The 57,671-nt window shown below is 60.2% G+C and carries 48 protein-coding genes (2 of these 48 only partly in view); 25 read left to right on the top strand and 23 right to left on the bottom strand.

Annotated elements, in window-relative coordinates; genetic code table 11:
• A protein-coding gene (gene bsh, locus DW211_RS05060) for a choloylglycine hydrolase (protein ID WP_117629622.1) crosses the window boundary here: on the top strand, window positions 1-333 show its final stretch. The gene continues 633 nt to the left of window position 1, outside the view; 333 of the gene's 966 nt are visible here — the last part of the coding sequence; its start codon lies beyond the left edge, outside the window; it ends in the stop codon at window positions 331-333.
• Window positions 334-414: 81 nt separating this feature from the next.
• Here the strand turns inward: bsh and DW211_RS05065 are convergent, their stop codons facing one another.
• Together DW211_RS05065 and DW211_RS05070 are read right to left on the bottom strand one after the other, a co-directional pair.
• A complete protein-coding gene (locus tag DW211_RS05065; RefSeq protein WP_118259634.1) occupies window positions 415-2,661 on the bottom strand; it encodes a KUP/HAK/KT family potassium transporter in 2,247 nt (748 codons plus the stop codon).
• Between the two features lie 139 nt (window positions 2,662-2,800).
• Entirely contained in the window at window positions 2,801-3,712 is a 912-nt protein-coding gene (locus DW211_RS05070) for a DMT family transporter (RefSeq protein ID WP_117647433.1), read from the bottom strand.
• 118 nt (window positions 3,713-3,830) lie between these two features.
• Here DW211_RS05070 and DW211_RS05075 point away from each other — a divergent pair, with 118 nt between their 5' ends.
• Both DW211_RS05075 and DW211_RS05080 read left to right on the top strand, forming a co-directional pair.
• The gene (locus tag DW211_RS05075; RefSeq protein WP_118259635.1) at window positions 3,831-4,688 is read left to right on the top strand and encodes a LysR family transcriptional regulator; all 858 of its coding nucleotides are present in this window, start codon (window positions 3,831-3,833) and stop codon (window positions 4,686-4,688) included.
• A gap of 202 nt (window positions 4,689-4,890) precedes the next feature.
• Entirely contained in the window at window positions 4,891-6,372 is a 1,482-nt protein-coding gene (locus DW211_RS05080) for an aminotransferase class I/II-fold pyridoxal phosphate-dependent enzyme (protein ID WP_117757320.1), read from the top strand.
• A 75-nt stretch (window positions 6,373-6,447) separates the two neighbouring features.
• On the opposite strand, the gene DW211_RS05085 is transcribed toward DW211_RS05080, so the two are convergent.
• Window positions 6,448-6,858: a peptide deformylase gene (locus DW211_RS05085; protein ID WP_117655208.1), complete on the bottom strand. Its 411-nt coding sequence runs from the start codon at window positions 6,856-6,858 to the stop codon at window positions 6,448-6,450.
• Between the two features lie 204 nt (window positions 6,859-7,062).
• Between DW211_RS05085 and DW211_RS05090 the strand changes: the two genes are divergently transcribed.
• Window positions 7,063-8,478, top strand: a complete 1,416-nt coding sequence (locus tag DW211_RS05090; protein WP_118259637.1) for an MFS transporter — start codon at window positions 7,063-7,065, stop codon at window positions 8,476-8,478.
• Window positions 8,479-8,630: 152 nt separating this feature from the next.
• Window positions 8,631-9,539, top strand: coding sequence for a hypothetical protein (locus DW211_RS05095; protein ID WP_118259638.1), 909 nt, complete (start codon window positions 8,631-8,633; stop codon window positions 9,537-9,539).
• Window positions 9,540-9,886: 347 nt separating this feature from the next.
• Here the strand turns inward: DW211_RS05095 and pdxT are convergent, their stop codons facing one another.
• Both pdxT and pdxS read right to left on the bottom strand, forming a co-directional pair.
• Window positions 9,887-10,474 (bottom strand): pyridoxal 5'-phosphate synthase glutaminase subunit PdxT, encoded by a 588-nt coding sequence (pdxT, locus tag DW211_RS05100; protein WP_117736778.1) that lies wholly within the window; start codon window positions 10,472-10,474, stop codon window positions 9,887-9,889.
• A gap of 20 nt (window positions 10,475-10,494) precedes the next feature.
• Window positions 10,495-11,385, bottom strand: coding sequence for a pyridoxal 5'-phosphate synthase lyase subunit PdxS (pdxS, locus tag DW211_RS05105; protein WP_118259640.1), 891 nt, complete (start codon window positions 11,383-11,385; stop codon window positions 10,495-10,497).
• A 145-nt stretch (window positions 11,386-11,530) separates the two neighbouring features.
• On the opposite strand from pdxS, the gene DW211_RS05110 reads away from it, so the two are divergent.
• Complete coding sequence (locus DW211_RS05110; RefSeq protein ID WP_118259642.1) at window positions 11,531-12,970, top strand: PLP-dependent aminotransferase family protein; 1,440 nt, start codon at window positions 11,531-11,533, stop codon at window positions 12,968-12,970.
• 539 nt (window positions 12,971-13,509) lie between these two features.
• Window positions 13,510-14,391, top strand: a complete 882-nt coding sequence (locus DW211_RS05115) for a hypothetical protein (protein ID WP_158568496.1) — start codon at window positions 13,510-13,512, stop codon at window positions 14,389-14,391.
• 242 nt (window positions 14,392-14,633) lie between these two features.
• Here the strand turns inward: DW211_RS05115 and DW211_RS05120 are convergent, their stop codons facing one another.
• On the bottom strand, window positions 14,634-15,197 hold the full coding sequence (locus DW211_RS05120; protein WP_070097113.1) for a ferritin family protein: 564 nt from the start codon (window positions 15,195-15,197) through the stop codon (window positions 14,634-14,636).
• Window positions 15,198-15,451: 254 nt separating this feature from the next.
• Here DW211_RS05120 and DW211_RS05125 point away from each other — a divergent pair, with 254 nt between their 5' ends.
• The 6 genes from DW211_RS05125 to DW211_RS05150 all read left to right on the top strand — a co-directional run bounded on the left by DW211_RS05125 (window position 15,452) and on the right by DW211_RS05150 (window position 21,531).
• Window positions 15,452-16,672: an iron-containing alcohol dehydrogenase gene (locus DW211_RS05125; protein ID WP_118259646.1), complete on the top strand. Its 1,221-nt coding sequence runs from the start codon at window positions 15,452-15,454 to the stop codon at window positions 16,670-16,672.
• Window positions 16,673-16,680: 8 nt separating this feature from the next.
• Entirely contained in the window at window positions 16,681-18,060 is a 1,380-nt protein-coding gene (locus DW211_RS05130) for an aldehyde dehydrogenase (protein WP_118259648.1), read from the top strand.
• Between the two features lie 425 nt (window positions 18,061-18,485).
• Window positions 18,486-18,812, top strand: coding sequence for an HIRAN domain-containing protein (locus DW211_RS05135; RefSeq protein ID WP_118238333.1), 327 nt, complete (start codon window positions 18,486-18,488; stop codon window positions 18,810-18,812).
• An 18-nt stretch (window positions 18,813-18,830) separates the two neighbouring features.
• Window positions 18,831-19,010: a hypothetical protein gene (locus DW211_RS05140; RefSeq protein WP_118259649.1), complete on the top strand. Its 180-nt coding sequence runs from the start codon at window positions 18,831-18,833 to the stop codon at window positions 19,008-19,010.
• A gap of 66 nt (window positions 19,011-19,076) precedes the next feature.
• Window positions 19,077-19,622: a metallophosphoesterase gene (locus DW211_RS05145; protein ID WP_233540952.1), complete on the top strand. Its 546-nt coding sequence runs from the start codon at window positions 19,077-19,079 to the stop codon at window positions 19,620-19,622.
• A 151-nt stretch (window positions 19,623-19,773) separates the two neighbouring features.
• On the top strand, window positions 19,774-21,531 hold the full coding sequence (locus tag DW211_RS05150; RefSeq protein WP_118259651.1) for a DUF2130 domain-containing protein: 1,758 nt from the start codon (window positions 19,774-19,776) through the stop codon (window positions 21,529-21,531).
• A gap of 79 nt (window positions 21,532-21,610) precedes the next feature.
• Here the strand turns inward: DW211_RS05150 and DW211_RS05155 are convergent, their stop codons facing one another.
• The 3 genes from DW211_RS05155 to DW211_RS05165 form a co-directional block, all read right to left on the bottom strand.
• A complete protein-coding gene (locus DW211_RS05155) occupies window positions 21,611-24,292 on the bottom strand; it encodes an RNA helicase (protein ID WP_118259653.1) in 2,682 nt (893 codons plus the stop codon).
• 309 nt (window positions 24,293-24,601) lie between these two features.
• Window positions 24,602-25,441 (bottom strand): tRNA (guanosine(46)-N(7))-methyltransferase TrmB, encoded by an 840-nt coding sequence (locus DW211_RS05160; protein ID WP_118259655.1) that lies wholly within the window; start codon window positions 25,439-25,441, stop codon window positions 24,602-24,604.
• A gap of 120 nt (window positions 25,442-25,561) precedes the next feature.
• Window positions 25,562-26,434: a hypothetical protein gene (locus DW211_RS05165; protein WP_117842921.1), complete on the bottom strand. Its 873-nt coding sequence runs from the start codon at window positions 26,432-26,434 to the stop codon at window positions 25,562-25,564.
• Window positions 26,435-26,701: 267 nt separating this feature from the next.
• Between DW211_RS05165 and DW211_RS05170 the strand changes: the two genes are divergently transcribed.
• The 4 genes from DW211_RS05170 (at window position 26,702) to DW211_RS05185 (ending at window position 31,201) form a co-directional block, all read left to right on the top strand.
• A complete protein-coding gene (locus DW211_RS05170; RefSeq protein WP_118259657.1) occupies window positions 26,702-27,424 on the top strand; it encodes a helix-turn-helix domain-containing protein in 723 nt (240 codons plus the stop codon).
• Complete coding sequence (locus DW211_RS05175) at window positions 27,421-28,320, top strand: DUF4097 family beta strand repeat-containing protein (protein ID WP_118259659.1); 900 nt, start codon at window positions 27,421-27,423, stop codon at window positions 28,318-28,320. Before DW211_RS05170 ends, DW211_RS05175 begins: the two co-directional genes overlap by 4 nt.
• A 97-nt stretch (window positions 28,321-28,417) precedes the next feature.
• Complete coding sequence (locus tag DW211_RS05180; protein WP_118259661.1) at window positions 28,418-30,322, top strand: elongator complex protein 3; 1,905 nt, start codon at window positions 28,418-28,420, stop codon at window positions 30,320-30,322.
• Window positions 30,323-31,201 (top strand): spermidine synthase, encoded by an 879-nt coding sequence (locus DW211_RS05185; protein WP_118259662.1) that lies wholly within the window; start codon window positions 30,323-30,325, stop codon window positions 31,199-31,201. It abuts the gene before it with no gap.
• Between the two features lie 26 nt (window positions 31,202-31,227).
• Here DW211_RS05185 and DW211_RS05190 read toward each other — a convergent pair whose 3' ends face one another.
• The 9 genes from DW211_RS05190 to DW211_RS05230 form a co-directional block, all read right to left on the bottom strand.
• Complete coding sequence (locus tag DW211_RS05190) at window positions 31,228-33,672, bottom strand: DEAD/DEAH box helicase (protein WP_118259664.1); 2,445 nt, start codon at window positions 33,670-33,672, stop codon at window positions 31,228-31,230.
• Window positions 33,673-33,788: 116 nt separating this feature from the next.
• Entirely contained in the window at window positions 33,789-35,093 is a 1,305-nt protein-coding gene (locus tag DW211_RS05195; RefSeq protein ID WP_118259666.1) for an ATP-binding protein, read from the bottom strand.
• Window positions 35,086-36,825 (bottom strand): TerB N-terminal domain-containing protein, encoded by a 1,740-nt coding sequence (locus DW211_RS05200; RefSeq protein WP_233505685.1) that lies wholly within the window; start codon window positions 36,823-36,825, stop codon window positions 35,086-35,088. Before DW211_RS05200 ends, DW211_RS05195 begins: the two co-directional genes overlap by 8 nt.
• 87 nt (window positions 36,826-36,912) lie before the next feature.
• Complete coding sequence (locus DW211_RS05205) at window positions 36,913-37,629, bottom strand: DUF554 domain-containing protein (RefSeq protein WP_172622415.1); 717 nt, start codon at window positions 37,627-37,629, stop codon at window positions 36,913-36,915.
• 118 nt (window positions 37,630-37,747) lie between these two features.
• On the bottom strand, window positions 37,748-39,178 hold the full coding sequence (locus tag DW211_RS05210; RefSeq protein ID WP_118259668.1) for a hypothetical protein: 1,431 nt from the start codon (window positions 39,176-39,178) through the stop codon (window positions 37,748-37,750).
• A gap of 18 nt (window positions 39,179-39,196) precedes the next feature.
• Entirely contained in the window at window positions 39,197-39,412 is a 216-nt protein-coding gene (locus tag DW211_RS05215) for a hypothetical protein (RefSeq protein WP_147325188.1), read from the bottom strand.
• 46 nt (window positions 39,413-39,458) lie between these two features.
• Window positions 39,459-40,058, bottom strand: a complete 600-nt coding sequence (locus DW211_RS05220) for a hypothetical protein (protein ID WP_089573324.1) — start codon at window positions 40,056-40,058, stop codon at window positions 39,459-39,461.
• Window positions 40,059-40,148: 90 nt separating this feature from the next.
• Window positions 40,149-40,658 (bottom strand): hypothetical protein, encoded by a 510-nt coding sequence (locus DW211_RS05225; protein WP_117842913.1) that lies wholly within the window; start codon window positions 40,656-40,658, stop codon window positions 40,149-40,151.
• Window positions 40,655-40,951 (bottom strand): hypothetical protein, encoded by a 297-nt coding sequence (locus tag DW211_RS05230; RefSeq protein WP_089573322.1) that lies wholly within the window; start codon window positions 40,949-40,951, stop codon window positions 40,655-40,657. The genes DW211_RS05225 and DW211_RS05230 overlap by 4 nt, the downstream gene beginning before the upstream one ends.
• 345 nt (window positions 40,952-41,296) lie before the next feature.
• On the opposite strand from DW211_RS05230, the gene DW211_RS05240 reads away from it, so the two are divergent.
• From DW211_RS05240 to DW211_RS05250, 3 genes are read left to right on the top strand one after another with little or no spacing between them, the layout of a single operon-like run.
• On the top strand, window positions 41,297-42,898 hold the full coding sequence (locus DW211_RS05240) for an FAD-binding oxidoreductase (protein WP_233540953.1): 1,602 nt from the start codon (window positions 41,297-41,299) through the stop codon (window positions 42,896-42,898).
• A gap of 2 nt (window positions 42,899-42,900) precedes the next feature.
• Window positions 42,901-43,716, top strand: coding sequence for an electron transfer flavoprotein subunit beta/FixA family protein (locus DW211_RS05245; RefSeq protein WP_118259713.1), 816 nt, complete (start codon window positions 42,901-42,903; stop codon window positions 43,714-43,716).
• Window positions 43,717-44,922: an electron transfer flavoprotein subunit alpha gene (locus tag DW211_RS05250; RefSeq protein WP_118259670.1), complete on the top strand. Its 1,206-nt coding sequence runs from the start codon at window positions 43,717-43,719 to the stop codon at window positions 44,920-44,922.
• On the opposite strand, the gene DW211_RS05255 is transcribed toward DW211_RS05250, so the two are convergent.
• A complete protein-coding gene (locus DW211_RS05255) occupies window positions 44,919-45,731 on the bottom strand; it encodes an HD domain-containing protein (protein WP_117848255.1) in 813 nt (270 codons plus the stop codon). The genes DW211_RS05250 and DW211_RS05255 overlap by 4 nt on opposite strands.
• 162 nt (window positions 45,732-45,893) lie before the next feature.
• On the opposite strand from DW211_RS05255, the gene DW211_RS05260 reads away from it, so the two are divergent.
• The 4 genes from DW211_RS05260 to DW211_RS05275 all read left to right on the top strand — a co-directional run bounded on the left by DW211_RS05260 (window position 45,894) and on the right by DW211_RS05275 (window position 49,369).
• Window positions 45,894-46,550: an AzlC family ABC transporter permease gene (locus DW211_RS05260; RefSeq protein ID WP_255413561.1), complete on the top strand. Its 657-nt coding sequence runs from the start codon at window positions 45,894-45,896 to the stop codon at window positions 46,548-46,550.
• Window positions 46,540-46,863 (top strand): AzlD domain-containing protein, encoded by a 324-nt coding sequence (locus DW211_RS05265; RefSeq protein ID WP_118259674.1) that lies wholly within the window; start codon window positions 46,540-46,542, stop codon window positions 46,861-46,863. Before DW211_RS05260 ends, DW211_RS05265 begins: the two co-directional genes overlap by 11 nt.
• Before the next feature lie 150 nt (window positions 46,864-47,013).
• Entirely contained in the window at window positions 47,014-48,036 is a 1,023-nt protein-coding gene (locus tag DW211_RS05270) for a 2-keto-3-deoxygluconate permease (RefSeq protein ID WP_118259676.1), read from the top strand.
• Between the two features lie 190 nt (window positions 48,037-48,226).
• Window positions 48,227-49,369 (top strand): diguanylate cyclase, encoded by a 1,143-nt coding sequence (locus DW211_RS05275; protein ID WP_158563939.1) that lies wholly within the window; start codon window positions 48,227-48,229, stop codon window positions 49,367-49,369.
• Between the two features lie 100 nt (window positions 49,370-49,469).
• Here DW211_RS05275 and DW211_RS05280 read toward each other — a convergent pair whose 3' ends face one another.
• A complete protein-coding gene (locus DW211_RS05280) occupies window positions 49,470-50,405 on the bottom strand; it encodes a DMT family transporter (RefSeq protein ID WP_118259677.1) in 936 nt (311 codons plus the stop codon).
• A 99-nt stretch (window positions 50,406-50,504) separates the two neighbouring features.
• Entirely contained in the window at window positions 50,505-54,251 is a 3,747-nt protein-coding gene (locus DW211_RS05285) for a phosphoribosylformylglycinamidine synthase (protein ID WP_118259679.1), read from the bottom strand.
• A gap of 184 nt (window positions 54,252-54,435) precedes the next feature.
• On the opposite strand from DW211_RS05285, the gene DW211_RS05290 reads away from it, so the two are divergent.
• Window positions 54,436-55,998: a cation:proton antiporter gene (locus DW211_RS05290; protein ID WP_118259681.1), complete on the top strand. Its 1,563-nt coding sequence runs from the start codon at window positions 54,436-54,438 to the stop codon at window positions 55,996-55,998.
• Between the two features lie 281 nt (window positions 55,999-56,279).
• Here DW211_RS05290 and DW211_RS05295 read toward each other — a convergent pair whose 3' ends face one another.
• Both DW211_RS05295 and DW211_RS05300 read right to left on the bottom strand, forming a co-directional pair.
• The gene (locus DW211_RS05295) at window positions 56,280-57,029 is read right to left on the bottom strand and encodes an SDR family NAD(P)-dependent oxidoreductase (RefSeq protein WP_006234445.1); all 750 of its coding nucleotides are present in this window, start codon (window positions 57,027-57,029) and stop codon (window positions 56,280-56,282) included.
• Window positions 57,030-57,249: 220 nt separating this feature from the next.
• Window positions 57,250-57,671, bottom strand: partial view of a homoserine dehydrogenase gene (locus DW211_RS05300; RefSeq protein WP_118259682.1) — the 3' portion only. 922 nt of this gene lie beyond the right edge of the window; only the last 422 of its 1,344 coding nucleotides appear in the window; the start codon falls outside the window, past its right edge; it ends in the stop codon at window positions 57,250-57,252.

Consider the following 57,671-nt stretch of genomic DNA (forward strand, 5'->3'; position numbering starts at 1 on the left):
GCCGGCATGCGCGGCATTCCGGGCGATTGCTATTCGCCGAGCCGTTTTGTAAAGGCGGCGTACCTCAATGCCAATTACCCGCAAAAGGAGAGCGAGACCGAAAACGTCGTTCGCATGTTCCGCTCGCTCGAGGGCGTGGTGATGATTGAGGGAGCGTCCAGGATGGGCGATGGCAAGTTCGAGAAGACTATCTACACCGGATGCTTTAGCGCGCGCACGGGCAATTATTACTACGCGATGTATGGGGATCCGTCGATTCGCTACGTGAGCCTGATGGATGCCGAGGGCGCGAGCCCCGATAGGCTCGTGGTTCCCGAGCCGCGCCGTTCGTAGCTCACTGGTCCGTTGCGACATAAAACGGCCTCGCACCTCTTATGAGATGCGAGGCCGTTGTCGTCAATGGCTGGTGGCGTGTTAGAAGTTGGCGTCGTTGAACTGGGTGCTCTCGAGTCCGTCGAGTTGCTGTTCGGGCGTATCTGCGACGCTCTCGAGCAGCTCAGTGGGATCGACGTTCATATTCTTACCGGCCTCGTTGCCGTTGACCAGGTCGTCCGAGAAGATGTCGACTTCCATTTCTTCGGCCTCTTCGATCTGAACCTCGAGCGGCACTTGGGTGCGCACGAGCTTAACGGCCGGGCGCATGCGGGCAAACAGCGGCACGTACTCGATGATGATGGCCGAGTTCTCGAGACCGTACCAGCGTGCCGGGCTTCCGCAGGCGCGGCGGACGGCGTACTTGATGGCCATCACGCGGTGGTCATTGCGGTTGATGTCCGTTTCGGGGGCGAGCATCTTGCGCAGCATACAAAAACGGAAGTCGCCCACGTTGCCGCGCGTCTCGTAGATGGAGTAGGTGTGATGCTGCGGCGGCAGCTCACCCGATGCCATCAAGTCGCCAACGATTTGGCGCAGGTAGGCATTAACGCGCTGGTTGACCTTAAAGCCCAGGTCCAGGCGCACGCGGAACAAAAAGTCCGTGCCAAAGGTCTCGACGGAATACTCGTGCGTATAGGGCTCGTCGGTAACGTGCACGTTGATGAACCAGTATGCCTTGGCGCGCTTGGGATGCTTATCCAAGATGGAATAGAGCACGTCGCGGTCGAGCGTGAGCGGGTCGGGGCTGTTGGTGAGGAACACCAGATTGTCGGCGAGCACGGGGTAGGTCTCGTCGTTGCGCAGGCGGTTGAGCTGGTCAATGTACTTAGAGACGGGCAGCAGGATCGTCTGCGTGCGCTCGATGGCGGTGCCGCGGCGCCACACGTACATAAGGCCAAACAGCAGCGAGGCCAAGAAGATCATTACGTAGCCGCCGTCAAAGAACATGGTAAGGCACGAGGCGAAAAAGCACAGCTCAATGGCGCCGAAGAGCAGGGCGAAGACGCAGGCGCCCAGCTTGTGCTTGAGAATGCCGGCGATATAGCTCGTCAAAAGCGTGGTGGTCATAAGCATGGTCACGGTAATGGCGAGGCCGTAGGCACTCTCCATGCGCTCGGAGTTTTGGAACAGCAGCACGATGAAGATGCAGCCGACCCACATGATGTTATTGACGAGTGGAATATAGAGCTGGCCCTTGGTGTCGCTGGGGTAGTGGATGCGCAGGTGCGGCATAAGGTTGAGGCGCGTTGCCTCGGATACCAGCGAGAACGAGCCGGTGATGAGCGCCTGTGAGGCGATGATGGCCGCCACGGCCGAAAGCACGATGGCAAAGGGGCGCAGGGGCTCGGGGAGCATCATATAGAACGGGTTGACGATATCCATCGCGAGCATCTGGGGGTTGGAGTTATTGGCGAGTAGCCAAGCTCCCTGACCCAGATAGTTGAGGATAAGGGCCGCCTTAACAAATGGCCAGGATACATAGATGTTTGCCTTGCCCACGTGGCCCATGTCCGAGTAGAGTGCCTCGGCACCGGTTGTCGACAGGAAGACAAAGCCGAGCACCATAATGCCCGAATGGTTGATGGGCGAGAACAGGAACATAATGCCGCGGATGGGGTTGAGCGCGCGCAAGATGGACAGGTTGCCGAGCATGTTGAACAGACCGGCGCCTGCCAGGAACAGGAACCACAGCGTCATGAGCGGGCCGAACAGCTTGCCGATTGACGAGGTGCCGGCGCGCTGCATGGCAAATAGGCCGCAGATAATGATGATGGTGATGATGATGACGTTGGTCTGCCCGTCGCCCAGCAGCGCATGGCCCCATTCGATGGTGCGCAGACCCTCGATGGCTGTGGTGACCGTGACGGCGGGGGTGAGGATGCCGTCGGCAAGCAGTGCCGCACCGCCGATCATGGCGGGCAGAATCAGCCATGGTGCCACCTTGCGTACGAGGCTGAACAGGGCGAAGATGCCGCCTTCGTTGTGGTTGTCGGCCTTCATGGCGATTACCACGTACTTGACCGTGGTCACGAGTGTCATGGTCCAGATGACGAGCGAAAGCGCGCCCAGGATCATGTCCTCGCTGACGGTACCGATGCCGCCGTTGTTGGCGACGATTGATTTCATGGTGTACATGGGGCTCGTGCCGATGTCGCCATAGACGACGCCGAGCGTTACGAGCAGCATGCCAGCGGAGAGGGGGATGGCTCCGTGCCCGCCTTGCCCGCGCTGGTCTTGGAGGTTTGCCTCCAGTTTGTTGTGTGCCACGAGGACTCCCTTAGACATCCGGTTATCTGTCTAGGACAAAAAACTTTATGCCGTCTTTATACATACAAGAGCAGTTTGGCACATCGGGATATTTTAGACAATAATCCTCAGCTGGGGATTATTTATCTACGCAGGTAGCATTTCAAAGCAGGGGCTTTTAAGCACGTGCTATCTGGGCGATGCCAGCCTTGGCGTTTGCGCGTTTGCCGGCGAGTTCGCAAAAAATCGCGCCGCCGATGATAAGCGCGGCGCCCATCAGGCGGACCGGTGTTATGGCTTCACCCAAAAGGGCGGCTGAGAACACGACCGCCGAAAGCGGCTCGAGGTAGCCGACGACGGCGACGGTCTGAACGGGCAGCTTGGCGACGGCGCTAAAGTAGAGCAGGCAACCAATGCCGGTGTTGACGACGCCGAGCATAGCGACGGCGCGCCAATCAATGCTGGCGGCGACGCCGGCGGACAGGAACGAGGGAGCGCCCTGCGTGATGAGCGTGAGGGCCAGTGCGGTCACAAAGGCGGCGCTCACTTGGAGTGCGGAGTTCTCGAGGCCCTCGATGTGAGGCGCACCCTTGCTGGCGATGACCATCAATGCATAGCAGAAGGCCGAGGCGATTCCACAGACGATGCCCGCAATGGGCATATTGCCGCCTAGACCTTGCGCTGCAATGAGAAAAGCACCGCAGGCGACGGCGATAAAGCCGGCGATTTTGCTGCCGGTCAGCTTTTCGCCAAAAATGAGCGGGGAGAGGGCCATAACGATGATGGGGCCGCAGTAGTACAGCAGCGAGGATACGCCGACGCCGATCGTCTGGTAGGCGCGGAACAGAAAAATCCAGCTGGCGCCCAGCGCGGCGCCCGAGACGATGAGCGCTGCGGCCTCGCGGGGGCGAGACGGAGCCTGCAGGTTATGGCGCTTGGTTATGAAGAGGACGGCGGCAAGGGTGAGAGCGCCCAAAAACGTGCGCAACAGTACGATATCGGAGCTCGGCAGCGCGATGGCAGCGGCGATGATGCCGTTGGAGCCAAACAATAGCAATGCTGCTAAGTACGTAAACAATCCGTTGTTCATGTGCTGACATCCCCTCTATATCCGAGCATGTTCACTATGGGTGAACTGGCTTTAGAAGAAAAGCGAATATAATGCATGGATAACATGACAAAAACTCATGTAAAGGTGGAGGGGTGCCGTGGAAACGAATATTCAAAAGATGCAGGTGCTGCTCGAGACGGTGCGGGCCGGCAGTTTTACGCGCGCCGCCGAGCGGCTGAGCTATTCGCAGTCGGGCGTGAGCCGCATGGTGGGCGACCTTGAGACCGATTGGGGTTTTAAGGTGCTCGACCGCAGCCGCGAGGGTGTGGTGCTTTCTGCCGATGGGCGGCAGATCATGCCGGCGGTTGAGGCGCTCTGCGAGGAGTTTGGCCGCCTGCAGCGACACGTGGACGAGATGCGTGGGCTCATGCGCGGCAAGATCTGCATTGGTACGTTTTCGAGTGTGGCGACCCATGTACTGCCGCCGGTGATTGCGCGCTTTCGCGTCGATCATCCGGATGTCGATTACGAGCTGCTGATGGGTGATTACTCCGAGATTGAGCAATGGGTGGCGGAAGGCCGCTGCGACTTGGGCTTTATTCCGCGCGAGCCACGCGGCGCCGGCATGGCGTCGCGACCGTTGGTGCAAGACGAGTTGATGGCCGTGGTGCCAGCGGACTCCTCGCTTGCCACGGCGGAGGTCGTTTCTCTTGCCGATTTAGCCAACGAGCAGTTTATTCTGCTAGAACGCGGCACCGATGACGAGATTACGCCGCTGTTCCGTCGGGCGGGCCTGGCGGTGCGCTCGAAGCTGTCAACCTGGGATGACTATGCGATTATGGCTATGGTCGAGGACGGCCTGGGCGTGAGCATCCTTCCGGCGCTCATCTTGCGTCGCTGTCAGTTCGATGTTGCCGTGCGTTCGCTCGAGGGGCATCCCCATCGGCAGATCAACGCCATATATCGAACGGCCGATGTTTCGCTTGCCGCCGCTCGTTTCCTCGAATACCTCTAAATGCGTGCACGTCGTTATCGCCTTGGGATAAATCTCGAGGTCTTGCTCATTTTATTTTTGAAATTGAACTATTCGAAATAGCACGGCGTTATACTGCTGCCTAAATTGAACTCAGGTTCAATTCGTGTTGTATAAATTGAACTTTGCCAGCAAGGAGGTTCTAGTGGCCCAAGAGACGTTTAGCGATCGTCTGCGACAGGCTATGTCCGATCGCGACGTTCGCCAGTCGGACGTGATCCGCGCATCGGAGATGCTCGGCAAAAAACTCGGCAAGAGTCAGATGAGCCAATATGTGAGCGGCAAGACGATTCCGCGGCGCGATGTGGCTGAGCTGCTCGCCCGTATTTTGGAGGTCGATGTTACCTGGCTGCTTGCCGGCGACGCCGATCAAGGCGAGGCATCATCACCCCGCAACGATTCCAAGCCCGAACCCCATCCCTCAGCTCAAATTGCAAGGAGCACCACCATGCGTACTTTTTCTAAATCCACCAAGCTCGATAACGTCCTGTATGACGTGCGCGGTCCCGTCGTCGACGAGGCCGCCCGTATGGAGGACGAGGGCGAGCGCATCCTCAAGCTCAATATCGGCAACCCGGCGCCCTTCGGTTTCCGCACGCCCGATGAGGTCATCAAGGACATGCGCCAGCAGCTGCCCGACTGCGAAGGCTATTCCAACTCGCGTGGCCTGTTCTCCGCGCGCAAGGCGATCATGCAGTATTCGCAGATCAAGGGCCTGCCCAACGTTCAGATGGAGCATATCTACACGGGCAACGGCGTGTCCGAGCTCATTCAGCTTTCGATGAACGCGCTGCTCGACAATGGCGACGAGATTCTGATCCCCAGCCCCGACTATCCGCTCTGGACGGCGTGCGCAACCCTTGCCGGCGGTCATCCCGTGCACTATCTGTGCGATGAGCAGGCGGATTGGTATCCCGACCTGGAGGATATGGAGTCCAAGATCACGAGCGCGACCAAAGCCCTCGTCATCATCAACCCCAACAACCCCACGGGTTCCGTCTATCCGCGCGAGGTGCTCGAGGGCATCGTCGAGGTTGCACGCAGGCATCAGCTGATGATCTTTGCTGATGAGATCTACGACCGCCTGTGCATGGACGGCTACGAGCACGTCTCGATTGCCTCGCTCGCTCCCGATCTGCCCTGCGTCACCTTTAGCGGTCTGTCCAAGTCGCACATGATCGCGGGCTATCGTATTGGCTGGATGGTGCTTTCGGGCAACCAGCGCTGCATGAGCGACTTCATCATGGGCATCAACATGCTCTCCAACATGCGCCTGTGCTCCAACGTGCCGGCTCAGTCGATCGTTCAGACGGCGCTCGGTGGCCATCAGTCCGTCAACGACTACATCCGCCCCGGCGGCCGTGTCTACGAGCAGCGCAACTTTGTGTATGAGGCGCTCAACAAGATTGACGGCATCTCGGTGGTTAAGCCGCGTGCGGCGTTCTACATCTTCCCCAAGATGGATGTGAAGAAGTTCAACATTACCGATGACGAGCAGTTCGCCCTTGACCTGCTGCACGAGAAGAAGATCCTGATCACGCGCGGCGGCGGCTTCAACTGGGCTGAGCCCGACCACTTCCGTATCGTGTACCTGCCGCGCATGGAAGTGCTCAAGGAGTCCCTCGAAGACCTCGCCGACTTCTTCGATCACTACCGCCAGAGCTAGTGGGATAGAAGTTCCGCACTATGAAAAGCTCCCTGCAGTTGTTTTGCTGCAGGGAGCTTTCTTGAATCGGCGGAACTAAATAACGATTCCGCAACAGTGGTCGATTTCGTGTTGGATGATTTCGGCGGTGTAGCCCGAGAAGTTTTTGATGCGGTGGACGAAATTCTCGTCCAAATACTCAACCTTAATGCGGCGATAGCGAGTACAGGGGCGCTCGCCGGAAAGCGAGAGACATCCTTCGCTCGTCTGATAGGAATTGACCTGCTCAAGAATTTGAGGGTTGTACATCAGCAGCGCCCTGTTGCCGTCCTTTACGCAGATGATGCGTTTGCGCACGCCAATCATGTTGGCGGCAAGGCCCACGCACTCGTGCTCATGCTCATGGAGCGTATCCAGGAGGTCCTGCCCGGTCGCGGCATCGTCGGGTCCCGCGTCTTCGGAAGGCAGGCGCAAAAAGAACTCGGATTTCATGATGGGCTTAATCATGGCGGGCTCCTCATGTCTCGTGCTTTCGTGGACTTTTAATAATAGCGCGGAAGGAAAGCTGCGCGTCAGCGTTACAATCTTTCAACGTTGGACCATGTTGTCGGATCCGTCGCGTGCGGCGTCTGACGTAAGTCTAGGGCTCATGCTCGCCCTGGACTGTTCCTCTGGGGCGATGCGACTGTCGTTCCAAGAGGAAGGAAATGCATGGGGAGCAAATCTCAGCAACAAGTTCAAGCAACGCCATCGGCCACTTCGGCGTTTCTCGTCGTAATGTATATTGCAGCCTTTGTCGCCGCGTTTAACGAGAACATCATTAACGTGGCACTGCACGATATCATGGCGGCCTTTTCGGTGAGTGCCACCACGGCGCAGTGGCTAGTTTCGGGATACATGATCGTGACGTCGATCTTTACGGCCATCATGGCCTTTCTGTCCGGTCGTTTCTCGACGCGCAAGCTGCTGTTTTTCGCATGCGGATGCATGGTCGCCGGAGAAGTCCTGTGCCTGGTCGCCCCGTCGTTTACCGTTTTGCTGCCAAGTCGTATTTTGCAGGCTGCGGGATCGGGCATCTTGTTTCCGCTCATGATGAATGTGGTGCTATCTTGTGCTCCGCGCGAGAAGCTCGGTCTGTATCTGAGCCTGGGCGGTGCCTGCATTACGCTAGGGCCGGCGTTTGGGCCCGTGATTAGTGGTCTTATGTGCACGTTGTTTGGCTGGAGGGCGGTGTTCGTAGTGCCGCTGGTGGGCGGTGTCGTGGTCGCCGCGGCGGCAGCAAAGCTCGTTCGGAATGTCGGAGAGCGCTCGAACACCACGCTTGATATTCTGTCGGTTGTTTTGCTCGCCGCCGGCATTACGGCGTTTGTGTATTCCGTAGGCGAGTTCTCGACCAATGTGATGGCCGGTATCGCGACGCTTTTCGCCGCTGCTGTGGTGCTCGGCCTGTTTGCGGTTCGTCAGCTCAAGCTCAAGCATCCGGTGCTTAACGTGCGTCCCATGGCGAGCGTTCGTTTTTGGCCTGCATGCCTGCTTGTGGTGGTGTCGATGATGACGACGTTCTCGATGAGCGTTTTGTTGCCGCTCTATTTTGAGGGCGCATACGGCATGACCGCACTTGTCGCGGGTTTGCTCATTTTGCCGGCGATCGCCTGCAACGCCGTGACCTCGATTGTGGGCGGACGCGTGATGGATGCCCGTGGTGCGTGGCCGCTGCTGCCGGTCGGCTTTGCCCTGATCGCTGTGGGGCAGACGGCAATCTCGATGACCGCGGCAAGCATGAACATCGGCGTTGTCGTGCTGCTGACCGTTGTGGTGTATGCCGGCGTCGGTTTGGTACTGAGCCCCTCGCAGACCGCCGGTTTGGAGACGCTTCCCGCCGCTGAGCATCCTCACGGAACGGCATTGCTTAACACGTGGAACATGATTGCCGCGTCGTTTGGTCCGTCGCTGTTTATCGGCCTGCTTTCGAGTTCTGCGGTGGCTGCTGGCGCCGCAGGCGTTGCGTCGGACGTTGCCCAGGCGATAGGATTTGCAGCCGCCGTGCGCGTGGCGGCCGTGATTGCCGTTGTCGGGTTCGCGGTGTCGCTGGTGTACGCTCGCCGCGAGTCGCACATGTCGCATTAATGTGTGCACATAGATTCTGCAGCTAGATTGGATGGCGACACCATAAACTAATGGACGTTTTGCCGAGAGGCATGAATGTATAAAGCGCAAAGAGTGCGCGACGGGCCCCGCGAATGGGGCGATGATGCCCGAGAGGGCCAAGAAGGAGTCTCATGTCTGAGAACGAAGAGATCATGAACGAGACCGAGAACGAGACCATGGCTGCCGAGGTCGAGGCAGTCGAGACCGTGGAGACCGAAGCTGCTGAGGTTGAGGCTGCTGACGAGGTTTCCGCCGAGGAGGCCGAGGTTGTCGAGGCCGCCGCTGATTACGATGACGAAGAGCTGATGGACAAGATGCAGAAGGCCGCCCGCCTGCTGCGCAGCCGTCGCTTTGCTATTTCCAAGGAGGAGGAGGCCAAGGCCGAGCGCATGGCGAACATCGAGCGCGCCATCAAGCTTCTTGACCTCAAGCCCAAGATGGAGCAGAAGGAAATGTCCGACCTGCTGGGCATGCGCCTTCGTGAGCTCGATGGCCTGATGGCCGAGGCCGAGGCTGCCGATCTGGTCGGCCGCATCGACGACGCCGAGGGCGATATGCGCAAGATCGTTGTCTTCGCTGCCGAGGATGCCGCTGAGGGCCTGGTCGAGCTTGCCAACAAGAAGGAGAAGCTCCTGCCCGAGCTTTCTTACGAGGAGGCTACCGAGCTGATGGCCGCTCTCGATAAGGTTATCGCTCCGCTCGTCGCCATGGGCCTGGACGAGGACCGCGGTCCTCGCGGCGGCCGTGACGAGCGCGGTGGCCGTGGCGGCGACCGTGGCGGTCGCGGCGGCTTTGGCGATCGCGGTGGCCGTGGCGGCGACCGTGGCGGTCGCGGTGGCGATCGCGGTGGCCGTGGCGGCTTTGGCGACCGTGGCGGCGACCGTGGCGGTCGCGGCGGCTTTGGCGGCAACCGTGGTGGCTATGGCGATCGCGGTGGCAACCGTGGCGGCTTTCGCGGCAACCGTGGTAACGACCGCGGCGGTCGCGGTGGCGATCGTGGCGGCCGCAACGGTGGCGGCTTTCGCGGCAACCGCTTCTAGTTGAGTTACGCGGTTTTACCAAACCGCGTAACTAGTTGACGCTGCGCGACGCCCAGGGCGACAATTTGTCATTCAAAAGGCAAGGCATGACCAGAAGGTCTATGCCTTGCCTTTTTCATGCCAACTTGTTCGCCCTGGGCGTCGCTCGCTGGCGTTGCCAAAACATCGGCGTAATTTCTGTTGCCAAAAATGATTCGTTGCAAGTAGTCATTGGAGACGTTCTTAAATGACTACATAGCATGAGAGTGGATAATCTCCCGGTTTGAGCCTGCATTCAAGCTCAAAGTGGGAGATTATCCACTCTCATTTGTTGTATGTCCGAAAATCCACGCTCGTTTAAATTCTACCTACATTTGTAGGAACAGTTCGTGGAGGCGGGTGTCTTCATCGAGTTCGGGGTGGAAGGTTACGCCGAGCTGGTTGCCCTGGCGGGCGGCGACGATGCGGCCATCGACCTCTGCCAAGGCCTTGGCGTCGCCGTGGACCTCGACGATGCGGGGCGCGCGGATAAATGTCAGCGGCACTTCACCGTCGATGCCGTCTACCTGTCCCTTGGTGCGAAAACTGCCGAGCTGTCTGCCATAGGCATTGCGCTCAACGAGCACATCCATGGTTGCCAAACGCGGCGTGCCCTTATCGTCATGAGCGGCAAGGTCGTGAGCCAGCAGAATCAGGCCGGCGCAGGTGCCCAGGACGGGCATGCCTTCAGCGATACGGGTACGAAGCTCCTCGAGCATGCCCAACTCATCAAGCAGTTTCCCTTGAACGGTAGACTCGCCGCCGGGAAGTACCAGACGGTCAAAGTTCTGCTTCAAATCAGCCGCCTGCCTCAGCTCAATACAGCGTGCGCCCAGCTCAGATAGCCTTGCCTCATGCTCGGCAAAAGCGCCTTGGACCGCCAGCACGGCAACCGTTTGGTGTGCATAATCGCTCATGTGCGATCCTTTCTGCTGGACTAGCGCCCGCGCTCTTCCATGATAATCTCGATCTCGTCGGCGTTGATGCCCACCATAGCCTCGCCCAGGTCCTCCGAAAGCTCGGCGATGAGCTTGGCGTCGGTGAAGTTTGCCACGGCCTTGACGATGGCGGCGGCGCGCTTGGCGGGGTCGCCGCTCTTAAAGATGCCCGAGCCAACAAAGACGCCCTCGGCGCCCAGCTGCATCATCAGCGCGGCGTCGGCGGGGGTCGCGACTCCGCCGGCGGCAAAGTTTACGACGGGGAGCTTGCCCGTGGCATGGACCTCGCGCACCAGCTCGACCGGAACCTGCAGCTGCTTGGCTGCCTCAAAGAGCTCGTCGTCGCGCAGGGCAACAACGTCGCGGATCTGCTTTTGGATCTTGCGCATATGGCGCACGGCCTGAACGACGTCGCCCGTGCCCGGCTCGCCCTTGGTGCGAATCATCGTGGCGCCCTCAGCAACACGGCGCAACGCCTCGCCCAGATCGCGGGCACCGCAGACAAACGGCACGTCAAACTGGGTCTTGTTGATGTGATAGACATCATCGGCGGGGGAGAGGACCTCGGATTCGTCGATGTAGTCGATTTCGATGGCCTGCAGGATCTGCGCCTCGACAATGTGGCCGATGCGGCACTTGGCCATAACGGGGATGGAGACAGCTTTTTGGATGCCCTTGATCATCTTGGGATCACTCATGCGCGAGACGCCGCCTGCGGCGCGGATGTCGGCCGGGATACGCTCGAGCGCCATGACGGCGCAGGCGCCCGCCTCCTCGGCGATGCGTGCTTGCTCGGGCGTGGTGACGTCCATGATGACGCCGCCCTTGAGCATCTGCGCGAGCTCGCGATTGAGTTTGACGCGATCTGCCTTGCTGGTCTGTTCTGCCATGGTTGCTCCCTTGGTTGGCATGTGCATTGCTTGACGGAAAATCCTATCGGGGAGCTGGGCATGGCAAAATACTCAGTTTTCGAGATAATAATAAGGTCAGCTTAATACCAGATTGAACAGCTCGATAAGGTCAGGTGATATACTCATGCTTGACTACAATTTGGAAAAACGCGGCGAAGCATCGCTCTATGAGTATGTTTACCAGCAAATCCGAGATGATATCGTAGCTGGACGCATTACGGCGGGGGAGCATCTGCCGTCCAAGCGCGCCTTTGCCAGTCATCTGGGAATCAGTGTTATTACCATCGAGAATGCATATAGCCAGTTACTCGCTGAGGGCTATATTTGCTCAATGCCACGTCGTGGCTACTACGCTTGCGAGCTTCCGGATGCACCGGTTTTGGCTTCGGCTGCGGAGGGCATCGACCGAGATGCCGTCTCTGTGGGCCCCATCGTGCATGATGTCAACGGACAGGTCGAGCGATTCGATGCGCTTTCTCCTTCTGCTTTGGAGGCGGCGCGGCTTTGGCAAAGCGCGCTACGGGCGACGCTGGCATCCGAAGATGAGCGCGAAATCTTTTCGCCCGCACCGGCGCAGGGCACTGCTCGGCTACGACGCGCAATTGCTCGCCATCTGCGCGGGATAAGGGGTATGAATGTCGACCCCAACAACATTGTTATCGGTGCGGGCGCCCAGCTGCTCGATACCATGTTGGTTCAGTTGCTTGGAGCCGACAAGGTGTATGCCGTTGAGGATCCGGGCTATTTGCGCCTGACGCGCATCTATCAGGCTATGGGCTGCGAAGTGCGTCATATCCCGTTGGACGGTGAAGGCGTGGACTTGAGTGCTCTGCAGAAAACCGGGGCGGATGTCCTTCACCTGATGCCGTCTCACCAATATCCGACCGGCCTTGTGACGAGCATTGCGCGTCGCTATGCCCTGCTGAGCTGGGCCGCCGAGCAGCCGGACCGGTATCTCATCGAAGATGACTTTGATTGTGAGTTTCGCCTTGCCGGCAAGCCGATTCCCGCGCTCGCGTCGATCGATGCCGCCCAATCGGTCATCTACACCAACACCTTTTCAAAAAGTCTGTCGTCGGCCCTGCGTTTGGCGTATATGGTCCTGCCTGATGAGCTGATGGAACGGTTTAGGCGCAACCTTGGTTTTTACGCCTCGTCGGTGAGTTCTGTTGACCAGGTCGCTTTGGCTCGCTTGCTGGAATCGGGTGATTACGAGCGACATGTGAACCGCGTGCGCGTTCGAGCTCGCGAGGCGCGTGATGGCCTGACGGCGCTTGTGCGAAAGGCGTTTCCGGCGGGGGAGTTTTTGGTTGAGCACGCGGATGCCGGCCTCTACTGCGTCGTAGTTGCGGAGTGCGATAGGGGCGGAAACTCTTTTACACGCGCCCTCGCGCGCTCGAGCATCCCTTACATCGATATCAATGACTGTTTTTGGTGTCCCGATGGCGCACATGGATCTTCAAACCCGACTCGAATCCTTGTCCAGTACGACGATTTGAGTCCAAATGAGCTAAATACCCTGGAATCGCAGCTAATGGGCGCACCCTCTAACCTAAGTGAGTAGGCTTTTAGCGTGAGGAGGACCAGGCCGTTTTGTAGCAAGCTATCTACCTGCGATTTTGTGAAGCAGTTTAGTCGGTCTGCTCGGCGGGTCCTAAATAGTCTACTCACTTGCCGCGCAAGGCTTCCGCATGAGAAAAGAAGCGGGGTTTTCAACAACGCTCCGTCCAGTTCTTGGCAAGCTTTTGGCCAGTTGGGGAGGGCTGTTGAAAACTTAACAGTCCGTTCGACGCCCTTTTCGGTGCGTTCGCGCCAATGCGTGAGTACCAGGGTTGAAATCCGTGTTCTCCTGTGCCTATGAAGGATCTACTTTGTGACATATCGGCTTTTAGGTACTGGCGCTTGCCCCCTCAAGTCCTTGCTTTGTGTCCGCCGCTTCCACGACCGGAAGAAGACCGGCAGCGATATGACCTTGTCCGTAACCCGACGGCTAAGGTTGCGCTCGGCTTTCCGTTGTATACGTTGGTTCGAACGAGAAACAAGCGGACTTGCCCTGCCGGCATGAGGCAGCGGCTGTTTCTCGGTGAGCTCCCCAGGGAATCCGTGCTAGAAACGGAGCATGGGTTTTTGATTACGTCTCCTCTACTGACGGCATTCATCATGTTGCGGCATCTGACGGATCTTCAGCTTCTTTTGGTATTGGCGGAGATGTGCGGTTTGTTTGCGGTGTGTGCCCTGCCGGCGGCACTCGAGGCGGAGCTTTCGCGTGCAATTGATTCGGGCGCGATTCCGACAACTTCGGGCTGGACACGCTGTCCGTCCGAGGATGGCGTCGCTTCAGATTTATGGCGTCGCGACGCTTTGGTTTTGAGCGGAGACCTCGACCGTTTTTGTTCAGATGTTTACGGGATGCGGTACGGCAAGCGATTTATGGCGGTGTCGCGTTTCGTTCCGCTGGGCGCCGCATCGCCCTTTGAGGTCGAGGCGTATTTGTTGTTTGCACTGCCGCGAACACTAGGGGGCGAAGGTTTTTGCGGCATAGAGCTCAATGTCGAAGTGAGGCTAGGTGCAAGTGCTCGAGCGATTGTGGGAAAGTCCCGCGTCTTTATCGACCTGCTTCTGTCTTCGCCGGACGGAGCGCGACAGGTGGCCATTGAATGTCAGGGAAAGGCCTCGCACGGGCGCGCAGGGGACGGCTTGCGTGACGCTGACCGCATGACGGCCCTTCAGGCCATGGGCTACGATGTACTTCTCCTGACACACAGACAGATATTCGATGAGGATAAATTCCGCGCGATCGTTAAGGCCGTATGCAGGATGCTCGATGCTGAATATCGTGATAAAAGTTCAGATGAGCAAAGGGCTGAGACATTACTCCGGTCCGAACTATTCGTTGACTGGACAAAATTGGGAGTAATCGACGGAAAGATGCCCGTTAGACACAAAACAGCTCGATCGTGGACGGCTGCGGTTCTAAGTGAGTAGACTTTTGGCACTTTGGTGACCAGGCCGTTTTGTAACAAGGCATTTACCTGCGGCTTTATAAAGTGATATGGATGGCCTGCTCGGCAAGTTCAAAAAAGTCTACTCACTTAGTTTTTGACGAGAAGCCGATGCCGAAGGCGGTCCTGTTTCAGGGCGTTAACAAGTTCGTGAGGCACGAAAAAGGCCCGAACCAATACGGTCCGGGCCTCATCGAGCTAGAGATTATCTCTCAGGCGGCTGGCTTAGCCAAAGTAGCGCTTGAGCAGACCGGCGAAAGCCTTGCCGTGGCGAGCCTCGTCGCGAGCCATCTCGTGCACGGTGTCGTGGATGGCATCGAGGCCAGCGGCCTTGGCGCGCTTGGCGAGATCGGTCTTGCCGGCGGTGGCGCCATTCTCGGCCTCAACGCGCATCTCGAGGTTCTTCTTGGTGGAGTCGGTCACAACCTCGCCCAGGAGCTCGGCGAACTTGGCGGCGTGCTCGGCCTCCTCGTGGGCAGCCTTCTCCCAGTACAGGCCGATCTCGGGATAACCCTCGCGATGAGCAACGCGAGCCATGGCCAGGTACATACCGACCTCGGAGCACTCGCCCTCAAAGTTGGCGCGCAGGTCAGCAACGATGTCCTCGGAGACGCCCTCCATCTTGGCGACGCCCACGACGTGCTCGGCAGCCCACTCGAGCTGACCCTCCTCCTGCTTCAGGAAGCGAGAGCCGGGAACGCCGCACTGGGGGCACTTGAAATCCTCGGGCAGCTGGTCGCCGTCGAACTCTTCCACATAACCGCAAACGGGGCAAACAAACTTCATGATTCGATCCTTTCGATCGATGGCGATGGTGCGCTCGTCCGGTCCCGTAAGGGCCCTCTCCGGACGTGCGTCTTGACGAGTTCTATTATCCATAAATGCGACCGAATGTGAAGCCTATTAGGAATGATTTTTAATAAAACAATTTTCGGCATGTGAAGATGTTGATTGATTAACGATTTGCAAGCCATATGCGGACGCCGATGAGTACAATCGGTCGAACAAATGTTGACCTATCAACAAATGAAGGAGTTTCCTTTATGCATCTAGCCCGCCGCGCCTGGTGCCGAACATATCAGACGGTTTTTCGCATCGCATTGCCGATCCTGCCCTATACCGAGCCGCGCATTTTGGAGCATGCCGAGGATGTGCCCGCAGTGCTTCAAAAGCGCTCGATCCAGAAGGTCCTTATCGTGACAGATCCTGGTATTGCTCGTTTGGGACTCACGGCATCACTCGAGCGTGCGCTTACGGCTCAGGGGATTGGCGTTACGGTCTATGCCGAAACGCGTGCGAATCCCACGGTCTCAAACGTGGAGGAAGCGGCGTCCCTGTATCGCGAGAGCGCCTGCCAGGCCATTATCGGCTTTGGTGGCGGTTCGGCCATGGACTGCGCCAAGGGTGTGGGCGCACGCATCGCACAGCCAAATAAGCCCATCAACAAGATGCGTGGCCTGTTGCGCGTCCACCGTCTCCTGCCGCTGCTTATTGCGGTTCCCACTACCGCCGGTACGGGAAGCGAAGTCACACTCGCGGCGGTAATTACCGATGACGAGACGCACTACAAGTACCCCATTAACGACTTTGTGCTTATCCCGCGCTTTGCGGTGCACGACCCCGAGTTTACACGCGGCCTGCCCGCCTCCATTACGGGGCAGACGGGCGTGGATGCCCTGACGCATGCCGTCGAGGCCTTTATCGGCCGTAGCACCACGCCCTACACGCGCAAGATGGCGCGTCAGGCGGTCCAGCTCATCCACGACAATTTGCCCGAGGCTTATGAGCATGGCGACGACATGCGCGCTCGTCGCAATATGCTTTCGGCGGCGTATAAAGCGGGTGTTGCATTTACCCGCTCCTATGTCGGATACGTGCATGCCATCGCGCACAGTCTGGGCGGCCGATACGGAATTCCGCACGGTTTGGCCAACGCGATCATCCTGCCGCACATGCTTCGCGCTTATGGTGACGCCGCCGCCCCCAAGCTTGCCGATCTTGCTCGCATGGCCGGTATCGCGCCGGCTACCGCGCAGGACAGTCTTGCGGCCGAGGCCTTTATCGATTGGGTCGACCGCATGAATGCCGCCTTGGGCATTCCCAAATATGTGACGGGCATTCGCCGCTCCGATATTCCGCAAATGGCGGCCCATGCCGATGCCGAGGCCAATCCGCTATACCCCGTTCCGCTTCTAATGGACCGTCTGGAGCTCGAGCATATGTACGAGGTCGTTGCGGGTGGTATGTTTGAAGACGAGAATTAGGAGGGCCCATGAACACCGAGGAAATTGCGCGCATCGTCGGCGATCAGCGCGCCTACTTTAAGACGCACGCCACGTTTGACGTTAACGCTCGCCGTCGCGCGCTCGTGAGCTTGCGCGACGCAGTGCGGGCGCACGAACCCGATATTGCCCATGCGCTCAAGACCGATTTGGGAAAGTCGCATGACGAGGCCTATATGTGTGAGACCGGCACCTCGCTTTCCGAGATTCGTCATCAGATTGCGCATGTGGCTCGATGGAGTCGTCCGCGCCTGCGTCCGTGTGACCTCGCCAACGCCGTGAGTGTGTGCAAAACGCAAGCCGTGCCCTATGGCGTCACGCTCATTATGGCGCCCTGGAACTACCCGTTTTTGCTAACGCTCGAGCCGCTTGCCGGCGCCCTTGCCGCGGGCAATACCGTGGTCATCAAGCCGAGCGCCTATGCTCCGGCATCAAGCGCGGTGCTCAAGCGGATCTGTGAAGAGGCGTTTGATCCGCGTCTGGTGACGGTTGTCGAGGGCGGCCGCGCCGAAAACGAAGCGCTGCTCGACGAGTGCTGGGACAAGATCTTCTTTACCGGTAGCGTTCCGGTCGGCAAGCTCGTCATGGAGCGCGCGAGCAAAAACCTCACGCCCGTGACGCTTGAGCTGGGCGGCAAGAGTCCCTGCATCGTTGATGCGACGGCAAACTTGAAGGTCGCGGCACGGCGTATCGCCTTTGGTAAATGGCTCAACGTAGGGCAGACCTGCGTGGCGCCCGACTACCTGCTGGTCGATACGCGCGTGCACGACGAGCTGCTGGGACTCATCAAGGAGGAAGCCCGTCGTATGTTTGGCGAGCACCCGCTCGACAACGAGGATTACGGTCACATCGTCAACGCCAAGCATTTTGCGCGTGCGCGCGGGCTGATCGATCCCGATAAGGTTGTGCTGGGAGGTACCGCGCGCGAGTCGTCGCTCAAAATTGAGCCGACGATCCTAGACGGCGTGGCCCCCGATGACGCCGTGATGCAGGAGGAGATTTTCGGCCCCATCTTGCCGGTGCTGACGTTTGAGAGCCTAGACGAGGCAGAGACGTTTATTGCGGATCGTCCGACGCCGCTAGCTCTGTATATCTTTAGCCAGGACCGTGCGGCTCAGCAACGCTTTGTGCGTTACGTGCCCTTTGGCGGCGGCTGCGTCAACGACACGATCATGCATCTGGCTACGAGCCATATGGGCTTTGGCGGCATGGGTGCGAGCGGTATGGGCCAGTACCATGGCCGCGAGAGCTTCGATACGTTTAGCCACAAGAAGAGCATCGTGAACAAGGTAACCTGGCTGGACGTGCCGTTTCGGTATGCGCCCTACGCAAGCTGGAAGCACAAGTTCGTGCGTATGTTTGTGCATTAGAAAAGATCGCGGGTAATACGAACAAGTGTTCCTATTACCCACATTTTGCGTTAGACTACTGCTATGGAGCACGGATGGGCCAACTCCCTTTAGAAGGGATTTGGTATGAACGTAAGCGATGTTATTTCGTTATTGGCGTTGTTGATCGCGGCTATCGAACTCGGCCTGTTTATCGGCCGAATGAAATAGCCGCCCCCGCGTAAGCGAAGACGGCCACTTCTCACGATGAAAACGTGTATCGGAGTTGGCAAGACCCGCTGCCACGGGTGCCATCCGTGTTCCTATCTTATCTGCAAGCGTCCCGTCGCGCAAGCGTTGCGGCAAGCGATTGAAAGACGCAGACAGGATGAATTTGTGTCCGCACGGGCCCGTAGACTTCTCAATAAGGTTAAACGCCGGGTATTCCGGCCGGTAGAGGAGCTGCCATGTACGAGCCTTCACGTGTTCTTTTGTCGTTTCATATTGCAGGATTTCAGTATGCCGATGGCGCCTTGGTCTTGGGCGATCTTAAAGCGGGCGATAAGCTGACGCTGTGTGCCGAGCGCGATAATCCCCATGATCCCGAGGCGGTTGCGATCTACTACGGCAACACCAAGCTCGGCTATGTTCCGGGAAACGAGGCCGGCCCGCTGTCCTTGATGATGTATTACGGCCATGGGTACGTATTTGAGGCCCGTGTGCAACAGGTTGCCCCCGAGCGCAGCCCGTGGCATCAGGTGCGCGTTGGACTCTATGTGGTGGATGCTCGCTAATCGGCAATGGAGGCGGTCATGTTTGATGGCGATGACCTGTTCGATCTGACGGAAGACCCGTTTGAGTGGGATATGCTGCTCGACGATGATGAGCTAGAGCAGGACCGGAAGAAGCGGCAGGACAAGAACGCCCAAGGTGACGCGTCGAAAAAGAAAGACAAACACCGCCGAGGTCTGTTCGGCGGGCTCTTTGGCTAACCGCCGCATCGCTGTGTCTGTATACTTAGCACGAGTTTGATGCGTTGCGAAATGAGGACAGATACGATGATGTGGTTTACCGCCGACCTGCACCTGGGCGATACGAATATCTTGCACGACATGGACCGGCCGTTTGGCTCGGTCGAGGAGATGAATCGCAAGGTCATCGATGCCATCAATGAGTGCGTGGCTGCGGATGACCGCCTCTATATTCTGGGTGACTTTACCTATCGTTTGCCCCTGGCGGAGGCGGTACGCCTGCGCGAGCGCATCGAATGCCAGAATGTGACGCTCATCCGTGGTAACCATGACGGCGACTGGGAAGATCCAGCTGCGCCTCAAATCTGGGATGACGTGCGCGATTACCTGGAGATTGCTCCCGGTTACGCGAAGGGTCATCGCCTGGTGATGAGCCACTACCCCATGCTCAGCTGGAATGGCAAGGCGCGCGGCGCCATCATGCTCCACGGCCATATCCATAGCAGGGGAGACCACACCAACGCGCGCAACCGCGATCGCGAACGTCCTATCTTTCGCTACGATGTCGGTCTCGATGCCAACGACTACAAGCCCGTAAGCCGTGATCAAATCCTCGGCTTCTTTGAACTGTAATCCTCGAACCACCACACAAGCCACTACAAAGGTGCCTGTCCCCTTTGTGGTGGTTTTGGCGCCGTTGCCATTATGGCGGCGGCGCCTTTTTTTGTCCGTGCGGCGCGGTAGAGTGTAAGCGGTTGAAATTTGCGTCCATCGAGGAGCTGCTATGAACGAGATCAAGTGCCCGCATTGTGGCGAAATTTTTAAGGTCGACGCGTCCGGCTATGCGGATATCGTCAAACAAGTGCGCAATGCCGAGTTTTCGCGCGATCTGGATGAGCGTGTGAGGGCAGTCCAGCGCGAAGGCGAGCAGGCGCTGGAGCTTGAGCGCTCGCGTTCGACGGCTGCTTTGCAGGAGGCAGAGTCTCAGCGCAACGCTCAGCTTGTCGAGCAGAAGAACGCCGCGGAGCAGAAGCTGGCACAAGAGGTTGCCAAGCGCGATGCTGAGCTTGCCGAGCTGCGCGCCAAGCTCGAGGGCGCTGCCACAGAGCGCGAGAGTGCAAGTCAGCGCGCGGCGGTTGAGGCCCGTGCCGATGCTCAAAAGGAAAACGCCGAGCTTCAGCGAGAAATCGACAATCTGCGTGCGCAGCTGGAACGCAAAGATGATGAAGCCAAGCTCGTCGAGTCGGCGGCGCGCAATGCTGCTCAAAACGATTTAGCCACACGCGATGCGCAGATTGCCGAATTGCAGGCAAAGCTCTCCGCGGCGGATAAAGCCCAGGAGATGGCGCTTGCCGCTGCTGCGGCTGAGTCGAAGCGCGAGCTCGATGCCGCTCGCAGCGAGGCCGAACGCGCGCTTGCTGACTACCGCGCGAAGGCGCAAGAGAAGTTATCCGCCGCAAAGGCACAATCTGAGCAAGAGGCCGAGGGCCTGCGTGCTCAGCTGCGCGAACAGGAACTGACGGCCAAGATGAACCTATCGGAGGCGGTCGCCGCGGCGGAGCGTGAGCGTGACGAGGCCCGCGCCAAGCTCACGAGTGAGCTGGCGGTGCGCGATTCACGCGAGGAGCAGGCCAAGGCGGCACACGAGCTCGAACTTGCGCAGACCAAGCGCGCGAACGAGGAACTGATTCGCTACAAGGATGAAGAGATTGAGCGCCTTAAGGACATGAAGGTCCGCCTGTCCACCAAGATGGTGGGCGAGTCGCTCGAGCAGCACTGCGAGACCGAGTTTAACCGCCTGCGCATGACGGCGTTTCCCAACGCGTATTTCGAGAAGGATAACGATGCATCCGAGGGTACCAAGGGCGACTTTATCTTCCGCGAGTGTGACGAGAGCGGCAACGAGATCATTTCGATCATGTTCGAAATGAAAAACGAGAACGACGAGACCGCGACCAAACACAAGAACGAGGATTTCTTTAAGAAACTCGATCACGATCGTCGCCAGAAAGGCTGCGAGTATGCGGTGCTCTGCACCCTGCTGGAGCCCGAGAGTGACCTCTATAACGCGGGTATCGTCGACGTGAGTTACCGCTATGAGAAGATGTACGTGATCCGCCCGCAGTTCTTCATTCCCATGATTACGCTCCTTCGCAACGCCGCTATGGGTTCGCTTCGCTATAAGCAGGAACTGGCGGAGTACAAACAGCAGAATATCGATGTCACGAACTTCGAAGCCAAGATGGAGAAGTTCAAGGATGGCTTCTCGCGCAACTACAACCTGGCGAGCAAGCAATTCGAGTCGGCAATCAAGGAGATCGATGCCGCCATTAAGCAGCTCGAGAAGACCAAGGACGACTTGCGCCGCAGCACCGAGAACCTACGCTTGGCCCACAACAAGGCCGATGAGCTTACCATTCGCAAGCTCACATGGGGCAACAAGACCATGAAGGCAGCGTTTGACGAGGCGCGCGAGGCTGCGCCAGAGACAAACGAGGAGCCAGCCGAGGCGGATTCGTATGAGGTCGAGGATGCCGAGTAAGGCATAGCGGATAGTGAAAAAGCGGGGCTGCTGGCGATGTTGCCAACAGCCCCGCTTCGTTTCGTCCCAATATGCTTGGCTAATCCTCGAGCAAATCCTCGATAAAACCGACGCGGTAGTTCTTGAAGATGACCTCGCCACCGTCTTGCGTGGCGTCCAGATCGACATCGCCCATGATGCCAAAGTCGTGGTCGCCGTCCTCGTCGGCAAAAATCTGGTGCACGTGCCACACGTGGAGCGCCTTCTCGTCGGACTCGTCGATCGAGAACATAGCAGAGGAGCGCGCGTCGCCGTCGGTGAGAATCTCCTCGTGCTGCTCGTGGTAAGCGTCGAGTGCTTTTTGCCAGCGGATCTCGCTCATGCCCCAGTCGTCGTCGAGCTCGCCAAGGTCGCGAACGTGCTCGCGGGCGGCAAGGGTCACGCGGCGGAAGAGCGCGTTGCGCACCAACAGCGTGCAGCCGCGGCGGTCCGCCACGACCTCGTCGATGCCCTGCGGCGGCGTGGCGTCGAGGGCTGCCGGGTTGCCAGCGTTCTCCCACTCGTCTACCAAGCTCGAGTCGACCGAGCGCACCACAAAGCCCAGCCACGAGATAATGTCGCGCAGGCGCTCGTCGCGCTTCTCGATGGGTACGGTGCGGTCGAGTGAACGGTAAGCCTCTGCCAGGTAGCGCAGCAAAATGCCCTCGGAGCGGGCGATGCCGAGCTTTTGAATGTAGCCCTTAAAATCGCTCGCGCTTTCCAGCATATCGCGCAGGACGCTCTTGGGAGAGAGCTGGTAGTCGTTTGCCCAGGGTACTTCCTGGCAGTACTTGTCAAAAGCGGCGTCGAGCAAATCCTCGAGCGGCTTTTCGTACGTGACGTCTTGAATGCGCTCCAGACGCTCCTCATACTCGATGCCGTCGGCCTTCATCTCGGCCATAGCGCGATCGCGTGCGGCACGCTCCTGCGCACGCAGCACTTGCTTGGGATCTTCGAGCGTCGCCTCGACCATTGAGATTAAATCCATGGTATAGGTCTCGCTCTCGGGATCGAGCAGCTCCAACGCGGCGAGCAAGAACGGCGAGAGCGGCTGATCGAGCGCGAAGTCCTCGGGCAGGTCGACCGTCAGCGCATAGTCGATGTCTGGTGCGGCGTCAGCCGGGGCGTCGGGTGCGGGCGGCACCTCAGTGCGCACGACGACGCCGGAGTCGATGAGCGTGGCGAAGATCTCGTCGGCACGAACCTCGAGCTTTGCCTTTTCCTCGGGAGTCTGCAGGCTCGTCTCGATGAGGTCGTGTACGCGGGCTCGGGCATCGCCGCCCTGCTCGACCACGCTAATCACCATGGAGTGTGTGATGCGAAGGCGCGGCTTGAGCGTTTCAGGCTGCGTCTCGATCAGGCGCTCAAAGGTCTGCTTGTTCCAGGTGACAAAGCCCTCGGGGGCCTTCTTCTTTTTAATCTTGCGGAGCTTCTTGGGGTCGTCGCCCGCCTTGGCCATGAGCTTGGCATTCTCGATCTCGTGCTCGGGTGCCTCGGCAATCACCATGCCCTCGGTATCGAAGCCCGAGCGGCCGGCGCGACCGGCAATCTGATGAAACTCGCGGGCGCGCAGACGACGCATCTTGTAGCCGTCGAACTTGGTGAGCGCGGTGAGCACCACGGTATGGATGGGCACGTTGATGCCGACGCCGAGCGTATCGGTGCCGCAGATGACGGGCAACAGGCCCTGCTGCGCCAGGCGCTCGACCAGTAGACGATAGCGCGGCAGCATGCCGGCATGGTGCACGCCGACGCCGCATCCGAGCAGGCGCTTGAGAATCTTGCCAAAGGCCGTGGAGAAGCTCGTGCCCTTGGCGGCTTCCTTAATGGCCTCGCGCTGCTCCTTGCTGGCGATGCCAAAATTGGCGAGGGATTGCGCCGTTGCAAGGGCGGCATCCTGGCTAAAGTGCACGATATAGAGCGGGGCCTCGCCGCGGCGCATGGCGAGCTCGACCGTGCCCTCGAGGGAGGTCGTCACATAGTCGTAGCTCAACGGAACAGGACGCGGGGCGTCGACAACCAAGTCGCAGGTAGCGCCGGTGTGTTCCTCGAGCGAGGCGGCAATCGCGGTGACATCGCCGAGCGTGGCGCTCATGAGCATGAATTGCGTGTGGGGCAGGGTGAGCAGCGGCACCTGCCAGGCCCAACCACGATCGGGGTCGGCAAAGTAGTGGAACTCGTCCATGGCGACGCAGCCCACGTCGGCATCTTCGCCCTCGCGCAGTGCGTCGTTAGCAAGGATCTCTGCCGTGCAGCAGATGACGGGCGCCTTGGTGTTGATATGCGTGTCGCCGGTAATCATACCGACGTTATCGCGGCCGAGTACCTGTACTAAGTCGAAGAACTTTTCGCTGACCAGAGCCTTGATGGGGGCCGTGTAATAGCAGCGTTTGCCCTGTGCCATGCCCATAAAGAGCATGCCCAGCGCGACGAGCGATTTACCCGATCCGGTCGGTGTGCCTAAAATGACGTGATCGCCGGCGGCTAGATCCATGAGGGCCTCTTCCTGGTGGTCCCACAGCTCAATACCGCGATTGCTCGTCCATTCAAAGAAGCGCTCGAAGGCCTGGTCGGGCGTGAGCCACGGTTCGGGCTCGCTGCCGTCCTCGGGCTCCCACCAGGTGGGGGAGAGCGCACCGAGTGAGCCGAATTCGGCTTCGGTTCCCGTGCCGCCCGAGAATGAGCTGGCGGCTCCGGCGCCGGAGACGGTGCTGGCGGCGATATCTGTCGTGGTCTGTGCCATGTGTTTGCTTTCTCTCGCGATTGTCCGCCAACTATTATGGCGTAGCGGCGGCGCGGGGTGCCAGCGCGAAAGAAAATGCAGGAAATGGGCGTTCTGCTCAGCCGTTTGGTGCGGCCGCGAGCTAAGTGAGTAGACTTTTTGCGATTTCGCCAGCACATGGCTTTTGCGTAAGGGATTTACCTGCGGTTTTACTTGTTCCTATGCGGGTTGTGCTTGGCTATTGCTAAAAAGTCTACTCACTTAGGCTTGAGGGTCGTTCGTCGGTGCCTATTTGCGCTTGCTCGCTGGCGACGTGACTGTCAAAAGCCCCTATGACTCCTGCGGAAGGCGCTTTTTGCCTTTGCGGGCGCGGTTTCTAAAGTTCTCGACGGCCTCTTCCATGCCCAGAGGTACATAGGTGAGCTCATCGAGGTTTTCGGGCAGGTAGCAGGCAAGGCTTTGCTCCTGCGCGCGGCCCGCCGCGAGCTGTTCATTGCTGGGCTGCGCGCCGGGTGTGGCGCAAATGCCATAGACGACGGCACCCATCTCGCGCGTGCGGCGCTCGTATTCGGTCTCGGGGTGCTTGGGATGGTCGCGGCGGACGTCGTCGCTTACCCAAAGCGTGTCGTAGCCGGCCGCAGCAAACTGCCCCAAGGCGTAGTCGCGCAGCGGCTTGCTGTCGGTGCGCAGCGTGACGGTGGCGCCGGCTGCAAAGAGCGGGCGGTAGAGCATCAGATGGTCGACATGGACGAGCCGCTTTTTGGCGTACTTGGCCTTGGGCTGCGGCGTGGGAAAGTTGATGGTGATGGCATCGAGCTCGCCTGCGGCAAACAGCTGCGGCAGTGATGCGGCGCCTCGGGGCAGGACGAGTGCGTTGGTCAGTTTCTGCTCGCAGATTTTCTGTGCGGCATAGGCGATGCAGATGGGTTCCTGGTCCATGCCGATAAAGAGCGTGTTGGGCTCACGGCGAGCGCGCTCTACAAGGTACGTTCCCTTGCCACAGCCCAGATCCAGGTGAAGGTGTTCGAAGGGCTTGCTGCCTGCGGGCGCACAGGCCTCGCGCCAATCTCCGGCATATGCCTCGGGGTTCGTCTCAATCGCATCGGTGTAGCGCTCCAGGCGCTCCTCGAGCACAAAATTCTTAGGCGTGCGAACGTGGACGGCTCCCATGAGGGCTCCTTGGTCATACGTATGGAACACATTGCAGGCGCGTTCCGTCAATGGGTTGGAAAAAGATGGGCATAGCTTGCCCGAAAGTTGCGGTGCGGCTCGGCGGCAAGTCGCCGATGCCTACAGGCGCTTGAGAATCACGTAACGGTTGAGCTCGCCGCTGCGACCGTCGGCATGGAAGCGCTCAAGCTCGCGCACGGGGACCTCGCCGCTCTTGTAGAATGTGCGCACGCCGCGCACCAGGTCGGTGATCTGCTGATCGTCAAAGTGATGGCAATAGCGGTAGGCGTGGCGGTCGTTTTGCCAGCCAATGAGGTGGTCGCCGGCTTCAAACTGCGCGGAATCGTAACTTTCAAACGGCGGGGTGAGCTCGGCGCGGGCTTCGGCGCGAACGGCCTTGCGCGCCATGCGCTCGTCGTTCATAAACTCCCAAAAGCTGATGGCGATGATGCCGCCTGGGCGCGTCTGGCGCACCAGGGCGTCGAGCACGCGTACGCGGTACTCGCATGACGGCACGTGGTGCATAAAGCCAAAGCAGACCGAGATGTCGGCGAGCGGGGCGTCGAAAAGCACGTCGGGTGTCTCGGCGGGGTTGAGCTTCATGAGGGCATCGAGTACGTCGAGTTCCTGGAAGTGCAGGTTGGGAATGCGCAGGGCGTGACCGTGCGCATCGATAGCCAAATCCTGACACGAGTCAACACCATAGAACTCAAACGGGCAACTGGCATCTGCCGAGGGGTTTGCGCCGTCGACGCCCTTGGCGGCAAGTGCGCCGCCGGCGGCAAAGTTCTCGAATCGCATGTTGCCGCAGGCAAGATCGAAGACGCGGACGGGATGCTCGATCGTGGCGACGTCGAGCTGCTCGAGCGCTATGTCCATGGTGCGTACCCAGCCGGGCCACGGTGCCTGGCGCGTATCGGAGAAGGAGGCGGAGTGCTCGCGATAGAACGTATTGTTGAGCTGAATGAGCGATGAGGCGAAATCGCGGTTCACGGCGCGGAACTCCCTCCGTTGGCGGTGCGGAATAAACAGTACGACCATACTACCGTTAACGCCGCAACGGGGACAACCGAGCTGCGGGTCATTGCTTTGTTTGGACACATTTCCGCAGCTCATATATGCCCGCAACCGCCGGTTGTCAAAAATCTCACTAGAATAGGTGGCATGCTTTTGGCGGTGGCGGATAGATTTTTAACTGTGCAAGGCGCCTTAAGAACAAAAACGGTCCGGCGGCACGGCTGGCATCGCATAGGAGGAACCATGAATGTAGAAACTGCTCAGCGGCTCGCCGACCTTCGCCGCAGCAAGGGCTTTAGCCAAGAAGGATTGGCGCGAAAGCTGGGACTGTCACGCCAAGCGGTCAGTAAATGGGAGCGCGCGGAGAGCTCGCCCGATACCGAGAACCTGATCTCGCTCGCCAAGCTCTATGGTGTGAGTCTGGACGAGCTGCTCAATCCGAGCGACGAGATCGAGGACGATATCGAGTTTGAGAATGAGGACCGCGCCCGCCAGCGCGAGGCCGAGGCGGCAGAGCGCGCCCGTACCCACGAGGCGGCAGCGCGCGCTACCGAGGCGGCAACACAGGCAAGTGATGCCGCGGCCAAGGCCGCGCAGGCGGCAAGTTGGAGCGCGCAGGCGGCTAACGCCGCGACGGCGCAAGCGACGAACGCCGGTGCGGTCAATCCGACTCCGGTGAAAGGTCCGTTCCAGTCGTTTCCGTATTGGGCCGTGTGCTGGCTGCTGTTCTTTTTACTGATGTTCCTGTTTGGTGGTGCCCCCTTTGCCGCGCTGATCTTCTTTACGATCCCCATCTATCACTGGGTGGCGCGTGCGCTCGACGGCGATTGGGCGCGCGGGAATATTCAGGTTGGTTCGGCACCGGTGACGGCTAGGACTCAGGTGCAGGATGCTTCCGCTGCGGTTGATGCTGGCGTGGCTACCGCGACTACCGCTGACCCGATCACCAAAGAGGGTGATGAATGATGAAGCTTTCGCATGAATCCAAGGTACGCTTGGGCGTTGGCATCGGAGCGTTCGTGCTCATCATCGGACTTGTCTTTGGTATTTCGCGGACTTTGATTCATTTTGATGGCCCGTGGGATCTCGACGATGTTGTACCCGGCTTGTCTGGTATGGACGATATGTTTGACGAGGACGATCTTTTGGATGGCGGTAACTATTCCGCTCGGCCTCAGCAGCTTTCGAGTGCGACCTTTGATGCCGATCAATTTCGCTACCTCGATTTCGATATCGCCGCGGCTACGGTGGACGTCAAGGTTGTTGATGACAACAAGGTCCGTGTTATCGAGCGGGGACGCGTTGCCAAGGGCGTGGATGCCTCCAAGGCCGCGACGCAAAACATCGCATCCGTTGAGGACTCGACGCTCAAGGTTTCCCGATCTGGAAGTGATGACGGTAAGGCAATTGACCGCTCGGTTACGGTTGAGCTGCCACGCCGTGTTGCCGAACATCTGAAGGGGATCAACGCACACGTGGGCTCGGGTGATCTGCAGATTGCCGGTGTCATCTGTGATGGTCTTGACCTTTTCCTGGGTGCGGGAGATGTAGAGTTTACGGGCAGCGTGACTGATGCGCTCAGTGCTGAGGTCGGTTCGGGCGATGTGACGTTCGAGCTCTACCAGGCCCCCGCGAAGTCGATGGACGTAAGCGTGGACTCGGGCGATGTGGAGATAACGGTTCCGAACTCTACGGGCTTTACGGCGAGCCTCACCGTGGGCAGCGGCGACTTCGAGAGCGGTTTCCTTCCGCTTGGCTACGATGGCGAGACCATATTGAATCTTGAATTCGACAACGGTGATAAGTCTGCCACGTATCGTTTTGAGGTTGGTTCGGGTGACATGTCGTTTGATCCGGAGTGACATGCGGTTTTCGGAGATTGGTGCATATAGGCATGCTCTTTGATGGAGGCGCCGGGGCCGTGGTCGGCTTCGGCGCCTTTGCCTTTACAATGGGGGCATGGAACAGATTATCTTGAACATACTCGAGGCTCTGCGTCGCGGCGAGACTGTGGACGACAAAGCGCTCGTCAAATTGATACATGCCGAGGCGCGCCGCGAGGGTGCCGACAAACGCGATTTGGCTAAGCGCCGTCTGCTGCCGTTCTACCAGCGGGTTAAACGTGAGGAGCCGGCTCGGTGGGCTGCGTGGAATGTCGATTCCGATCTGGAACGTCAACTGCTGCAGGTGCTGCGTATGAAGCCGCGCCGCACGGCTTCGGGCGTGGCGACCATTACCGTCATCACCAAGCCGTGGCCCTGTTCGGGCGATTGCCTGTTTTGCCCCAACGATCTGCGCATGCCCAAAAGCTATCTGCATGCCGAGCCGGCGTGCGCCCGTGCGGAGCAAAATTGCTTTGACCCGTATCTGCAGGTGAGTGCCCGTTTGACGGCGCTTTCGCAAATGGGGCATGCGACCGATAAGATTGAGCTCATTGTGCTCGGCGGTACCTGGAGCGACTATCCGCAAGGGTATCAGACGTGGTTTATGTCGGAGCTCTTCCGCGCGCTCAATGACGATGCCGTGGCTGGTGTGGCGGCTAACCCCATGTTGGCGCGTCCGGGCATCAGTCGTGCCGAGGCGGGGCGTCTGCTCGATGACGCTCCCGCCGATGCCCTGCCGCCTGTGGTAGCAGAGCGCCGCGAGCGCTATCGGGCCGCCGGCATTGCGACAGATGAGGTCGAGCTTGCTGCCGGCGTTGCCGACGAGCAGGGGCGTGTGGATGATGCCGTGGGCGGCTATAACCGTGCGGTGCGTCGTCTGTACGGTCCCGGTACGCCGTGGGGCGAGGTCACTGAGTGGCAGACGGCAACGATGGAGGAGCTCGAGCGTCAGCAGCGTATCAATGAGACGGCGAAGCATCGCGTGGTGGGACTCGTTATCGAGACGCGCCCCGATGCTGTAACGCCGCAGGCGCTTACGCTCATCCGCCGCCTGGGCTGCACCAAGATCCAGATGGGTATCCAGAGCCTCGACCAGCACCTGCTCGATATCAACGAGCGTCGCATTTCGGTGGCGCAGATCGAGCGGGCGTTTTCGCTTGCGCGCCTGTTTGGCTTTAAGATCCACGCGCATTTTATGCTTAACTTGCTGGGCGCCACGCCCGAGGGGGACAAGCGCGACTACGAACGCTTTATGACCGAAGGGGCCTTTATGCCCGACGAGGTCAAGGTCTACCCGTGTGCGCTCATCGAGGGCTCGCGTCTGGTGGGCTGCTATGAGCGTGGCGAGTGGCGCCCCTATACCGAGGAAGAGCTGCTTGATGTGTTGGCCGATGACATCGTGGTGACGCCGGCGTTCTGCCGCATCAGTCGCATGATCCGCGACTTTAGCTCCGACGACATCATGGTGGGCAACAAGAAGCCCAACCTGCGTCAGCTCGTCGAGAATCGCTTGGCGGCTCGGGGTGACGGTGCGACGGTGCGCGAGATTCGCTATCGCGAGATCAGCACGGCGGGTGCCGACCTGGATGAACTGTTTCTTGATGAAGTCGCTTACGAGACGCCGGTGACGCGTGAACGCTTTTTGCAGTGGGTGACGCCCGAAGGCAAGATCGCCGGCTTTTTGCGCCTGTCGCTGCCCGACCGTTCGTTTGTTGCCGCGCACGCGGACGAGCTGCCGACGGGGCCGGAGGAGGCGATGATTCGCGAGGTACACGTGTATGGTATGGCGGCACGTGTGGGCGATCAGGGCCAGGCGGCTCAGCATCACGGTCTGGGGCGTCTGCTCGTGGAGCGCGCGTGCCAGATTGCTCGGGATGCGGGGTATACGCACATCAACGTGATCAGCGCGATTGGCACGCGCGAGTACTATCGCCATCTTGGTTTTTATGACCATGGCCTTTATCTGCAAAAGGAGCTCTAGATGAACAAACCGAGTGTTTCTGCCGGCGTCGTTGCCGGCGTTGCTCTGGGAGCTGCGGCGCTTGGTGCGGCCGCCGTCGCTGTTCGTGCTGCCTGTCTGCAGGTTGCGCGAACTCGCAATGGGTTGGCGCGTGTGAAACGCATGCACGACGAGAGCGGTGACGAGGTCCGTGTGCTCGTGCAGGGCGGCGTCTACCAAAGCGCGAGTTACGTTGGCGAGCGCTGGGCGGAGCCCGTCTTTGCGTACTATCGTGCGTTTGACGACGTATTTGAGGCCGAGGATGCGATGCGCGACGTTTATGGTCACGGCGTCGACCGCATGCTTATGCTGGGCGGCGGTGGGTTTGCCTATCCCAAATTTGCGCTGATGTCGCACGAGAGTTTGCGCATGGACGTCATCGAGTATGACGCAGAGATTACGCGTCTGGCACGTCGTTGGTTCTATCTGGACGAACTGGAGCGCACGGTGGGCGACCGCTTGCGGGTGATTACCGCCGAGGCTCGTTCGTATCTGGGCGTGACGAGCGTGGGCCATCGTCGCTACGACGTGGTCGTGAGCGATTGCTTTGGCGGTGCCGAGCCCGTACGCGAGCTGGCGACGGTTGAGGCGTTGCGTTTGGTGCGAGGCAGCCTGAACCCCGGGGGTATCTACGCGGCCAATATCGTGAGCGCAAACGAGGGGAGCGACGTGACGTTCCTGCGCGACTGCGCTGCCACGGCACTCGAGGTATTCGCCCACGCTTGGGTGGTCCCATGTGGCGATGCGGAGTTCGGCGGCGAGGAGAACTACCTGCTCATCGCCAGCGACGGCGACTACGCTTTTGCCGAAGCCGTGCCCTTCGACACCGACTTCCTCGGCACCGTCCTCCACGACAAGTAAGTCTCCCCGTCCCAAAAAGACTGGTTTTATGTGTGGTCGCGCCAGCTGCGGACACGCTGCTTCATGCCCTCTATGTCGAGCACGCCTTCGGCGAAGCCCTTGCGCACGAGCTCCTCGGGAACGTACTCGTCGTAGCGATCAAAATAAGGCACCTCGCCGGGATAGACGAGCTCGATGGGATTGAAGTCCTTCTCGGCCTCGGCGGCGAGCACCTCAAAGAACGTCTCCTCGTCGGCCTTCATCTTAAACTGCATAAAGTACGGGCGTGACGGGTCGAGTCCGCGAAGGCCCAGCTCAGCGGCGCATTTGATTTTAAGCATGCGCTCGAGTGCTAGGAAGGCGTAGCTGCCCAACCAAGGGAAGAGCACCCAGGTGTCGCCACCCAGGTTGATGAGCGGCTTAGTTCCCGCGCCCGAAATCTCGGCGGTATGACGAGCCTGCGCCAAGCGAGCCCGTGCGTTACCCATGAGGTACGGATATGCCGCGTGCTCGTTGAGCGCCTTGCGCATGCGCTCGAGCACATGTGTGTTGATGTCGCCAGGGCAGTCGCCAAAGTAGGCCGGCACCCGGCCTTTGACCTGCGTGGCAAAGACGGTATGGCGCTTCCAGTCCACTTCTTCGACAATCCAGCAATGGCCGGCGATGGCAATGCGCTCACCGGGCGGGGGCGGATTGACGATCGTGCCCAGCTCGGCCGATTCGCTCCGGACGGTAAACTCCTCGTTTTCCTGGAACACGGCGTAGAACTTAAAGTTGTTGATGATGCGCTCGCCCGCGAGACCCACGATGAGTCCACCGCCCTCGGTGACCTGGATGTGGTCGATCTTGATGAGGTGGCGCAGCAGTACGCGATAGTCATCGGCCGAGACGCGGTGGAAATAGCTCAGCGTGAGCACGCGCTGAGCAAGCTCGGCCGGTGTGAGTTCGCCGGTGCTGGCGAGCGTCGACATGGTCTGGTGATAGAGCAAGCTGTAGGGGAGTCGATCGAGTTCGGGTGGCTCGACCCACTTTTCTTCGCGATAGAGTTGTACGAGCGCGATGCCCTGCAGGAGCTTCCACGGAATGGTCTCGGGCATCATCGTGCGCGGCTCGGGCTCTTCCTCGCGCATGACAAACCACATCTCGGGTGGAAGATCGCGGCGTCCCGTGCGGCCCATACGCTGCAAAAAGGAGCTGACGGTAAACGGTGCATCGATCTGGAACGCGCGCTCCAGGCGACCGATATCAATGCCGAGCTCCAGCGTAGAGGTGGTGACGGTCGTCTGCGCCTGTTCCTCGTCGCGCATAAGCTCCTCGGCCGTCTCGCGCAGCGATGCCGAAAGATTGCCGTGGTGGATGAGAAAGCGGTCGGGCTCGTGCCGGCTCTCGCAGTAGCTACGCAGCATGGAGCATACGGCCTCTGCCTCCTCGCGCGAGTTGGCAAAGACCAGGCACTTGCGGCCGCGCGTATGCTCAAAGATATAGCCCATACCGGGGTCGGCGTTTTCGGGCGCGATGTCGGTGGGGTTGAGGAGCGCCTGCTCAGCGGCCTGGGGGATATCGACTTCGCCCTCGGGGGCCGAGGAAGTGCGACGGTCTTTGGGAGCGGCCTTTCCCTGCGCCTGCTTGCGACGTTGACGGCGTTCTTCCTGTTTAAGCTGTCCGCTGTGGCGCATATCTTGTCCGGATGCGGGCAGTGCCGCGGGTGCCGCTGCCTCAATGCGCTCGCATGCGAGCACCTCAGCTTCCTGCGGACCTGCGCTCTCGAATCCTCGCTGCTGCGCCTGAGGACCCGAGTTATAGAAGTGCTCCATGGAGATGCGCCACACGCGGCGCGGTTCTTCAAAGCGGGGGATAACGCAGTCGCGCCCCGTTCCCTGTGAGAGAAAGGCACCCGTGCGCTCGGGGTCGCCGATGGTAGCCGAAAGGCCAATGCGGCGAGGTTGCACGCCGGCCATGCGTGAAAGACGCTCGATAAGGCAGAGCGTCTGCCCGCCACGGTCGCCGCGCATGAGCGAGTGGACCTCATCGATGACCACATAGCGTAGGTCGCAAAACATGCGCGGGATCGCCATGTGCTTATGGATTAAGAGTGCTTCGAGTGACTCGGGCGTAATCTGCAAGATACCGCTCGGTTTTTTGATGAGCTTAGCCTTGTGCGACTGCGAGACATCGCCATGCCAGTGCCAGACAGGGATATCGGCCTCTTCGCAGAGGTCGTTGAGGCGGACGAACTGATCATTGATGAGCGCTTTGAGGGGGCCGATGTAGAGGGCGCCCACGCTCGCGGGCGGATTCTCCCAAAACTCGGTCAGGATGGGAAAGAAGGCCGCCTCAGTTTTGCCAGATGCCGTGGATGCCGTCAAGAGCACATTATCTTGCGTGTTAAAGATGGCATCGGCTGCTGCAACCTGGATAGAGCGTAAGCTCTCCCAATCGTGGGAGTAGATGAAGTCTTGGATAAACGGGGCATATCGGTCAAAGGCGTTCACGGGGCCTCCTTTCAACAACGAATTTCTCAACGCGGCTGGCAACGGCTTGCTGCATTACTGCTTCAACGTTTGCCCAGATAAAACCTGCCAAAATAAACCTGTCCCTTTTTGGTAGGTTAGATGGTGAACTCGGCGAAGTTGCGGTCGCCGCCTGCGGTGCCGGTGTCGCCTGTTGCGGCTGCCGGCGCCAGCGCGTCGCCGCCGACGCTTTGCAGCAGCTCGGCCACGTTGGCGTCGGGGTTTTGGCATAGGATGTCGAGCAACTCGATAAAGTCACGAATGACCTCGCGCGGCGTCAGGTGCGTGTCGGCTCCCACACGACCGAACTCAATCTTGAGGAAGTCAACCAAGTCGTTTTCGGTCAGCGTGGGCGTCCAGCCAAAGTAGCCGGCGTGAATTTGCATGAGTTTTTCGATCAGCACCAGCAACTCCTCGTAGGTGAGTGGTTGCAGGCGGATGATGGGCGCAAGCATGTCCTTAAGGTCCTCGCGCGCAAAGCGGCCCTGGGCGAGTCGGCTGCGTAGGGCCTCGTAGGAAAACACACCGCGGCGGCGGTCCTCGATGGAGGTCGGCGTGCCACCCATGATCATGCCCAGGTACTGCGCCTTGCCCTGAAGTGTGTCGTTGTACATGGTCAGGATCTTCTCGTAGTTGTACTGGCGCGTGATGGCGTTGGGAATCTTATACAGATTCACGAGCTCGTCGATGAGCACCAGCATGCCCTTGTAGCCGCTGCAAACCAAAAAACGCGCGATGAGTTTGACGTAGTCGTACCAGTCATCGTCGCTGATGATGGTTGAGGACCCCAGTTCGGCGCGAGCCTCGCTCTTGGTGCGGTATTCGCCGCGGATCCATTTGGTCACGCGGCTCATGGCCTCTTCGTCGCCCTCGGATACGGCCGTGCGATAGCGGCGAAGCATGCGGGTGAAGTCGAAGCCGTGGACCATCTCCTCGAGCGGGGACAGTTGGGCATTGACGACCGACTCGTCGACGTTGGCACACGAGGCGACCCAGCGATCCAGAATAAGGTTGAGCGCACCGCCCTCGGGGCGCGTCTTGGTCGATATATTGCGGATGAGCTCGCGGTAGGTGGCAAGGCCCTGCCCCTGACCGCCCTGCAGGCGTCGCTCGGGCGACAAGTCGGCATCGGCGACGACGAATCCCTCGCCCATGGCGTGCGTGCGGATGGTCTGGAGCAAAAAGCTCTTACCGGCGCCGTAGCGACCGACTAAAAAGCGGAAGCTCGCGCCGCCATCGGCGATGAGACTTAAATCGGTGAGCAGGGCGCGGATCTCGACCTCGCGCCCTACGGTGATGTAAGGAAGGCCGATGCGCGGGACCACGCCGCCCTTGAGCGAGTTGAGAATGACGGCAGCGACGCGCTTGGGCACGCGGGGTGCTGCGGATGCGGTATCACTCATGGTCTAGGTATCCTCTCACGTCTGCTTCGTAGTCCTCGATAATCTGCGGCCCTGCCGCGCCGAATTCGATAACGGTGTCTCCCACCAGGTCAAAGAGCGCCTCGTTGATGGTATCGACAAGCATGTCCTCACTCTTGCCCGACTGCGCCACCGCCGATGCCGTCTGCGCTGCGTTTTGCTCGAGTAGTGCTCGAAGATAGGCGTCTGCGGCGGGATCGAGTGCGGACGCGGTGTCAGCGGACGTGGGTGCTGGTGCGAGGAGCGGGGCCACGACGCCAAACTGCTCGGTGGAGATGGTCGGCTCGCTAGCCTCGTCCTGCTGCATGGTCGTCGCGACTGGTTCGGCGATCGTGCCGGCCACGGGCTTGGCTTCCCGTCGTTCGGCAACTGTCACCTCGGCATCCGCAAGCGTGCCGTCCTCGCGTTCCTCGTCGATCAAAAGCGCTTCGCGCGTTTGTGCGGCAGCGCTCCGAATGTGCCCCAGCTGGCTCAAATCGATATCGATCTTGACGGGCTGGTGTGCGGCGTCCCACGAAAGCCATGCCACAATCTCGTCATCGATAATCTTGGCCAGATATTTGGGGACCTTTTCTTCCTTAAGGGGATGGGCGGGGTCCAGCGCCAGGCGCAGGCGTTGGTCGCAGGCGCGCATCATTTCACCGAGCTTGCTGCTCTTTTGCCTGCTACCGTGAATCCGCATGCATTCCCAAAAACCGTTTTGGCAACGGTAGATATGGATGGGGTCCAGACGGTATTCGCAGTCCTCGTGGCGCTCGGGCGCAAAGAATACGGCCGAGGCAAACATGGTGTAGGGCATGGCCGTCTCCTCCCCAAATAAACTTGCCACGATGCCGGTCTTTCGGTGCGTGTCATAGTAGCGCGCCATGCGGACATACACGGCGCACGCCACGTGGCGCAGATCACGGTGGTGGCTGCGGTCGAGCCGCGAGCTACTTAGGTTGTACGTGGAGAGGGCGTTGATGGCGGCCATGAGTCGCTCCTCGCGCACCTCATCGGGCGGAAGGGGGAGCGTGGGCTCGGAGGTTTTGCGACGCTTAGGGGTCTGGCCGGACGGTGCCGGTACAAGGTCTCGTGCCGCGCGCCGCAGTTCGATAAGGGCGTTATCGAACATGACGGTTTTAGAGTCGCGAAGCAGCTTGGGGTCGAGCCCGTGGAACACGGCGTAATCTTGCAGCCACACGCGCGCAAACCGGTCGATGCCGGGCTCGAAGGCGCGATAGACATCCCAAAAAGCCTTGATCTTGTTAAAACCATCGAGTGGATTATCTACGCCAATGCCGCAGATCAGCTCATAGAGATACAGAAAGGCAAAGGACGTAGACGTTTCCTCGACGGTTCCGCGGCGCACTTGGGCACGCCAGGTAAAGTAGCCGCGCAGTTGCCGGTCGCTCATGGCGTTGTAGGTGGGAAAGTACGACTTAAAGGTGCCGTTGTAGGGACAGTCGTCCTCAAAGTCGGCCATCAGCAGGCCCTGGCGGTAAAAAAGCTCGGCTTCCGAAAGCCAGCGGCCCGCACCGCCCTTGGGGTCATCCTGCCAGCGCGATATCTCGCGCATTTTACGGTACTGGTCGGGGAGGAAATTCTGCATCTGTCGGCCGGTTTTGAGAATCGGCTCGTCTGCGTAGGTTTCGTTTGAGAAGCGGGCGGACTGATGGGTCCGGGCCTCGGCCATAATGCGCTCGATGAGCATCTTGATGTCCTGGTCGGCCACCGCTCCTCCTCTCGAACGCAGCTACGGTGACCTCATATCATAGCACAGCATCAAACAGATGTTCGAGATACCGCTGCGTTGCTAGATTTAGAACAGGAGGGCGTATATGACGGCGATGACGACGGAGGGAAGCATATTGGCCGTGCGGAAGGTCTGAGGACGGATGAGGTTGACGCCGACGCAGAAGATGAGCATGGAGCCTACGAGCGAAAGGCTGTTGAGGGCTGCTGTGGTCATGATGGGGGAGAGCGCGCCGGCAAACAACGTGATCGTCCCCTGGAACACGGCGACGGGCAGGGCGGAGAAGATGCAGCCGCGGCCAAGCGAGGCCGTCATGGTGCAGACGATGATGCAGTCCAGTGCGCCCTTGAGGGCAAGCGTTGACCAGTCGCCGAGCAGGCCGTCCTGGATCGATCCCACAATGGCCATGGCGCCGATGCACACGGTGAGTGAAGTCGAGACAAAAGCGTTGGTGAACTCGTTATCGCCCTCACTGCCAGTCTTGCGCTTGAGCCATTCGCCAAGGTTCTCGATGGCGGCCTCCAAGTTGATGGCCTCGCCGATGAGCGAACCGAGCGCAAATGAGACGATGAGCATGGTGGTACCGGTGGTCGCTAGCGCCTTTCCATCGATGATGAGCATCTTTTGCATGGTGCCGCCCAGGCCGATAAACAGGACGCACAGCCCCGATGCTTTCATGAGCGTGTCTTGGATGCGCGGTGTGATGAAGCGGCCGCCCGCTAATCCCAAAAGACCGCCCGCAACTAAAAGCGCAACGTTGATGATTGTTCCCAAGCCCGGCATGAGCCCTCCTGTATTGATGCCAACGTGGCAATCGTAGCAGAACGAAATGCGAGGCACATCGCGACTCATCTAATACGTTATATAAGTGGTATTAGGAATGATGCGCAGCATTTAAGCCTCAGGTGGTTGTCGGGACATAGGGGTAGTAGTCAAAGCGCAGTGTCATAAGCCGCTGCGGGGATTCAATAGCCGCGGCGATGATATTGGCATCGCGGGCACGATCAAACCCTTCGAGTTCGATCTGATACGAGACGTCTTGCATAATGTCCAGACGTCGCCAGGCTAGAAGTGTGTCGCCATCGAATTCCAAGGTCTTGCCTCCGTCTGGGGCAACGGCGTATAGACGCAGTTTAGCGGTGGTTGCAGGGTCGACAACCGTGACCTTTTTAATTTCGTTTCGAGTATTCTTGGCGCCCAACAAGGTGAGCAGTGTTGGGGCCACGACCTCGCCCGATGGCAAAAAGACGACTTCGATGGATTCGGGAAATGCGATGATGGCCGACTTGCGGACGGGCTGATTGGCGGCGGCAACTTCGATGTTTGCAGCATCGATGACCTCTGTGTGGTCGAGGGCGGCAAGCACGCAGCAGTTACCTTCATCGATCTCCTGAGGATCAGCAAGTCCCAGACTGTCCGCGAGCTCGGGATCGTTTGGACCGGTAGCGGGCTCATTCGGTGCTTCGAAAGAAGCTGGGACGCTGTTTGTCGACGACGGCGTGTCGCCCGCACCTGCTTCTTTGTCCGTGCTCTCTTCTTGTATGGTTGCGTTGATGGGTTCGTCGTTTGAGGGGAGCGTCTTGGCGTCAAGCGCGGAGGGGACAATCCCGATGGCTCCGGATCCGTTCCACTCCATCTCGAGAAGCGCCGGGTCGGCAAGAATGCGTTGCCTGCCTAGCGTGTGGGTATCGATCGCAATAGGGCCTGCCTCCGTCCCGCGCGTAAGGCTGAGCGATCCGGCCGGCTTCTCGAAATGAATGTCTGTGTCTTCGGTACTGGCGGCGTAGAACAGCAGGGATGCTTCTCCCGCCGCGATGGCATCGGTGCCCGCCTTGGTCAGCCGCAGCGATGCCGTGAATGAGAGGGTGGGCTGCACATCGTCTGCATTCGCGGCGGCGCAGCCCAGACATATACCGCCTCCTTTCTCGAAAAACGCACCGTCGAAGGCGACCTTCGCTCCGTTCGCCGAGTCATCGACCGAAGCGATATCGATGCGCAACCCCAAATCGCACGGATCGCCATCTGCATCGAGCACAATCGAGCGCCATGTGCAGACGGCGCACCCCGCCTGGGAGCCGTTTGCCTTGTTCGAACGATTGATATCCACGACTATCGAGCCGTCCGTATTACGACGAAGGCATCCCGAGGTTGAGATTGCGGCCTGTGCGAACGAAAAACGCTTGCACGCAATGGCGCTCGACGGATTTGGTGCGGAGCTTAGGGCTGCTGGTAAGGAGTCTGCCATGACGGGAGTCGCCCAAGCGGCGACAGGCGTTCCGGTTGCGAGCGCGCCGCAGAGTGCGACGACGGGCAAAAGGTTCTTCGATGCCATGGGGTCTCCTTAGCTAATTTAGTGCGGCCTGTCCGTGTTTCGTTTCTGGCTGCGTTTGATGTGCAGACCGAGGCCGGCGGTTCCCGCACCTGCTGCCGTGGCGCCTGCTGCCAAGAGCCATCGTCTGTCGTCTGTCTGTGCCAACGGTTCCTTGCAGTTGCCGCGGTCGAGCTCCGAGAGGTCGACCGTCACTTGCGTGGCGGCCTGCGCCTGTTCTTGCTGGGCAAAGGCCATGGCTGGCCCAAACGCTAGGATACTGACGGCGGCCAGGGCGACGGCCTTATGCCGTGTGCGCACCGGGCTCGACCGTCCAGGTGATCGTTGCAACCTGATCGCCTTCGCCGGTTACGCGGAAGATGTCGCGCGTGACGCGGGCGACGTTTCCGCTTGTCTTGAGCTTAATTTTGTCCGTGCCGCCGGCAATGCCCTGGTAGCCCATGTCGAAGGCTGCATTCTTGGAAAGATCGAGGCCCGTCTCCTGCATTGCGGCGCTGGCGTTCTGGAGTGCGCCGTCGGGGCCGACCTTAAAGTCGATGGAATTCTGCGCGGTTCCGGCCTTGGCGTCGGCGGCAATGGTCCAGGTGTTCATGGCGTCGATCTTCATGTTGGTGACATGGATGCCGTAGGCCGAATGATTGTCGATGGTGGTCGCGTCTTCTGAGGGGCCCTGAAGCGTGCCGTCGGCCTTGGCGACGAAGGGAATAACCGTCGGAACTTTGAACTCTACGTTGTCGATCTCGGTCCTGACCATTACTTTCGTGGTTCCAACGCGCCCGGCTGCCAGAGCTGGCGTCGGGGCGGCGCCCATTGCGAGCGCGAGCGCGAGCCCTGCGCCCACGACGAGCGCTCTGGCTCCGTTCATGTTCCTGGTGATGTCCATGGTCGTTCCTTTCTATTCGCCGCGGGCCGTCCCCGCGATGATTGGACGAATGCTGGTGAATTGCGTGCGGTGTCGCGTCGGCCGAAAAAGCTAGTTCTCGGCTTGCTCAACCCGTACCTTGACACGTGTCGGATTGCCGTGGCTGTCGAGGGTCTTGGCATCGAGTGCCTGGATCTCGATGTATGCCTCGCCTTCTTTGATGTCGCCGGCGGGGCACGTCTCGATTGTCTTGCCGGTCTCGACCACACCGGATTCGTACATGGTCTCGTCGTTTTGGATGACGCGGAATCGCTGGGGAAATTTATTGTCTTGGACGTTTTGCACGTTGACGCGCAGCTTGCCGTCCTCCTGTAGCTGAGCGACCGGCGCGACCGAAATCGTCATCATGTTGTCGCGGACGATGGCATCGAGCTCATCTTGGATTTCCTGACGCGTTTTGCCCCCGGCCGTCGTGACTGAGGCGCCCGCTTCGGGCACGGGCTGCGACTGCCAGGCGTATAGCCCTACGGCGATGAGGGCGCAGGCGATAGCCAGGCAGACAACGACGAGTTTCTTGCGACGCCCCAGTCCTGCGAGGCGGGGCGGCTTCTTCGCACTCATGCGGCGTCCTTGGTGGTGTAGACACGTGCGAACGTGGACGGGTCCGCTCCAAAGAGCATGTGAAGCATCAGGCGGCGCGAGTAGATGAGCTCGTCAAAGTCGTGAGGGAGCTCGATGTCGTGGATACGCGCGATGTGGTGGGCGAGCGCCGAGAACGACTCGGGGTCGCAGATAACATCGGTGGTGACGTGGTAGACCGCCGTATCGGGGAACGCCTCTTCGTCGAAAGGCAGGAGATAGGGATCGTCGTCGACCTCGATGGCGACGCCGTACTGGGGCCAGTAATATGCCATGGGAACCTCCCTGCTTCTGGGGCCAAAACTTCTATCGGTTTTGGCCGTCGACGCCGACCGTATCAGCCGCTACTTGACCAATTTCTGACCAAATGCTTGACGGATTGACATCTCCGCAGGTAAAAGGTGGAAAAATTACTTCAACTTTTTTCGAGCGACAATCGAGCGGTCGGCGACGGCGGGGCGATATGTGTCAAAAGCATCGTCTGCCGAGGAAGCCTTGCCGTTCGCCGAATTGCACAAACGTAAAAATCGCCAATTATGGAGACGGTCTCGAACACGTCGACGAAACGATGCGGTAACATCTCCCTGCAAACACTGTAGTTAGCTAAAGGGGGAGTTCGCGTGTCTGCAACCATTAAACCCTTCACCGATGCGTTCGAAGAGTATGGCCGCGATGAATCTCGTGCATCGGGCGAAGCATCGAGCATCTCGTTTCCGACAACGGAAGACGAGGTCCGTGCCATTTTGGAAACGCTCCATGCCGAGCGTGTCCCGGTAACGGTTCAGGGCGCCCGAACCGGCCTTGCCGCCGGTGCCGTGCCCCACGGTGGGCATATCCTCAATACTTCCCGTATGAATCGCTACTTGGGCCTTCGCCGCGATGAACAAGGCCAATTTCTGCTGCGCGTGGAGCCGGGCGTTGTGCTCTCGGAGCTGCGTAAGCAGCTGAGCAAGAAGGTACTGCCGACCGCTGGTTGGGACCAGGCATCGCTTGAGGCCTACGAGGAGTTCCAAGAGTCCCCCGAGCAGTTCTTTCCCACCGATCCCACCGAGGCATCTGCCTGTCTGGGTGGCATGGCGGCATGCAACGCCTCCGGCGCCCGCAGCTACGCTTACGGCCCCATGCGCCCGCATATCACGGGACTCCACGTCGCGCTGGCTGATGGCGATTTGCTTGAGCTTCAGCGCGGCGAGGCTTTTGCCCAGGGCCGCCACCTGTCGCTCGTGACGGCAGAGGGTCATACATTCGAGCTTGATCTTCCTGACTACACCATGCCCAAGACCAAAAATGCCTCGGGGTATTTTGTTGCGGACGATATGGACGCCATCGATCTTTTTATCGGTGCGTGCGGCACGCTCGGCGTCATTACCGAGCTCGAGATCGCCCTGCAGGCGGCACCTTCGGTCGTATGGGGTATGAGTTGCTTTTTCGATAGTGAAGACAAGGCCGTGTCCTTTACCGATTCCGTGCGTCCCGTGCTGTCCCATGCCGCCGCTATTGAGTATTTCGATGCTGGCGCCCTGGATATCCTGCGTCGCCAGCGCGAGCAGTCGACAGCGTTTGCCTCGCTGCCGGCGCTCGACGACGAGGCAAAGGTCTGTGTCTACGTGGAGCTCGACTGCGATGACGAGGCGCAGGCGACCGAGGAGCTGTACCGCCTGGGATGGGTGCTGGAGTTTGCGGGCGGCCGCGACGATGCGACATGGGTCGCCCGCACCGAAGTCGATCGCGAGTGCCAGCGGTTCTTCCGCCACGCGGTCCCCGAGAGCGTCAATATGCTCATTGACGAGCGTCGCCGCATCGACCCCACCATTACCAAGCTGGGCTCGGACATGTCGGTGCCCAACGCACGCTTGGACGATGTCATCGGCCTTTATCGCCGCACGTTAGCCGAAAGTGGGCTTGAATCTGCTGCCTGGGGGCACATCGGTAACAACCATCTGCATGTGAACATCCTGCCGCGCGACGCGCAGGACTACCGTCGCGGTGGCGAGCTGTTTGCCCAGTGGGCTGCGGAGGTAACGGCTATGGGCGGTGCCGTTTCTGCCGAGCACGGCGTCGGCAAGATCAAGGCGGGCTTCTTAGAGACGATGTACGGTCACGAGGCCATGGTCGAGTCGGCGCGGCTCAAGCTCCAGCTCGATCCCGACGGGCAGCTGGGTCGCGGCAACCTGTTTTCGGAGAAGCTCTTGGATGAGCTCGTCCAGAAAGGGGGCGCGTGAAGATGAGCGATTTCCATATGGTGGTGTGCGTCAAGGCCGTGCCGGGCAGCACCGAGGTCAAGATGGACCCCAAGACCAATACCATCGTGCGCGATGGCAAGCAGGCGGTCATTAATCCCTTTGATGCGAGCGCTTTGGAATGCGCGCTGGCGCTGAAGGACGACTTTATCGGCTTTGGCATGGATGTGCGCGTGACGGTGGTGTCGATGGGCATCCCCGCGACCGAGTCGCTGCTGCGCGACTGCATCGCTCGAGGCGCCGACGACGCGCTGCTGCTGACCGATCGCGCCTTTGCAGGTGCCGATACCCTGGCGACCACCTATGCTCTCAAATGCGGCATCGAGGCACTCGACGAGGACTTCGACCTGCTCATCTGCGGCAAGATGGCGGTGGATGGCGATACGGCCCAGATTGGTCCCGAGCTTGCCGGTGCCTTTGAGATTCCCTGCGTGACCGACGTGAGCTGCGTGCAAAGCGCGGGCTTTACGACGTGTGGCTCGCTGGCGCTCGTTCACGGATGCGATGCCGGCGAGGAGACGGTGTGTCTTGAGATGCCGTGCGCGATGACGACTGCCAAGGAGATTGGCCAGTTGCGTATGCCGAGTATTACCGGTATTCGCGCGGCGGAGGAGGCGGACGTGCGCGTGGTCAGTGCCGCCGACGTGAACGCCGACCCCGCGCGTTGCGGTCTTGCCGGATCACCGACGCAGGTCGTGCGCTCGTTTGTGCCCGACCGTGACCAAACGTGCGAGGCCGTTGAGGGAACGGCGTCCGAGCAGGCGGTAAAACTTGCCAAGATTATTGAGGGGATGGCATAGATGAGCGGGCTGATTATCGATAGCGAAGCCTGTATCGGCTGCGGTCGCTGCGTTCGCGCCTGCGCCTCGGGCGGCATTGTGGTGGAGGGTGAGCGCCCCAATCGCTGTGCCCGCGTAACCGACGGCTGTATCCTGTGCGGTGGGTGCGTCGACGCCTGCCCCGTCAACGCCATCTCGATTGAGCGCGACGAGGCCGCCGGCGCGGCAGACCTTGACGCATATCGAGACATCTGGATCTTCGTGCAGACTGACGAGCACGATGCCGTTGCATCCGTGGCCTTCGAGCTCATGGGCAAGGGGCGCGAGCTTGCCGATGCCCGCGGCTGCCGTCTGGTGGCACTGGTCGGCATGAGCCCCGAGGGCTCACTCGGGGACCTGGAGCATCTGATTTGCGCCGGTGCGGACGAAGTTCTGGTCTGTCGTGACGAGCGCCTGCGTCAGAACGACGTGGAGGTCTACGCTCGCTTGATCTGCGATTTGGTAGCCGAGCGCAAACCCGAGGCCATCCTATACGGTGCGACCGCTTTTGGCCGCGAACTGGCACCCGGCGTTGCCGTGCGCTTGCAGACGGGCCTTACGGCTGACTGCACCGTACTTTCGATGGATACGGAGACGGGACTGCTGCAACAGACGCGTCCGGCGTTTGGCGGCAACCTGATGGCCACCATCGTCTGCCCCAATCATCGTCCCCAGATGGCAACGGTTCGTCCCGGCATCTTTAAGGCACCCGACTTTGACTACGGCCGTTCCGGTACGATTACCCAGGTATCGCTTGCGGAAGACGCCAAGGCCCGTGTCGAGATCTCGATTCCCGCCGAGGAGTGGGGACAGCAGGCCTCAATTGCCGATGCCGAGCGCCTGGTCGTGGTGGGTCGCGGCATTGGCTCCAAGAAAAACCTGCCGCTGATGCGAAAGCTCGCCGAGGCTCTGGGAGCCGAGCTTGGCTGCACGCGACCTGTCGTGGAGGCCGGCTGGTTGGAGTATCGCCATCAGATTGGCCAGACGGGCGTATCGGTTTCCCCTAAACTTCTCGTGAGTATCGGTGTTTCGGGCGCCATCCAGCATCTTGCCGGTATCGGTGGGGCGGAGTGCATTATCGCCATCAACGAGGACCCGGATGCCCCCATCTTTGGTGCTGCCCAGTACAAGGTTGTCGGCGATGCCGTCGAGGTCGTCGAGGAGCTGCTGGCCCAGCTTGAGCGCTAGGCGCGCGCCAGCCAGTCGCGCATCTCGCCCTTCAGGCGCTCCCAGGTCGCTTGCGTGGCGGGATCGGTAAAGGGGCACGTAATGCCAAAGGGCGCGTCGAGCAGGCGGTAGATATCACCCTGCTCGCGCGCCAGCGCGCGGCTTGCTGGATAGACGAGCTCAAACATAAAGCAGATGAGTCCCACCAGGTAGTCTGCGGGCTCGTCGCGTTCGTCGCGTGCAACGCAGCGGTGCTCGTCAAAGGCGGTAAGCGCCGGTGTCGAGAAGCGGCTGGCGAGAAACGTGTTCTCATCCACCTTGAGGATGGTGTCGACGGTGCTGTCGGCGATGGTGCGCATAATGTCGATCTTGTCGCCATCGCGTACGATATCGCAGAAGCACCGTGTTCGCTCGTCGAGTTGTGCCGGCAGGCGAAAGTCACTGTGATAGGCGATGCTCGCGCGGATGAGCTCGTCGTGCTCTTCGGTCTCGATAAAATCTCGGATGTTTGTTGTGACAGGCGCGTCGTCGGGGTTCTCGCCAAAGAGGACCCCGACGCCCAACGCCGCATGGCTCATGCTTTCGGCATCCTTAAACGTATCCCAGCGTCGCAGCTGCTCAAAGCGGCCCATATCGTGTAGCAGGCCGCAAAGCCATGCCAGGTCAATATCTTCTGACGACCAGCCCTGTTCGTGTGCCACGGCATCGCATGCCTCGGCAACGTGGTACGTATGCTCGATTTTGAGCGCGATGCGTGGGTTAGTGGCGTCGTAGGCATCGGTGTAGCTTTTGAAGGCCGCGCGCGCCCGGTCTCGATCGATAGCTGTCATAATGACTTCCTAAAAAGTTGTGTCTTTCGATCCGGTGGCAATTGTAGGTGAACTCGGTTGCTGTCGGATAATGATTCTGCCGTATCGCTACATGCGGCTCGGAGACCTTGTCAGGATGAGAAGCGTATGGTGCTCAAAATCGTTAGAACCGTCTGGCCGGTGATGCTTACCTATGTTGCAATAGGCGCGCCGTGCGGAATGATCATGGGGCAGACGGGAATGGAACCCTGGATGGTCTTTGCCCTGAGCAGCACGTTTGTGACGGGCAGCGGCCAGTTTATGATCTGCAACCTGTGGCTGGCGGGCGTGCCTGCAGCATCGATCGTCGCGAGCGTTGCTGCCATCTCCTCGCGCTTTGCGCTTTACTCGGCATCGATCGCGCCGCATCTGACGGGTGCCTCGAAGCGTCAGACGCTGGCTGTTGCCGCGACACTTACCGAGGAGGCATATGGCATCTCGCTTGCCAAGTTGGTTGAAGGGGAGGATTGGGGCCCGCGCGAGTCCTTTGTGCTCAACGTGATTCTCATCGCAACATGGGGCGTTTCGTGTACGATGGGCGCCATCGTCGGCGCCGTTGTCGATGTTCCCACCGCCATTGCAGCCTTTGTCTGCACCTCGCTCTTTATCTGCCTGCTCTTTTCGCAGCGGCTGTCGCGCGGCAACGTTGTCGCGGCGGTTTCGGGCGCGGTGTCCGTCGCCGTATGCAAGTTCTTGGGCCTCACGAATATTGCCGTGCCGGCAAGCGTCGTGGCCGGCATGGCCATTGCGTTGGCGTGCGATGCTGTATTTGACGGAAGAGGTGCCCGCGATGCCCGTTAACGAGTTCTTGGTTCTGTGGCTGTCGTCGTGGGCTGCTATCGCGTTCTTTCGCATCGCGCCGGCGTTCGCCTTGCGCGGGCGGACCCTGTCGCCCCGCATTACCGAGGCCCTGGGCTATATCCCGCCCGCCGCCTTTGCCGCGCTGGTCGCCAACGACTTGGTGAGCCCCGGCGCGTTCGACGCGGGACTCTGGCCTGCCTTGGCTCCCTGGATTGCGGCCGCCGGCGTCGTGGTCGTGGCGGTCAAGACAAAATCGATGCTGTGGTGCTGCGTCTCGGGCATCGTACTCTATATTGTCTTGAGCCTTATATAGGGGTGGCGTCGCGGGCGCCGAATCTCGTTCCATCCCAACTCGTCGGATTTTTCACCGAGCTGGTCTATTTCTTCTGGTACCATGGTCAAACTTTACTGTAGCAAAGCGTGACGTGGGCTTTTGTACCCCGTCAGCGGAAATGGGGGTTTCATGGCACAGGAAGCAACCGCCAACGAGCAAAAGAAATTCAAGGTCCCGCGCATCCCGGGCGACATCATGATCTATCCGATGATCGTCGGTCTTTTGCTCAACACCTTCTGCCCGCAGGTTTTTGAGATCGGCGGCTTCTTTACGGCTGCCTGCCGCGGTGGCTCCAATACCATCGTCGCCGCGATCCTGCTGTTTGTGGGCGCCGGCATCAGCTTTAAGTCCACGCCGGGTGCCATCAAGACCGGTATCGTCGTGCTGATCCCCAAGCTGGTCGTCGCAGCGGCTCTCGGCCTGGGCGTGGCATATTTCTTTAACGACAACTTCCTGGGTCTGAGCTCCGTGTCTATCATCGGCGGCATCACGTTTTGCAACATGGCGCTCTATACGGGCATCATGGGCGAGTTCGGCGATGAGTCCGAGCAGGGCGCCGTCGGTATCCTGTTCTTTACGGCTGGTCCCGCCGTCACGATGATCATCCTCGGCGTTTCCGGCCTCGCCAACATTCCCATTGGCACCATTATCGGCTCCATCTTGCCACTCGTTATTGGCATGGTTCTGGGCAACCTGTTCCCGTTTATCGAGAACCTGCTGGTTCCCGGTGCCAATCCCGCGATTGCCGTCATCGGATTTCAGCTCGGTGCGTCCATGAGCCTGTCGAGCTTTATCACCGGCGGTATTTCCGGCATCTTGCTGGGCCTTGTCACGCTGTTTGTCGTCGGTCCCATCACCTTTGCGTTCGAGCGTCTGTGCGGCGGCAATGGCAAGGCCGCTGTGGCTTGCTCCACCATTGCCGGCACGGCTATGACCACACCGGTTGCCCTCGCCGAGGTCGCACCGCGTTACGCCGAGCTTGCGCCCACCGCGTACGCTCAGATCGCCACCGCCGTTATCATCACGGCGATCATGGCTCCGATTCTGACTGGCTGGGTCGACAAGAAGTTCTGCCAAGGCAAGGAGGATCTGTCGCCTGTCGGTGTCGAGGCCATCGAGGAGGCCGTCGCGACTGACATCGATGGCGAGTAGCAATCGATACCCATCAATGATGCCGGCGTGTGCAATTCGCGCCGTATGGGCGCCCGAACAGAAACTGTTTTGCAGTGATGTTCGGGCGCTCTGCTATTATCCCCTTTACCCCTGTGGAGTAAAGGGGTGTTTATTGCCCTGATTCGAATTGGGCGATTCTGACCACTTGGGTATTGAAGGGATGGCGCTAGTGGTTAAGGCACTCAAGATTGAGATATTCGTGCTATGCATGATTGTTCTTATCGGGCTTGCCGTGCGAAGTCGTCGCTCCTTGTTCTCGAGCACCCAGCAGCTATTGTTTAGCATGCTTGGCTACACCTCTGCCGCGTACATATTATTCGATATGATCTGGACGCTTTCGGACGGTGTGGACGGCACGTTGGGCATTGCTGCCAACTGGATTTCCAACGCGGTTTCGTTTTCGCTCTTTGCTATCGCGTGTCTCATTTGGTTTATCTATTCCGAGACGGTGCAGGGTTCTCGCCTTTTGACCTCGCGCTATAGGGTGGTGCTTGTAGCGTTGCCTACGGCTCTGGTGGTCGTGCTGGCGTTTACCAGTTACTGGACGCACGCCCTGTTCTATATCGATTCGCAGGGCGTGTATCGTCGCGGCTTTGCCTATATGATCCAGCCCATCGTCAGCTACTGTTACGTTATACATACGTCCCTGCATGCATTTGTGCAATCTCGCAGGGTCGAGAGCCTGCAGACGAAGGCCATCTATCGAACCTTGGCATTTTTCGCCATTCCGGCCCTGGTGGGCGGTACCTTTCAGGTCGTATACTCGGTGCCCGGCCTTTGTGTCGGCATAATGATTAGCATGTTGCTGCTCTACATCATCTACCAGGAGCAGCTCATCTCGACCGACCCGTTGACTGGACTTAACAATCGCAACCGTTTTGAGACCTATATGCTGTCGCTCTTCTCAAATGTGGATCAGGCCGAAGATGTATATCTGCTTATGATGGACGCCGACGGCTTTAAGCAGATTAACGATCGCTATGGGCATGTGGAGGGCGACCATGCTCTTCAGGTCATATCCGCTGCGCTCAAAGAAGTCTGCTCGGCGTCTGGCGGCTTTATCGCACGTTATGGTGGCGATGAGTTCGTGGTGCTCCAAAAGGCGACGGCGGAGCAGGACATCATAAGCCTGTGTGCGGCAATCAACGATGAGCTCGCACGTGCCGACGTGCCGTATCTGTTGCGGATGTCCATCGGCTACGCACGGGTCGGTGACGGTGTCGATACCTGGCAAGACTTGCTTCGCGCTGCCGATGCGGAGCTCTACCGCGTCAAGGCCGAGAAAAAGAAAGCCGGCGTCCAGATACGCTAGAAAAAGGGGCGCACGCTTGCGTGCGTGGTGGCCTTCAGCTCACCGATGTACTCCATTAAACTAAAGTATGTGAATCTCTCTGCTAAATAAGGGCAGTTCGCTAGGCTTTTTTGGGTTTGTTGACGATGATGATGCCGCTGCAGACCAAGAGCAGGGCAACGATGACGGTAACGGGGCTCGTGCCGGCGCCCTCGCCAAGCAGCAGTGCGCTCAGCAGTACGCCAAAGACCGGGTTCATAAACCCAAAGACCGAGACGCGGCTGACGGGGTTGACGGCAAGCAGGCGCGACCACAGCGAGTAGGCGACCGCGGAGATAAGCGCCATGTAGATGATGAGCACGATGGCGGGGACAATCGCCGTGGGGGAGAGCGCGCCACCCATCAAAAAGCCGATGGCGGTGAGGACCAGGCCGCCGACCAAGAACTGCCACCCGGCAAGCAAGACGCCGTCGTGCTTGCGCGAGAAGATGCCGATCAGGCAGGTCGAAAGAGCACCCGCGACAGTGGAGGCTAGGATAAAGCCCTCGCCATCGAGCCTGAAGCCAAAGGTGCCATCTGCGCCCGAGAGGTTGACGAGCGCGACGCCGGCAAAGCCCAGCGCACAGCCAAGCACCTTGGCCGTATTGAGCTTCTCGGTGTGAAATGCCAGGGCGGCAAAGAGGATTGCGAGGAAGTTGGCGCTGGCCTCGATGATGGAGCTCGACATGGCGCTGGCGCGCGAGAGGCCCAGATAGAAAAAGAAGTACTGCCCGATAGTCTGGAAGAGCGACAAGACAAAGATGGGCTTGATGTCGCGAGCCTGCGGAATGAGGGGGCGGCGTTGGGCCGCACTCATCCCAACGATAACCAGGGCGCCGGCAAGCGTGAAGCGCAAGCCCGCAAAGAGCAGCTGCGAGGCGCTATCGTGCGCCGGGATACCAAAGAGTGCGTAGCCGATCTTGATGCAGGGAAAGGCCGATCCCCAGAGTGCACAGCAAACAAGACAGCTCAGGATGAGTCCGGGCAGGGTGGCGAGATACGGCTTGCGGCTTTCCATGATGTCCTTCCTGCATGCGCGAAGCAAAAAAGAACCCGCCACCGGATGTGTCGGTGGCGGGTGTTGTTACCCGAGGGGATTGTACCCGATGGGAAAGGTTTAAGCGAAGTAGGCCACGCCGCTCTCAAAGATCGGCATGAACTTATCGCCGGGGACATGCTCGGGCACGTTGCGGTACAGGTTGTCGCCGCGACGCTCGGCATGGCCCATCTTGCCCAGGACGCGGCCGTCGGGGCTCGTGATGCCCTCGATGGCGAGTGCGGAGCCGTTGGGGTTGACGGAGAGATCCATGCTGGGCTTGCCGTTCTCGCCCACGTACTGCGTGGCGACCTGGCCGTTGGCGATCAGCTGGGCGAGCACTTCGTCATTGGCGACAAAGCGGCCCTCGCCGTGGCTGATGGCGACGGTGTAGGGGTCGTCCAGGCTGCACTGCGACAGCCACGGGGACAAGTTGGACGAGATGCGGGTGCGCACCAGACGGCTCTGGTGGCGACCGATGGTGTTGAACGTCAACGTGGGCGCATCGGGCGTGGCGTCGACGATGTCGCCGTAGGGCACCAGACCGAGCTTGATCAGGGCCTGGAAGCCGTTGCAGATGCCCAGCATCAGGCCATCGCGGGCCTTGAGCAGGTCGCGGACTGCCTCGGTGACCTCGGGAGCGCGGAAGAACGCCGTGATGAACTTGGCGGAGCCGTCGGGCTCGTCGCCGCCCGAGAAGCCGCCGGGGATCATGACGATCTGGCTTGCACGGATGCGGCGGGCAAGCTCGTGGGTGCTCTCGGCGACGGCCTCGGGCGTGAGGTTGTTGATCACGAAGGTGTCGGCCTCGGCACCGGCGGCACGGAAGGCGCGGGCGCTGTCGTACTCGCAGTTGTTGCCGGGGAACACGGGGATGATCACGCGCGGGCGGGCGATCTTGGCGCCGCCGTACACGTGGATATCCTTGGCGCGGAAGTCGATGGTCTCGACCTCGGGGGTCTCGCCGGCGCTGCGGTAGGTGAAGACGCCCTCGATGCCGCTCTCCCAGGCCTCCTGGAGCTCGGAGAGCTCGATGACTTCGGAACCGGTGTCGATGACATAGCCCTCGACGGTGGTGCCCAGGGGCTCGACGACAACGCCGTCGGCGACCTCGGGCAGCTCGGCATCCTCGGCGAGCTCGACAATAAAGCTGCCGTAGAGCGGGGTGAAGAGGCTCTCCACGTCTACATCCTCGGCAAGCTCGATACCGATCTGGTTACCGACGCACATCTTAAAGAGGCTCTCGGCGCCGCAGCCGTAGCCAGGCGTGGAGATGGCCAGGGCGTTGCCGGTAGCAGTGAGCGCCTCGACGGCGTCAAACGCGGCGAGCAGCTGCTGAGCATCGGGGCGGTAGTCCTCGCCATAGGTGGCGGGGGCGATGCGGACGACGCGGTGCGTGAGGCCCTTGAACTCGGGCGAGACGGCGCGGGCGGCCTTGCCCACGGCGACGGCGAAGCTGATCAGGGTCGGCGGAACGTTGAGCTCGCCGGCCTCGTCCTCAAACGAACCGCTCATGGAGTCCTTGCCGCCGATGGCGCCGGCACCCAGGTCGACCTGGGCCATAAGGGCACCCAGGACGGCAGCCATGGGCTTGCCCCAGCGCTCGGCCTCGGTGCGCAGGCGCTCGAAGTACTCCTGGAAGGAGAGGTAGGTGCGCTTGTGCTCAAAGCCGGCGGCAACGAGCTTGGCGATGGACTCGACCACGGACAGGTAGGCGCCCGCAAACTGGTCGGCCTCCATCAGATAGGGGTTGAAGCCCCATGCCATGGCGCTCGCCGTGGTGGTCTCGCCGTCCACGGGGAACTTGGCGACCATGGCCGAGCTTGGGGTGAGCTGCGTCTTGCCGCCAAAGGGCATGAGCACGGTCGCGGCGCCGATGGTGGAGTCGAAGCGCTCGGAAAGGCCCTTGTTGGAAGCGACGTTGAGGTCGGTGACGAGCGAGGTCATGCGCTCGGCGAGCGTGGTACCGGCCCAGCTGGGCTGCCACACACTGCGGGCGCAGACGTGGACGACCTGGTGCTTGGGCGCACCGTTGGAGTTGAGGAACTCGCGGGACAGATCGACGATGGCGACGCCGTTCCAGGCCATGCGCATGCGCGGCTCGGCGGTAACCTCGGCGATAACGGTCGCCTCCAGGTTCTCCTCGGCGGCGTAGCCCATGAACTCCTCGACGTCACCGTCGGCGACGGCGCAGGCCATGCGCTCCTGGGATTCAGAGATGGCGAGCTCGGTGCCGTCAAGACCGTCGTACTTTTTGGTCACGGTATCAAGGTCGACATACAGGCCGTCGGCAAGCTCGCCTACGGCGACCGAGACACCGCCGGCGCCAAAGTCGTTGCAGCGCTTGATCAGACGGCAGGCATCGCCGCGGCGGAACAGGCGCTGCAGCTTGCGCTCGACCGGGGCGTTGCCCTTCTGGACCTCGGCGCCCGATGTCTCGATGGACTCGGTGTTCTGGGTCTTGGAGGAGCCGGTGGCACCGCCGATGCCGTCACGGCCGGTGCGGCCGCCCAACAGGATGATCTTGTCGGTGGGGGCGGGGCACTCGCGACGCACGTGGTTTGCCGGGGTAGCGCCCACGACGGCGCCGACCTCCATGCGCTTGGCGACGTAGCCGGGGTGATAGAGTTCGTTGACCTGACCGGTGGCAAGGCCAATCTGGTTGCCGTAGCTGGAGTAGCCGGCGGCAGCAGTGGTCACGAGCTTACGCTGCGGCAGCTTGCCCTCGAGCGTCTCGGACACGGGGACGGTGGGGTCGCCGGCGCCGGTGACACGCATGGCCTGGTACACGTAGCTGCGGCCCGACAGCGGGTCGCGGATGGCACCGCCCACGCAGGTGGCGGCACCGCCGAAGGGCTCGATCTCGGTCGGGTGGTTGTGGGTCTCGTTCTTAAAGAGGAACAGCCAGTCCTGGTTCTCGCCGTCGACATCGACCTTCACCTTGACGGTGCAGGCGTTAATCTCCTCGGACTCGTCGACATCGGTCATGACGCCGGTCTTCTTGAGGTACTTGGCGCCGATGGTGCCCATGTCCATGAGGCAGACGGGCTTGGTGTCGCGACCGAGTTCGTGGCGCATCTCCATGTAGCGGTCGAAGGCCTGCTGCACCACGGCGTCGTCGATCGTCACGTCGTCCAGGACGGTGCCGAAGGTGGTGTGGCGGCAGTGATCGGACCAGTAGGTGTCGATCACGCGGATCTCGGTGATGGTGGGGTCGCGATCCTCATCGCGGAAGTACTGCTGGCAGAAGGCGATGTCCGCCTCGTCCATGGCAAGGCCGCGCTCGGAAATAAAGGCGGCAAGGCCGGCTTTGTCGAGCTCGCGGAAACCGTCGAGCACCTCGACGGGCTGGGGCTCGGGGGTCTCCATGTACAGCGTCTCGGGCAGGTCGAGCGAGGCGATGCGCGCCTCGACGGGGTTCACCACGTAGTGCTTGATGGCATCAATGGCGGCCTCGTCCAGAGCGCCCGAGATCATATAGACCTTGGCGGAGCGCACGGCGGGGCGCTCGCCCTGGCTGATGAGCTGCACGCACTCGCTGGCGGAGTCGGCGCGCTGGTCAAACTGGCCAGGCAGGAATTCGACGGCAAAGACGGCGCCATCGCTTGCGGGGAGCTCGTCGTAGGTCACATCGACCTGGGGCTCGCTAAAGACGGTCGGCACGCAGGACCGGAAAAGCTCCTTGTCGATGCCCTCGACGTCGTAGCGGTTGATAATCCTCAGGGCCTCGATGCCCTTGATGCCGAGAATTTCGGTCAGCTCGCCCTTGAGCTGCTGAGCCTCGACGTCGAACCCGGGTTTCTTCTCCACGTAGATACGAGAGACCATTGGTTCCTGCCTTCCTGATCGGTTGGGCGTACGGTACGGTATGCGGCAGCGGTCGGTTTGCGGGGTCTGCCCTGCGGTCGCCTTGAGCCACATGTTTGTAAACCTCACTATGATACGACAGCTCGCGGCGCGTTGAGGACGGCGAGGGTGCTACAGTGAAGCGCAAACAAGAGAAAGGCATCACATGGCATTCGTTTCGCTCGCCATCATCGCACTCGTGGCCTTTGCGAGTCCTTTTATCGCCTCGGCGATTCCCGGAAAACCCGTTCCCGAGACGGTCTTTTTGCTCGTGCTCGGCGCGGTACTGGGACCCCATATGCTCGGCGTCATCCATGTAGATGCTGAGGTCTCGCTTGTGTCCGAGCTGGGCCTGGCCTTTTTGTTCCTGCTTGCCGGCTTTGAGATCGACCCCAAGAGCATCACAGGCGTCGAGGGGCGCTACGGCTTGGCGACGTGGGTCGTCACGTTTGGTATCGCCTGGCTTGCCGTGCGCTTTACCCCGTGGTTCTCAGTCAGTCATTTCGACGGTATCGCCGTGACGCTTGCCCTCACTTCGACGGCGCTCGGTACGCTTGTGCCCATCATGCGTGAGCGCTCGCTCACCGGCACGCGCGTGGGCGACTCGATTCTCGCGTATGGCACTTGGGGCGAGCTCGGTCCCGTGCTCGCCATGTCGGTGCTGTTGTCTGCCCGCACTGGTATCCAAACGCTCGTTATCCTTGGCTTGTTTGCGGTGGTTTGCGTGTTGCTGGCCGTGGTCCCGAGCCGCTCCAAGCGCGTCGGCAGCCGCTTCTTTGCATTTGTTGAGGAGCGCGCCGATACCACGTCGCAGACCTTCGTGCGCCTGACGGTGCTCATCCTGGTCACGCTCGTGGCATTCTCGGCTGTCTTTGATCTCGACATCGTGTTGGGTTCTTTTGCCGCCGGCTTTGTCCTGCGCTATATCATCCCCGAGGGCAACCATACGCTCGAGACCAAGCTCGACGGTCTGGCCTACGGTTTTTTGATTCCGGTGTTCTTTACCGTATCGGGCGCAAAGATCGATCTGACGGCCGTGGCGTCGCGCCCGGGTCTGCTCGTGGGCTTTATCGTGGCGTTGTTGATTATTCGTGCCGTGCCCATTCTTATTTCCATGAGCATTTGTCCTGCGACGCGCGATGTGTCGGCGTATGGTCGCATTACCGTGGCCCTGTACTGCACCACGGCGCTGCCGATCATCGTTGCCGTTACGAGCGTTGCCGTCAACGCCGGCGCATTATCACAGGGCGTCGCTTCGGTTATGGTGGCGGCCGGCGCCATCACGGTGTTCCTGATGCCACTGCTCGCGCAGCTCTTCTACCGCGTGGTCGATGCCGCGCCGGTTGCCGCCGTGGCAGAGGTTGCCGAGCATCCATCCGATGCGCTCGACATCCTGCGTGCCCATCACGATTTGGCGAGCCTGCTCGCACGCGAGCACGAGCTGCTGACCTCGCATGGTCACGGTCGCACGCTCGACGGCATACCTACCCTTGATTCCATTGCCGACCGCCTCTCGGCCGAGGCGGCAAGCGGGCACATCGATGCCCGTATCGTGGACGCCGCCCATTTGCTGGCCGAAAAGACTTACGGCGACGAGATCGACCCCGGCAAGCTCACCCCGCGTGAGCGCCGCCGCCTGGAGCGCGCCAAGCTCGCCGTGCGCGAATACCGCCGCCGCATGCTGGAGCTTTACGCACACGAAGAGGCCCAGGACGACGATGGCAGGTAGCCAACGTCGCCGCGGAAAATGCATCCCGGAATTGGCGTCTAGAGTGGGATGCGCTTTCCACGAGAAGTCCGTTGCGGAAAGCGCATCCCGGAATCCGGACCCAGAATGGGACATAGTTTCCGAAAGAAGGCTCTGGGGGAAGCTGCGCCCCGTTCTGAGCTGAAATACCGGGACGCAGTTTCCCATACAAACAGAACAAAGGCGCGCCGCCTGCAGTTGATGCAGGAAGCGCGCCTTTTAGTTGAGCAATGTTGAGGCTGGGAGCTGAGGCTTGTGGTCCCTTAAGAGCGGGCAGCTCCGTCGACGGGGAGCACAGCGCCCGTAACGTAGGCGGCCATGTCGCTCGCTAGGAAGACAAAGGCGTTGGCGACATCCTCGGGCTCGCCCATGCGGCCGAGCGGGATGGTAGCGATGATGGGCTTGATGACTTCTTCGGGCAGGTTGGCGACCATGTCGGTCCTGGTTACGCCGGGGGCGACGGCATTGACGCGAATGCCCACGGGGGCGAGCTCGCGTGAGAGCGACTGGACCATGCCGTTGACGGCGAACTTGGACGTGGGATAGCCAACGCCGGAGGGCTGACCGTACTTAGCGACCATCGAGCTCGTGGTGGTGATGGTGCCACCGTGGCCGGCTTCGGTCATGATCTTGGCAGCGGCCTGGTGACCATTAAAGACGGCGACGACGTTGAGGTCCATGACCTTGGCGAACTCCTCGGCCGTGTAGTCCAAAAGGGGCGAGCGCTGGGAGATACCGGCATTGTTGACGACCGTGTCGAGACCGCCCATGTCGGCTGCGGCCTGCGTAAAGGCCTCGGTTACGGCCTCGAGTGAGGTGAGGTTGCACGAACGCCCCCAGATCTTTGCCTCGGGATAGGCGGCGGCGAGCTTCTCAACGGCCGCGTCGGCGGTTTCCTGACGCGAACCAAAGACGGTGACGGCGGCGCCTTCCTCGATAAAACGGCAGGCGATGGCATAGCCGATACCGCGCGTGCCTCCGGTGATGATTGCTTTCTTACCCTCGAGCAACATGGTGCCTCCATTCTTCGGGGGTGGACATACGCAGCACAGCATAACGGCGCGCAAAATCAACTTCGTTCGCATATCGGTAAACGGCACCCTCGGTTGTCAGCGAATGGCCAAGTTGTTCAAACTTTTGCTTGATGAACGCAATGGGCGGTTTCAAACAAAGGGGCTCCCATCCAAACGGACGGGAGCCCCTCAGGTGCTATGTTGTGTGCCAAGGACTGGACTAGTTCGCCATGACGCCTTCGGTCCAGGCCTCGACGTCCTCGATGCGCAGGACGTTGGCGACCTCGGCCACGCAGTCGACGCTGGCAAGCTCGGCGGCGGCAGCCTGGACATTCTTCTCGAGTGCGCGGTGCGTCAGGAAGATGACCGAGCAGGCATCGCTGACGCCCGACTTGCCGTCCTCGACCTGGTTGATGAGCGAGATCGAGATGTTGTGCTTGGCAAAGATGTCGACCGTCTCGGACAGGGCGCCCACGCGGTCGGCGACCTTCAGGCGCACATAGTACTTGGTCTGGAGCTCGTCCATGGGCTTAAAGGCGAGGTTGTGGCCATAGGGCTCAATCTCGGGCAGCGGAGCCACGCCGCGGCTGATCTGCTCGGAGAGCGACAGGATATCGCCCACGACGGCGCTCGCGGTGGGGA

Origin of the sequence: Collinsella sp. AM18-10 (assembly GCF_003471585.1) — a bacterium.
Taxonomy (GTDB): domain Bacteria; phylum Actinomycetota; class Coriobacteriia; order Coriobacteriales; family Coriobacteriaceae; genus Collinsella.

What these genes read in the sequence shown, in the direction of transcription:
- DW211_RS05130 (WP_118259648.1), top strand. Translation starts at nt 16,681, where the DNA reads ATGAACACCGAGGAAATTGCGCGCATCGTCGGCGATCAGCGCGCCTAC.
- DW211_RS05270 (WP_118259676.1), top strand. Translation starts at nt 47,014, where the DNA reads ATGGCACAGGAAGCAACCGCCAACGAGCAAAAGAAATTCAAGGTCCCG.
- pdxS (WP_118259640.1), bottom strand. Translation starts at nt 11,385, where the DNA reads ATGGCAGAACAGACCAGCAAGGCAGATCGCGTCAAACTCAATCGCGAG.
- DW211_RS05070 (WP_117647433.1), bottom strand. Translation starts at nt 3,712, where the DNA reads ATGAACAACGGATTGTTTACGTACTTAGCAGCATTGCTATTGTTTGGC.
- DW211_RS05205 (WP_172622415.1), bottom strand. Translation starts at nt 37,629, where the DNA reads ATGCCGGGCTTGGGAACAATCATCAACGTTGCGCTTTTAGTTGCGGGC.
- DW211_RS05230 (WP_089573322.1), bottom strand. Translation starts at nt 40,951, where the DNA reads ATGGCATATTACTGGCCCCAGTACGGCGTCGCCATCGAGGTCGACGAC.
- DW211_RS05255 (WP_117848255.1), bottom strand. Translation starts at nt 45,731, where the DNA reads ATGACAGCTATCGATCGAGACCGGGCGCGCGCGGCCTTCAAAAGCTAC.
- DW211_RS05175 (WP_118259659.1), top strand. Translation starts at nt 27,421, where the DNA reads ATGATGAAGCTTTCGCATGAATCCAAGGTACGCTTGGGCGTTGGCATC.
- pdxT (WP_117736778.1), bottom strand. Translation starts at nt 10,474, where the DNA reads ATGAGCGATTATGCACACCAAACGGTTGCCGTGCTGGCGGTCCAAGGC.
- DW211_RS05245 (WP_118259713.1), top strand. Translation starts at nt 42,901, where the DNA reads ATGAGCGATTTCCATATGGTGGTGTGCGTCAAGGCCGTGCCGGGCAGC.
- DW211_RS05225 (WP_117842913.1), bottom strand. Translation starts at nt 40,658, where the DNA reads ATGAGTGCGAAGAAGCCGCCCCGCCTCGCAGGACTGGGGCGTCGCAAG.
- DW211_RS05195 (WP_118259666.1), bottom strand. Translation starts at nt 35,093, where the DNA reads ATGAGTGATACCGCATCCGCAGCACCCCGCGTGCCCAAGCGCGTCGCT.
- DW211_RS05215 (WP_147325188.1), bottom strand. Translation starts at nt 39,412, where the DNA reads ATGGCCTTTGCCCAGCAAGAACAGGCGCAGGCCGCCACGCAAGTGACG.
- DW211_RS05280 (WP_118259677.1), bottom strand. Translation starts at nt 50,405, where the DNA reads ATGGAAAGCCGCAAGCCGTATCTCGCCACCCTGCCCGGACTCATCCTG.
- DW211_RS05085 (WP_117655208.1), bottom strand. Translation starts at nt 6,858, where the DNA reads ATGATTAAGCCCATCATGAAATCCGAGTTCTTTTTGCGCCTGCCTTCC.
- DW211_RS05065 (WP_118259634.1), bottom strand. Translation starts at nt 2,661, where the DNA reads ATGTCTAAGGGAGTCCTCGTGGCACACAACAAACTGGAGGCAAACCTC.
- DW211_RS05080 (WP_117757320.1), top strand. Translation starts at nt 4,891, where the DNA reads ATGTCCGATCGCGACGTTCGCCAGTCGGACGTGATCCGCGCATCGGAG.
- DW211_RS05185 (WP_118259662.1), top strand. Translation starts at nt 30,323, where the DNA reads ATGAACAAACCGAGTGTTTCTGCCGGCGTCGTTGCCGGCGTTGCTCTG.
- DW211_RS05180 (WP_118259661.1), top strand. Translation starts at nt 28,418, where the DNA reads ATGGAACAGATTATCTTGAACATACTCGAGGCTCTGCGTCGCGGCGAG.
- DW211_RS05160 (WP_118259655.1), bottom strand. Translation starts at nt 25,441, where the DNA reads ATGGGAGCCGTCCACGTTCGCACGCCTAAGAATTTTGTGCTCGAGGAG.
- DW211_RS05110 (WP_118259642.1), top strand. Translation starts at nt 11,531, where the DNA reads ATGCTTGACTACAATTTGGAAAAACGCGGCGAAGCATCGCTCTATGAG.
- DW211_RS05290 (WP_118259681.1), top strand. Translation starts at nt 54,436, where the DNA reads ATGGCATTCGTTTCGCTCGCCATCATCGCACTCGTGGCCTTTGCGAGT.
- DW211_RS05250 (WP_118259670.1), top strand. Translation starts at nt 43,717, where the DNA reads ATGAGCGGGCTGATTATCGATAGCGAAGCCTGTATCGGCTGCGGTCGC.
- DW211_RS05170 (WP_118259657.1), top strand. Translation starts at nt 26,702, where the DNA reads ATGAATGTAGAAACTGCTCAGCGGCTCGCCGACCTTCGCCGCAGCAAG.
- DW211_RS05150 (WP_118259651.1), top strand. Translation starts at nt 19,774, where the DNA reads ATGAACGAGATCAAGTGCCCGCATTGTGGCGAAATTTTTAAGGTCGAC.
- DW211_RS05295 (WP_006234445.1), bottom strand. Translation starts at nt 57,029, where the DNA reads ATGTTGCTCGAGGGTAAGAAAGCAATCATCACCGGAGGCACGCGCGGT.
- DW211_RS05265 (WP_118259674.1), top strand. Translation starts at nt 46,540, where the DNA reads ATGCCCGTTAACGAGTTCTTGGTTCTGTGGCTGTCGTCGTGGGCTGCT.
- DW211_RS05135 (WP_118238333.1), top strand. Translation starts at nt 18,486, where the DNA reads ATGTACGAGCCTTCACGTGTTCTTTTGTCGTTTCATATTGCAGGATTT.
- DW211_RS05220 (WP_089573324.1), bottom strand. Translation starts at nt 40,058, where the DNA reads ATGGACATCACCAGGAACATGAACGGAGCCAGAGCGCTCGTCGTGGGC.
- DW211_RS05125 (WP_118259646.1), top strand. Translation starts at nt 15,452, where the DNA reads ATGCATCTAGCCCGCCGCGCCTGGTGCCGAACATATCAGACGGTTTTT.
- DW211_RS05090 (WP_118259637.1), top strand. Translation starts at nt 7,063, where the DNA reads ATGGGGAGCAAATCTCAGCAACAAGTTCAAGCAACGCCATCGGCCACT.
- DW211_RS05260 (WP_255413561.1), top strand. Translation starts at nt 45,894, where the DNA reads ATGCTTACCTATGTTGCAATAGGCGCGCCGTGCGGAATGATCATGGGG.
- DW211_RS05210 (WP_118259668.1), bottom strand. Translation starts at nt 39,178, where the DNA reads ATGGCATCGAAGAACCTTTTGCCCGTCGTCGCACTCTGCGGCGCGCTC.
- DW211_RS05095 (WP_118259638.1), top strand. Translation starts at nt 8,631, where the DNA reads ATGTCTGAGAACGAAGAGATCATGAACGAGACCGAGAACGAGACCATG.
- DW211_RS05155 (WP_118259653.1), bottom strand. Translation starts at nt 24,292, where the DNA reads ATGGCACAGACCACGACAGATATCGCCGCCAGCACCGTCTCCGGCGCC.
- DW211_RS05145 (WP_233540952.1), top strand. Translation starts at nt 19,077, where the DNA reads ATGATGTGGTTTACCGCCGACCTGCACCTGGGCGATACGAATATCTTG.
- DW211_RS05140 (WP_118259649.1), top strand. Translation starts at nt 18,831, where the DNA reads ATGTTTGATGGCGATGACCTGTTCGATCTGACGGAAGACCCGTTTGAG.
- DW211_RS05285 (WP_118259679.1), bottom strand. Translation starts at nt 54,251, where the DNA reads ATGGTCTCTCGTATCTACGTGGAGAAGAAACCCGGGTTCGACGTCGAG.